Origin of the sequence: Agriterribacter sp., assembly GCF_035497235.1 — a bacterium.
Classification (GTDB): Bacteria; Bacteroidota; Bacteroidia; order Chitinophagales; family Chitinophagaceae; genus Agriterribacter.
The window spans coordinates 1-57,671 of sequence record NZ_DATJEB010000035.1 but is presented as its reverse complement, the minus strand read 5'-3'; the positions used below and the strand labels follow the sequence as shown (position 1 = coordinate 57,671).

General features: G+C 44.1%; 50 protein-coding genes and 1 tRNA gene. 31 read left to right on the top strand and 20 right to left on the bottom strand.

Annotated elements, in window-relative coordinates; genetic code table 11:
* Positions 1–244: 244 nt before the first annotated feature.
* Positions 245–3,730: a hypothetical protein gene (locus tag VL121_RS11440; protein ID WP_325405336.1), complete on the top strand. Its 3,486-nt coding sequence runs from the start codon at positions 245–247 to the stop codon at positions 3,728–3,730.
* Between the two features lie 59 nt (positions 3,731–3,789).
* Here VL121_RS11440 and VL121_RS11435 read toward each other — a convergent pair whose 3' ends face one another.
* Positions 3,790–4,767 (bottom strand): hypothetical protein, encoded by a 978-nt coding sequence (locus VL121_RS11435; protein WP_325405334.1) that lies wholly within the window; start codon positions 4,765–4,767, stop codon positions 3,790–3,792.
* A 39-nt stretch (positions 4,768–4,806) separates the two neighbouring features.
* On the opposite strand from VL121_RS11435, the gene VL121_RS11430 reads away from it, so the two are divergent.
* Positions 4,807–5,535 (top strand): ribonuclease H-like domain-containing protein, encoded by a 729-nt coding sequence (locus VL121_RS11430; protein WP_325405332.1) that lies wholly within the window; start codon positions 4,807–4,809, stop codon positions 5,533–5,535.
* Positions 5,536–5,585: 50 nt separating this feature from the next.
* On the top strand, positions 5,586–6,584 hold the full coding sequence (gene holA, locus VL121_RS11425) for a DNA polymerase III subunit delta (RefSeq protein WP_325405330.1): 999 nt from the start codon (positions 5,586–5,588) through the stop codon (positions 6,582–6,584).
* A gap of 186 nt (positions 6,585–6,770) precedes the next feature.
* On the opposite strand, the gene VL121_RS11420 is transcribed toward holA, so the two are convergent.
* Positions 6,771–7,202 carry a c-type cytochrome gene (locus tag VL121_RS11420; RefSeq protein ID WP_325405328.1) on the bottom strand — a complete coding sequence of 144 codons (432 nt, stop codon included), beginning with the start codon at positions 7,200–7,202 and terminating at the stop codon, positions 6,771–6,773.
* Positions 7,203–7,613: 411 nt separating this feature from the next.
* Here VL121_RS11420 and hisG point away from each other — a divergent pair, with 411 nt between their 5' ends.
* From hisG to hisB, 6 genes are all read left to right on the top strand, one after another.
* Positions 7,614–8,465 (top strand): ATP phosphoribosyltransferase, encoded by an 852-nt coding sequence (gene hisG, locus VL121_RS11415; RefSeq protein ID WP_325405326.1) that lies wholly within the window; start codon positions 7,614–7,616, stop codon positions 8,463–8,465.
* Positions 8,466–8,589: 124 nt separating this feature from the next.
* A complete protein-coding gene (gene hisD / locus VL121_RS11410) occupies positions 8,590–9,861 on the top strand; it encodes a histidinol dehydrogenase (protein WP_325405324.1) in 1,272 nt (423 codons plus the stop codon).
* Between the two features lie 28 nt (positions 9,862–9,889).
* The gene (gene hisC, locus VL121_RS11405; protein WP_325405322.1) at positions 9,890–10,999 is read left to right on the top strand and encodes a histidinol-phosphate transaminase; all 1,110 of its coding nucleotides are present in this window, start codon (positions 9,890–9,892) and stop codon (positions 10,997–10,999) included.
* A 27-nt stretch (positions 11,000–11,026) separates the two neighbouring features.
* Positions 11,027–12,319 (top strand): PQQ-dependent sugar dehydrogenase, encoded by a 1,293-nt coding sequence (locus VL121_RS11400; RefSeq protein WP_325405320.1) that lies wholly within the window; start codon positions 11,027–11,029, stop codon positions 12,317–12,319.
* 1 nt (position 12,320) lies between these two features.
* Positions 12,321–12,749, top strand: a complete 429-nt coding sequence (locus VL121_RS11395; RefSeq protein WP_325405318.1) for a c-type cytochrome — start codon at positions 12,321–12,323, stop codon at positions 12,747–12,749.
* Positions 12,750–12,788: 39 nt separating this feature from the next.
* A complete protein-coding gene (gene hisB / locus VL121_RS11390) occupies positions 12,789–13,931 on the top strand; it encodes a bifunctional histidinol-phosphatase/imidazoleglycerol-phosphate dehydratase HisB (protein ID WP_325405316.1) in 1,143 nt (380 codons plus the stop codon).
* A gap of 212 nt (positions 13,932–14,143) precedes the next feature.
* On the opposite strand, the gene VL121_RS11385 is transcribed toward hisB, so the two are convergent.
* From VL121_RS11385 to VL121_RS11355, 7 genes are all read right to left on the bottom strand, one after another.
* On the bottom strand, positions 14,144–14,755 hold the full coding sequence (locus VL121_RS11385) for a Fic family protein (protein ID WP_325405374.1): 612 nt from the start codon (positions 14,753–14,755) through the stop codon (positions 14,144–14,146).
* 553 nt (positions 14,756–15,308) lie between these two features.
* Complete coding sequence (locus VL121_RS11380) at positions 15,309–16,124, bottom strand: ZIP family metal transporter (RefSeq protein ID WP_325405313.1); 816 nt, start codon at positions 16,122–16,124, stop codon at positions 15,309–15,311.
* Between the two features lie 252 nt (positions 16,125–16,376).
* Entirely contained in the window at positions 16,377–17,051 is a 675-nt protein-coding gene (locus VL121_RS11375; protein ID WP_325405311.1) for an O-methyltransferase, read from the bottom strand.
* Positions 17,052–17,139: 88 nt separating this feature from the next.
* Positions 17,140–17,931, bottom strand: a complete 792-nt coding sequence (locus tag VL121_RS11370; protein WP_325405309.1) for a 3-keto-disaccharide hydrolase — start codon at positions 17,929–17,931, stop codon at positions 17,140–17,142.
* Positions 17,932–18,117: 186 nt separating this feature from the next.
* Positions 18,118–19,788 (bottom strand): alkaline phosphatase family protein, encoded by a 1,671-nt coding sequence (locus VL121_RS11365; protein ID WP_325405307.1) that lies wholly within the window; start codon positions 19,786–19,788, stop codon positions 18,118–18,120.
* A gap of 126 nt (positions 19,789–19,914) precedes the next feature.
* Positions 19,915–20,607, bottom strand: a complete 693-nt coding sequence (locus VL121_RS11360) for a peptidylprolyl isomerase (RefSeq protein WP_325405305.1) — start codon at positions 20,605–20,607, stop codon at positions 19,915–19,917.
* A gap of 377 nt (positions 20,608–20,984) precedes the next feature.
* The gene (locus VL121_RS11355) at positions 20,985–22,073 is read right to left on the bottom strand and encodes an acyltransferase family protein (protein WP_325405303.1); all 1,089 of its coding nucleotides are present in this window, start codon (positions 22,071–22,073) and stop codon (positions 20,985–20,987) included.
* 242 nt (positions 22,074–22,315) lie between these two features.
* Here VL121_RS11355 and VL121_RS11350 point away from each other — a divergent pair, with 242 nt between their 5' ends.
* The 7 genes from VL121_RS11350 to trpA all read left to right on the top strand — a co-directional run bounded on the left by VL121_RS11350 (position 22,316) and on the right by trpA (position 29,298).
* Entirely contained in the window at positions 22,316–23,743 is a 1,428-nt protein-coding gene (locus VL121_RS11350; RefSeq protein WP_325405300.1) for an anthranilate synthase component I family protein, read from the top strand.
* A gap of 126 nt (positions 23,744–23,869) precedes the next feature.
* On the top strand, positions 23,870–24,469 hold the full coding sequence (locus VL121_RS11345) for an anthranilate synthase component II (RefSeq protein ID WP_325405298.1): 600 nt from the start codon (positions 23,870–23,872) through the stop codon (positions 24,467–24,469).
* 43 nt (positions 24,470–24,512) lie between these two features.
* Positions 24,513–25,505: an anthranilate phosphoribosyltransferase gene (gene trpD / locus VL121_RS11340; RefSeq protein WP_325405296.1), complete on the top strand. Its 993-nt coding sequence runs from the start codon at positions 24,513–24,515 to the stop codon at positions 25,503–25,505.
* Positions 25,506–25,663: 158 nt separating this feature from the next.
* Positions 25,664–26,446 (top strand): indole-3-glycerol phosphate synthase TrpC, encoded by a 783-nt coding sequence (trpC, locus tag VL121_RS11335; RefSeq protein ID WP_325405294.1) that lies wholly within the window; start codon positions 25,664–25,666, stop codon positions 26,444–26,446.
* Positions 26,447–26,450: 4 nt separating this feature from the next.
* A complete protein-coding gene (locus tag VL121_RS11330; protein ID WP_325405292.1) occupies positions 26,451–27,083 on the top strand; it encodes a phosphoribosylanthranilate isomerase in 633 nt (210 codons plus the stop codon).
* A 112-nt stretch (positions 27,084–27,195) separates the two neighbouring features.
* Positions 27,196–28,422: a tryptophan synthase subunit beta gene (gene trpB / locus VL121_RS11325; protein WP_325405290.1), complete on the top strand. Its 1,227-nt coding sequence runs from the start codon at positions 27,196–27,198 to the stop codon at positions 28,420–28,422.
* A gap of 84 nt (positions 28,423–28,506) precedes the next feature.
* A complete protein-coding gene (gene trpA, locus VL121_RS11320; RefSeq protein WP_325405288.1) occupies positions 28,507–29,298 on the top strand; it encodes a tryptophan synthase subunit alpha in 792 nt (263 codons plus the stop codon).
* Between the two features lies 1 nt (position 29,299).
* Here trpA and VL121_RS11315 read toward each other — a convergent pair.
* Positions 29,300–29,372, bottom strand: a tRNA-Gly gene (locus tag VL121_RS11315).
* Between the two features lie 17 nt (positions 29,373–29,389).
* Between VL121_RS11315 and hisH the strand changes: the two genes are divergently transcribed.
* The 5 genes from hisH (at position 29,390) to VL121_RS11290 (ending at position 32,842) form a co-directional block, all read left to right on the top strand.
* The gene (hisH, locus tag VL121_RS11310; RefSeq protein ID WP_325405286.1) at positions 29,390–29,998 is read left to right on the top strand and encodes an imidazole glycerol phosphate synthase subunit HisH; all 609 of its coding nucleotides are present in this window, start codon (positions 29,390–29,392) and stop codon (positions 29,996–29,998) included.
* 24 nt (positions 29,999–30,022) lie between these two features.
* On the top strand, positions 30,023–30,739 hold the full coding sequence (hisA, locus tag VL121_RS11305; protein ID WP_325405284.1) for a 1-(5-phosphoribosyl)-5-[(5-phosphoribosylamino)methylideneamino]imidazole-4-carboxamide isomerase: 717 nt from the start codon (positions 30,023–30,025) through the stop codon (positions 30,737–30,739).
* A 76-nt stretch (positions 30,740–30,815) separates the two neighbouring features.
* On the top strand, positions 30,816–31,238 hold the full coding sequence (locus tag VL121_RS11300; RefSeq protein ID WP_325405282.1) for a four helix bundle protein: 423 nt from the start codon (positions 30,816–30,818) through the stop codon (positions 31,236–31,238).
* 22 nt (positions 31,239–31,260) lie between these two features.
* Positions 31,261–32,037: an imidazole glycerol phosphate synthase subunit HisF gene (hisF, locus tag VL121_RS11295; protein WP_325405280.1), complete on the top strand. Its 777-nt coding sequence runs from the start codon at positions 31,261–31,263 to the stop codon at positions 32,035–32,037.
* 229 nt (positions 32,038–32,266) lie between these two features.
* Entirely contained in the window at positions 32,267–32,842 is a 576-nt protein-coding gene (locus VL121_RS11290; protein ID WP_325405278.1) for a DUF4256 domain-containing protein, read from the top strand.
* A gap of 105 nt (positions 32,843–32,947) precedes the next feature.
* Here the strand turns inward: VL121_RS11290 and VL121_RS11285 are convergent, their stop codons facing one another.
* Positions 32,948–33,913, bottom strand: coding sequence for a DUF4249 family protein (locus VL121_RS11285; protein WP_325405276.1), 966 nt, complete (start codon positions 33,911–33,913; stop codon positions 32,948–32,950).
* 3 nt (positions 33,914–33,916) lie between these two features.
* Positions 33,917–36,292, bottom strand: a complete 2,376-nt coding sequence (locus VL121_RS11280) for a TonB-dependent receptor (protein ID WP_325405274.1) — start codon at positions 36,290–36,292, stop codon at positions 33,917–33,919.
* Positions 36,293–36,661: 369 nt separating this feature from the next.
* Here VL121_RS11280 and hisIE point away from each other — a divergent pair, with 369 nt between their 5' ends.
* On the top strand, positions 36,662–37,258 hold the full coding sequence (gene hisIE / locus VL121_RS11275) for a bifunctional phosphoribosyl-AMP cyclohydrolase/phosphoribosyl-ATP diphosphatase HisIE (RefSeq protein ID WP_325405272.1): 597 nt from the start codon (positions 36,662–36,664) through the stop codon (positions 37,256–37,258).
* 143 nt (positions 37,259–37,401) lie between these two features.
* On the opposite strand, the gene VL121_RS11270 is transcribed toward hisIE, so the two are convergent.
* Positions 37,402–37,923, bottom strand: coding sequence for a DUF2911 domain-containing protein (locus VL121_RS11270; protein ID WP_325405270.1), 522 nt, complete (start codon positions 37,921–37,923; stop codon positions 37,402–37,404).
* A gap of 50 nt (positions 37,924–37,973) precedes the next feature.
* Positions 37,974–38,699, bottom strand: coding sequence for a pyridoxine 5'-phosphate synthase (locus tag VL121_RS11265; protein WP_325405268.1), 726 nt, complete (start codon positions 38,697–38,699; stop codon positions 37,974–37,976).
* A gap of 98 nt (positions 38,700–38,797) precedes the next feature.
* On the opposite strand from VL121_RS11265, the gene VL121_RS11260 reads away from it, so the two are divergent.
* From VL121_RS11260 to VL121_RS11245, 4 genes are all read left to right on the top strand, one after another.
* Entirely contained in the window at positions 38,798–40,108 is a 1,311-nt protein-coding gene (locus VL121_RS11260; RefSeq protein ID WP_325405266.1) for a DUF5690 family protein, read from the top strand.
* A 34-nt stretch (positions 40,109–40,142) separates the two neighbouring features.
* On the top strand, positions 40,143–41,252 hold the full coding sequence (locus VL121_RS11255) for a 2-aminoethylphosphonate--pyruvate transaminase (protein ID WP_325405264.1): 1,110 nt from the start codon (positions 40,143–40,145) through the stop codon (positions 41,250–41,252).
* A gap of 257 nt (positions 41,253–41,509) precedes the next feature.
* Positions 41,510–43,222, top strand: coding sequence for an IlvD/Edd family dehydratase (locus tag VL121_RS11250; protein ID WP_325405262.1), 1,713 nt, complete (start codon positions 41,510–41,512; stop codon positions 43,220–43,222).
* A 39-nt stretch (positions 43,223–43,261) separates the two neighbouring features.
* On the top strand, positions 43,262–44,035 hold the full coding sequence (locus VL121_RS11245) for an SDR family NAD(P)-dependent oxidoreductase (RefSeq protein WP_325405260.1): 774 nt from the start codon (positions 43,262–43,264) through the stop codon (positions 44,033–44,035).
* Between the two features lie 116 nt (positions 44,036–44,151).
* On the opposite strand, the gene VL121_RS11240 is transcribed toward VL121_RS11245, so the two are convergent.
* Positions 44,152–44,937 carry an SDR family oxidoreductase gene (locus tag VL121_RS11240; RefSeq protein WP_325405258.1) on the bottom strand — a complete coding sequence of 262 codons (786 nt, stop codon included), beginning with the start codon at positions 44,935–44,937 and terminating at the stop codon, positions 44,152–44,154.
* Between the two features lie 158 nt (positions 44,938–45,095).
* Here VL121_RS11240 and VL121_RS11235 point away from each other — a divergent pair, with 158 nt between their 5' ends.
* The 3 genes from VL121_RS11235 (at position 45,096) to VL121_RS11225 (ending at position 48,505) form a co-directional block, all read left to right on the top strand.
* Positions 45,096–45,947, top strand: a complete 852-nt coding sequence (locus VL121_RS11235; protein WP_325405256.1) for a polysaccharide deacetylase family protein — start codon at positions 45,096–45,098, stop codon at positions 45,945–45,947.
* A 108-nt stretch (positions 45,948–46,055) separates the two neighbouring features.
* Positions 46,056–46,637 (top strand): DUF3347 domain-containing protein, encoded by a 582-nt coding sequence (locus VL121_RS11230; RefSeq protein ID WP_325405254.1) that lies wholly within the window; start codon positions 46,056–46,058, stop codon positions 46,635–46,637.
* Positions 46,638–46,957: 320 nt separating this feature from the next.
* On the top strand, positions 46,958–48,505 hold the full coding sequence (locus tag VL121_RS11225; RefSeq protein WP_325405252.1) for a M28 family metallopeptidase: 1,548 nt from the start codon (positions 46,958–46,960) through the stop codon (positions 48,503–48,505).
* A 43-nt stretch (positions 48,506–48,548) separates the two neighbouring features.
* Here the strand turns inward: VL121_RS11225 and VL121_RS11220 are convergent, their stop codons facing one another.
* The 3 genes from VL121_RS11220 to VL121_RS11210 form a co-directional block, all read right to left on the bottom strand.
* Positions 48,549–49,076: a YfiT family bacillithiol transferase gene (locus tag VL121_RS11220; RefSeq protein ID WP_325405250.1), complete on the bottom strand. Its 528-nt coding sequence runs from the start codon at positions 49,074–49,076 to the stop codon at positions 48,549–48,551.
* Positions 49,077–49,194: 118 nt separating this feature from the next.
* Positions 49,195–49,941, bottom strand: coding sequence for a BamJ family beta-barrel-assembly machinery protein (locus VL121_RS11215; protein WP_325405248.1), 747 nt, complete (start codon positions 49,939–49,941; stop codon positions 49,195–49,197).
* Positions 49,942–49,974: 33 nt separating this feature from the next.
* Positions 49,975–50,739, bottom strand: a complete 765-nt coding sequence (locus tag VL121_RS11210) for an ABC transporter ATP-binding protein (protein WP_325405246.1) — start codon at positions 50,737–50,739, stop codon at positions 49,975–49,977.
* 160 nt (positions 50,740–50,899) lie between these two features.
* On the opposite strand from VL121_RS11210, the gene VL121_RS11205 reads away from it, so the two are divergent.
* Together VL121_RS11205 and VL121_RS11200 are read left to right on the top strand one after the other, a co-directional pair.
* Positions 50,900–52,162 carry an aspartate kinase gene (locus tag VL121_RS11205; RefSeq protein ID WP_325405244.1) on the top strand — a complete coding sequence of 421 codons (1,263 nt, stop codon included), beginning with the start codon at positions 50,900–50,902 and terminating at the stop codon, positions 52,160–52,162.
* Positions 52,163–52,299: 137 nt separating this feature from the next.
* Complete coding sequence (locus VL121_RS11200) at positions 52,300–53,061, top strand: hypothetical protein (RefSeq protein ID WP_325405242.1); 762 nt, start codon at positions 52,300–52,302, stop codon at positions 53,059–53,061.
* Positions 53,062–53,199: 138 nt separating this feature from the next.
* Here the strand turns inward: VL121_RS11200 and VL121_RS11195 are convergent, their stop codons facing one another.
* Positions 53,200–54,324 carry a PorP/SprF family type IX secretion system membrane protein gene (locus VL121_RS11195; RefSeq protein WP_325405240.1) on the bottom strand — a complete coding sequence of 375 codons (1,125 nt, stop codon included), beginning with the start codon at positions 54,322–54,324 and terminating at the stop codon, positions 53,200–53,202.
* Between the two features lie 79 nt (positions 54,325–54,403).
* A partial coding sequence (locus VL121_RS11190) for a DUF7948 domain-containing protein (protein WP_325405238.1) occupies positions 54,404–57,671 on the bottom strand: 3,268 nt, incomplete at its 5' end.

Genomic DNA, 57,671 nt, shown 5'->3' with positions numbered 1-57,671 from the left:
GTGATTAATCCCGGCAATGAATGTAAGGAACAGCGTCCGGTGACGGGCGGTGCAATGAAGCGCCATGTTTTGCGGTGCATGGAGCGGCCTGCCTGACCGGACGGAGGCAGGGAAAAATGACGAGGTTTTGATTTTCATTTTCTGGTTTTACCTCGTATCCTGTCCGTATTGCCGGTATTTACTTCTTTTTATCCCTGGTATGCAATAATTTCTAACTTTAGGCATTGTTACAAAAAAGTAAGGATTGAAAAACCGGCTGCTATTGATATTGTTGTGCTTACTGGGTATACAATGGGGAATTGCCCAACAAAATCCTTCACTGTCGAACCTTCGCAGAAAAGTACTGCCGCTTATTTCAGATACGCTTTATTTAGATACATTAAGTATTGTTCCGGGAACCTTCTTTATTCAGGGAGTGGATAGCAGTAATTATACCCTGGATATTTTTAACGGGTGGCTGCTGTGGAAGAAAAAACCGGCGGCAGACAGCGTGTCTGTTTTGTACAGGGTATTCCCGGGCAGGTTCCATACCGTATACCAGCGAATGCGGTTCGATAGTATTAGCAATAATTTTCTGGCATCACCGGCAACAATACAGGATGCCGGCTCCCTTCAAAACTCCATCTTTGACTTTGGAAATGTAACCTATAACGGAAGCTTTGGCAGGGGACTTTCTTTTGGCAACCAGCAGGATGTGGTACTCAACTCTACGCTAAACCTGCAAATGAACGGATACCTTGCAGACAGTATACAGATTGCCGCTGCCATAACCGACAGCAATATTCCTATTCAACCGGATGGCAATACGCAAAACCTGAACGAGTTTGATAAGGTCTTCATCCAGTTTAAAAAAGGGGGCTGGCATTTTGATATTGGCGATATAGATATCCGCCAGCAGCAGAGTTATTTTCTTAACTATTACTCCCGTTTGCAGGGTGCAGCTTTTGAGCGGGAGAGCAGGGTCAGTGCTTCAGTAACCAACCGCCTGTTACTGAGCGGGGCCATCGCAAAAGGCAAATACACCCGTAATGTTTTTAATGGTATGGAAGGCAACCAGGGTCCCTACCGTTTGCAGGGACCTAACAATGAATTGTTCTTTATTGTATTGGCCGGCACGGAGCGGGTGTTCATAGACGGAGAGCTGATGCAGCGGGGGGAAGACCAGGATTATGTGATCAATTACAATACCGCAGAGCTAACGTTTACCCCTAAGCGAATGATCACCAAGGATAAACGTATACAGGTGGAATTTGGTTACGCCGACAGGAATTACCTCAATTCACAATTATATGTTTTTGACGAGGCGGCGATAGGGAAGAAATTAAAAATAAGGGTAGCGGCCTACTCCAACAGCGATGCTAAAAACTCCCCTGTCAATCAAACGCTTGACCCGCGGCAGAAACAATTTTTGGCCGATATCGGCGACAGTGTGCAGCAGGCCTTGTATCCTTCGCAGGTATTGGATACTTTTTCGGTGAATAAAATATTGTATAAAAAGATTGATACCCTTTTTAATAATACCATGCATGATTCCGTGTATGTGTATGCGGTTGCGCCCGGTGATACCCTGTACAACCTGGCATTTACGGAAGTAGGGCAGGGAATGGGTGATTATGTGCCGGATGAAACAAGCGCCGCCAATGGAAAATTGTTTAAATGGGTAGCACCCGATGCCAATAACAACAGGCAAGGCAGGTACGACCCTGTATTATTGCTGGTAGCACCCAAAAAGCAGCAACTGTTAAGCATTGGCGCGGATTATATGATCTCTCCTCATACGCAGGTGAGTACGGAAATGGCGGTGAGCAGCTATAACATCAACACTTATTCATCGAAAGATAAAAGCGATGACAAGGGCTTTGCCGCGAAACTGGTGGTAAACGACAGCAGGCCGTTGAAGAAGAGCGCAAAGGGATTGACACTGGCAAGCCAGTTAAGTTATGAATGGGTGCAGGACAGGTTCAAACCTGTTGAGCGGTTACGGAGCGTAGAGTTTTACAGGGGATGGGGACTGCCTTTGAATAATGTGACGGCTGCAACTGAAAATCTTTTTCATGCAGGCATTGAACTTAACAGCAAAAAAGGGAACGCGCTGCGCTATCAGTTTGAAAATTATAACAGGGGCGATGGGTACAACGGTGTGCGGAACAGCATCCTGCAGCGGGCCGATTATGGCAACTGGCATTTTAATAACCAGTTAGATGTTACCCATTTTAGCCAGGCCGAACAAAAAGGTTATTATGTAAAACCCGTTATTGATGTAGCAAGGGATTTTCCAAAAATGGGCAACTACCGGTTGGGAGGAGGATATACCGCGGAGCGGAATGATGTGCAGTACAAACAACTTGATTCACTAAACGCCAGTAGTTTTTCCTATGAAATATGGCAGGCCTATCTTAAATCACCCGTAGATAAGCCTAATAAATGGGGCGTTACTTATTATACCCGGAGCGATAAGTATCCCTACCAGGCTAAACTGGTATCATCTGACAGGAGTAGTAATATCAACGCTTATACCGAATTGATGAAAAATGAAAAACACCAGTTAAAAGTTAACCTTACCTACAGGAAATTAGATGTAACCGACAGTAAGGTTACTTCACAAAAACCGGAAGAAACGGTGTTAGGCAGGGCGGAATATTTTATCAACGAGTTGAAGGGGCTGATCAACGGAAATATATTATACGAGGTAGGAACGGGGCAGGAACAAAAAAGAGATTTTACTTATGTGGAAGTGCCGGCCGGGCAGGGTGAATATACATGGAACGATTATAATGGCAATGGCATTCCGGAACTGAATGAATTTGAGTTGTCGCAGTTTCGCGACCAGGCAAAATATATTCGCATATTTACGCCCACTAATGAGTTCATTAAAGCCAACTACCTGCAGTTTAACTATAGTGTTGTAGTTAATCCGCGTTCGGTGATTGATGCGGCAAAAGCAAACAACTTTCAAAAATTTATTGCCCGCTTATATTTCCAGAGTTCATTACAGGTATATAAAAAAGAAAATTCAGGCAAACTGCAATTTAATCCTTTGGCTGTGCCTTTGTCCGATACTTCTTTAATTGTGCTGAACCAGGTACTCGGCAATTCTTTTTCGTTTAACCGTTTCAGTAATGTGTGGGGTATGGATGTTAATAACATCCGCAACAGCAATAAGGCCTTTCTTACCTATGGCTACGAAAGCCGGGAAGGGAACGACTGGAATATAAAAGGGCGGTGGAACATCACCCGCTCTTTTTTGCTGGAGCTGCTGGGTAAAAGCGCACAAAATAAACTGGTAACGCCAAATTTCGATAACAGGAATTACCATATTGAATCGCAGGGAATAGAGCCGCGGCTGTCTTTTATAAGAGGAACTAATTTCCGGATAGCGGTGGGATACCGCTATGATGACAAGCGCAATACAGACTCAACGCAGGCGGCAACTATCAATTCTTTAACCAGCGAAGTAAAATACAATGTACTGTCTAACAGTTCCGTTACTGCAAAATTTACTTACAGCCAGATTAAATATACCGATCCCGGAAACGCCAACACACCCAATACCAGTGTTTCCTATATTATGCTGGATGCCTTATTGCCGGGTAAGAATTTTTTGTGGACAGTTGATTTTACCAAACGGCTTACTTCCTATCTTGAACTCAATTTCCAGTATGAAGGTAGAAAAGCAGGCGCTTCAAACACCGTGCATATCGGGCGTGCGGCATTAAGGGCTTTGTTTTAAATGAAAAACCGGAAGCATTGCTACTCCCGGTTTCTCTATTTCATTTATTAAGATCAGTATTATCCGAAAATGCCGCCTTTTTTAAGCGTAACAGCACCTTCTCCAATTTTAAAACCATTCTGGTATACTTCTACCTTATAAGTTCCTGGTTTGTATTTATCCGTTTGCTTCAAATCAAAGCTTACGTTTTTACGTTTGCCCTGTTCGTAATCAATAGATACTTTATTGGTAAATTCTTTATCACCGTCCTCTCTTGTTGTAACAGAGCCCGATCCCAGCCCGTCTTCTTTAACCACCTGTCCATCGGGGTTGGAAACAATGATATAAAGATCTTTAGTTCCTGTAAGCGACAAGCGATTTTCTACATCAAAAGAAACCCTGAACTTATCGGCTCTTTTAGCTTTTGAGGTTTCAGACTCTTTACCGCTTTTCTTTTCGTTAATGGCAGCCAGATGGAAATTAGAGGCATTTAATGTAGAGCCTACATCTACTTTGCTGCTCAGGTCTTTATTTTCAGTTAACTTGGTGTTGAGCGTATCGGTTAACTGTTGTTTTTCAGTAGTCAGTTGCTGTTTGTCAGCTGTTAACTGCTGGTTTTCACCCTGCAAACGCTCAATCTCTTTTACATATTCTTCAATTTTCCCGTTCAACTGGTTGATCAGCTTACGCGCCTCAGCCAGGTCGGCCGCACTTGCGTTTTGTTTGCTGATCAATGTTTTGATCCTGCTTCTCATGCTGGTTACATCCTTGTCGCGTGTTTTAACTAAGCTGTCGAGCTTTGTATTTTCTGAGGTCATTTTATCTAAGCGGATTTCAGCGGCCTGGTAATCTGTTAAAAGCTGGTTTCTTACCGAGTCTAAGGAAGCGTACTGAACATCCTTTTGCTGAATTACTTCCTTGGTTTTACTTTTATCATAAATAATATAACCCCATGTTCCTAACAAAGCGGCAATTAATATACCGTATATTATACCGCGGTTGTCTTTTTTAGGCGGTTGAGATTGACCTGAAGCTGAGGGATAGTTTGAAGCGCTCATAATGGTTATTTTTTTTTGAATTTAAACAAATTTAGAGATATGATACATCAGATAAACTTAACAAATTTACTGGTTCTTGACATAGAAACTGTTCCGGGAACCCCTGATTTTCAACTGTTACCGGAAAAATGGAAGGAGCTCTGGCAGGACAAGATTTCCAAAACCATGCCAGAAAATATTTTGCCCGATGAATCCTACCTCCAAAAAGCGGGTATCCTGGCAGAATTTGGTAAAATAATTTGCATTTCCACGGGTTTCTTTTATAACGATGCAAATGGCAGTTTATGTTTTAAACTGAAGTCCTTTAGCGGGGATGATGAAGCCGTAGTACTAAACGGGTTTATAGATTTGCTGAACACATTTCGCGATAAAAGAGGCAATTTTGCCATGGCAGGGCATAATCTTAAAGAATTTGACATTCCTTATATCTGCCGGCGTATGCTGATACTGAACATACCTTTACCCGAATGCCTCCGGTTGAGCGGTAAAAAGCCCTGGGAAACCAACATGGCAGATACAATGGAGTTATGGAAGTTTGGCGATTATAAAAACTATGTATCGCTTAAATTACTTGCTGCTGTTTTGGGTATTGATACGCCTAAGGATGACATTGACGGCAGTATGGTAAAGGATGTATATTATGAAGAAAAGAACCTGCCGCGCATTGTAACGTATTGCCAGAAAGATGTAGTAACCGTTGCCAATATTATACTGCGGTTTAAACATCTGCCTTACTTAGAGAAAGAAAATATTATAATAGTAGAATAAACATCCGTACGGGCTCCCGGTCAGTCCGGCGGTTCACTTAACTTACCACTATGAGCGTTGAAAAAATTATTACAGACTGGAAACAAAAAAAATTTGGGCCGGTATATTGGTTAGAGGGGGAAGAAAATTTTTATATTGATCAGTTGGTTGAATATGCAGAACATCATATCCTGTCTGAAGCTGAAGCAGAGTTTAATCTGTCTGTATTTTACGGCAGGGATGCCAACTGGGCCGACCTGATCAATGCCTGCCGGCGGTATCCCATGTTTTCCGAGAGGCAGGTGGTAATATTAAAAGAAGCCCAGCAGATGCGGGATATTGATAAACTGGAAGGGTATATTGAAAAACCATTGTCATCTACCGTGCTGGTGGTAGCGCATAAAGAAAAGAAGCTGGATGGGCGGAGTAAGCTGTCGAAACAGTTAAAGCAGCATGCGGTAGTACTGAGTACTAAAAAACTCTACGAAAATCAATTGCCTGAATGGGCCGGTGAGCAGGTGCAAAAAAAAGGATTTACCATTTCGCGTAAGGCGGTAATGCTGCTGGTAGAACATATTGGTAACGATATGAGCCGCATTAATAATGAAATTGATAAACTATTGCTCAACCTGGGCAGCCGTAAATCTATTGCCGAAGAAGATATTGAACAGTATGTGGGCGTAAGCAAAGAATACAATGTTTTTGAATTACAGGAAGCGCTGCAACGGAAAGACGTGGTAAAAGCCATCCGGATTATTCAGTATTTTGGATCCAATCCCAAAGCAGCGCCTATACAAATGGTGCTGCCCGCCCTGTACAATTTCTTCAGTAAGGTATACATGTTATTTGGCGTACCATCGCAGGATGAAAAAACAGCGGCTGCAGCTACCGGTATTACCCCTTATTTTATTAAAGACTATATGCTTACGGCAAAAAATTATGGGTATGCAGGCATTGAGCAGGCGTTGTTATTACTGCATGAATACAATCTCAGGAGCGTTGGTGTAAATGATGTGGGAACAGAAGACGCTTCGCTGATGAAGGAAATGGCATGGAAGATAATGCAATAATGAGGCTGTCTTAAAAGGGCGGTATAGAAAATATGCCACTAAGGCTCAGACCTGCCCACCGGCAGAGGCACAAAGTCCTGGTCTTCAGGTTTTATTTTCTTCGTGCCTTAGCAACTTCGTGGCAAAGCAGTACTTCTTAAACAACCCCATTATTGATGTGCTGTGAGAATGCCTGTAATGATTAATTTAACGTTCGGGTGGTGGCGGAGGCAGGGTTATTTTGCTTTCAGGATGTGTTTTTCCGTTATGACAGGTAATGCAGGATAATGCGGCTGCATGCCCTTCTCCTCCCCCGTAATCGAAGTATTTTTTATTGATTTTTGCTGTCATACGCATCATGTCGCGTGCAACATTTTTCTCGGGTTTGTCATCGCTGGAAAAGTCGAGTTTCTTTGCATCTGTTTTAGAAGGCGCGTGGCAATGGTTACATTTAACGCCTAATGAAACATTAAAACCCTTCATTATCTTCTCGAGTTCTTCATGGCTGATATCTTTAGGAAGTACCTTCAGGTTGGGTTTTGGCTTTTTATCCTGAACGGTTGTAGCGGCAACGCCTATCATAAGAATAAAAATTAAAGATATGCCCGCTAAAAGTTTCTTTTTGTGCAATTGATACATAGCTATAGATTTTGCTGTTAAAGTAAAATTTTCTTTCTTATATACCAACTTTATTTTTGCAGTTTGAAAGACTTTGGGTTGGTAGTTTATAGTTTGGAAGTTTATGGTTTGTGATTTATAGTTGCAGGTTGCGGTAATGCAAAGCAGCATTCAGGCTTCCTTTGCGTGCTCTGCGTGAAACCCTTAAAAAATACCACATAAATTTTGCCAGGTAAAACTTGTGCCTTACTTTTGCGCCGTTAAAACAAAACAATAATGATCCATCGCACCCATCATCACCATCATTTCTTACCCAAAGGGTAGGCCGGTGCTGTATGTGCAGATTTCAATACAACATGTCAGAGGCTTACCATCCGGTAGGTCTTTTTTATTTTAGATATATCCGGTCAGATAATTAATAATAGATAGATAATGCTTAAACTGGCAATACAAAAATCGGGACGGCTGCACGAAGATTCGATGAAGCTGCTCAAAGAATGCGGCATCGCTATTTCCAACGGTGCCAATAAACTCAAAACGGAAGCTACCAATTTTCCGCTGCAGGTATTTTTTTTAAGAGATGATGATATTCCCCAGTACGTGGAAGACGGGGTGGCCGATATGGGCATCGTGGGAGAAAATGTGGTATATGAAAAGAACAGGTCGGTGAAAGCGGTTGAACAGTTGGGCTTCGGCGGCTGCAGGCTGAGCATTGCCGTGGTAAGAGGCGAGCAGTATAATAATATACAGTCGCTCGAAGGCAGGCGCATTGCTACCAGCTACCCGCACCTGACCCGGCAGTTTCTGAAAAAGAATAAGGTGAATGCCGAAATACATGAGATCAGCGGATCGGTGGAAATCGCCCCCGGCATTGGTTTGTCCGATGCCATCTGCGACCTGGTGAGCAGCGGGTCTACCTTGCTTACCAACGGGCTGAAAGAAGTGGAAACCATACTGCAATCGCAGGCTGTGCTTATCCGGCATAACCATTTTGATGCGGTACAGCAGCAGGTGCTCGACAAATTACTGTTTCGCATACACGCCGTAAGAAAAGCGAAGAATAATAAATATATTTTGCTCAACGCACCCAACAATAAGTTAGATGAGATCATTGGTTTGCTGCCGGGCATGAAAAGTCCTACGGTATTACCCCTGGCAGATAAAGGCTGGAGTTCGGTACACAGCGTTTTAAACGAAGATGAGTTCTGGGATAAAATAGAGCGGCTAAAAGCAGCAGGCGCACAGGGTATACTGGTGGTGCCTATTGAGAAAATGGTTATGTAAGGGCAAATCCGAAAGGAAAAATCCGAAATCCGAACTGCGCCCTGAAACCTGTGACCTGTAACTTGAAACCTGAATCGAAGCAACTTCATGCTCCAATCTTAAATCTCAAACCTCAAATTTTCCAATGAACATCATCATCAATCCTCCGCGTAACGAATGGCCCGCACTGCTGCAACGGCCAACGCTGGATCATTCCACGCTGGAAGCTGCGGTGCTGGAGGTGATGGGCAATGTGAGACTAAACGGCGATAAAGCGCTGGCTGAGCTTACCCAACGGTTTGACGGCGTGTTACTGAAAAGTATTAAAGTGTCTGAAGCGGAAATAGCAGCAGCGGAGCAGGTGCTGTCTCCGGCGCTAAAAGCAGCGATAGCGCAGGCAAAAGAACATATAGAAAAATTTCATGCGGCCCAGGTTCAGGAAATGGAGAGGATAACTACTATGCCGGGCGTGCAATGCTGGCGAAAAAGCACGGGAATTGAAAAGGTGGGATTGTATATTCCGGGTGGCTCCGCGCCGCTGTTTTCCACGGTGTTAATGCTGGGCATACCGGCGGTACTGGCGGGTTGCAGGGAAATTGTTTTATGTACGCCGCCGGGTAAAAACGGTGCTGTTCATCCTGCAGTGTTATATGCGGCAGGGGTGGCAGGCATTACGCAAATATATAAAGCGGGTGGCGCCCAGGCTATTGCCGCTATGGCTTATGGAACAGAAACCATTCCTGCGGTATATAAGGTTTTTGGCCCGGGTAACCAGTATGTAACCTGCGCCAAGCAGTTAATACAACGGGATGGTATTGCCATTGATATGCCTGCAGGTCCGAGTGAAGTTTGTGTGCTGGCCGATGAAACCGCTAATGCGGCATATGTTGCAGCCGACCTGTTGTCGCAGGCGGAGCATGGCCCGGACAGCCAGGTATTGCTGGTGAGTACATCGGCGCGGGTTGCGGAGCAGGTTACTGTGGAGGTGAACGAACAGTTAAATGATTTGCCGCGTAAAAACATTGCCATAAAAGCATTGGAAAACAGTAAAGCGATTCTAATTGAAAGTATAAATGAGGCCATGGCATTGATTAATGCCTATGCGCCCGAACACCTCATCATCAGTTGTGCAAACGATGAGGCGGTAGCTGATCTGGTGGTTAATGCGGGTTCTGTTTTCCTGGGAAATTATTCGCCGGAAAGTGTGGGCGACTATGCCAGTGGAACCAATCATACCCTGCCTACTAACGGGTACGCAAAGGCGTACAGTGGTGTAAGCGTGGATAGTTTTGTGAAAAAGATTACCTACCAGAAACTCACCCAACAGGGTTTACAGCGTATTGCTTCCACTGTAATTTGCATGGCTGAAGCAGAAGGGCTGCAGGCGCACGCTAATGCGGTGAGGAAGAGGATGTGAGGATTTCAAGATTTGAAAATGTGGAGCAATGCCGGATACGCAAACCACAAACAATAAACCCCAAACTTCAACATCGGCTATGAATTTTAACGTAAACGACCTGGTAAGGAAAAATGTAAAGCAACTGGTTCCCTATTCTTCCGCGCGGGACGAATTTAGCGGGGAGGCAAAGGTATTCTTAGACGCGAATGAAAACAGCCTGGGATCGCCAACAACGAAATGGTATAACCGCTATCCCGATCCGCATCAACTGAAAATAAAAGAAAAACTTTCGGCTATAAAAGGCGTGCAGCCAAAGCACATTTTTTTGGGTAATGGCAGCGATGAATGCATTGACATTTTATTTCGTGCTTTTTGTAATCCCGGTAAAGACAATGTGATCATTTGTCCGCCTACTTACGGTATGTACGAAGTAAGTGCCCATATTAATGATGTGGAATTGCGCAAAGTGCCCCTGCTTGAAAATTTTCAGTTAGACCTGGTGCATATGGAAACCCGGGTAGATGATTTTACAAAGCTGATCTGGCTGTGCTCACCCAATAACCCCACGGCTAATTCGCTGCACAGGGAGGATATAGAAGCTGTACTGAATAATTTCCCGGGTATTGTGGTTATTGATGAGGCCTATATTAACTTTTCACGGCAGCGGTCTTTTGTGCAGGAGCTTGCCGAATATCCCAACCTGGTGGTATTACACACTTTATCCAAGGCCTGGGGGCTCGCGGGATTACGTTTGGGTATGGCTTTTGCGGGAGAAGATATTATTGACATCTGCAATAAAATAAAACCGCCCTATAATATCGGGCAGGCAACGCAGGACCTGGTACTGAAGGCACTTGACCAGGTGGACGATGTGAATGAAATGATACGGATACTGGTGAAAGAACGGGATGCGATGGCGGAGCAGTTATTGTCTGTTGCTGTAGTGGAACAGGTGTACCCGTCTGATGCCAATTTTTTACTCGTAAAAGTTGGGGATGCTAAGGCGGTATACCGCGCCTTACTAGATAAGGGTATTGTGGTACGCGACCGCAGTAATGTGCAGTTATGTGAGGGCTGCCTGCGGATAACGGTGGGCAGTCCTGCAGAAAATACGGCGCTCGTGAATAGTTTGAAAGATTTCGGAGCGGCTTTGTAATTTTATGCTTTCTAAAAATGATATGATATGAAAACGATTAAATGGCATCTGTCATGTTTGGTTTTCGCATTCATGATAGTAGCTTCTGCATGCGCGGAAGATAGTAGAAACCTAAACGATACCGTTGTGTTGCACCCATCTTCCGCCGGACAGGCAGGCTTAATATTGCCCGGAGGATTTGCCGCCACCACGGTAGCAGAGAACCTGGGGCGGGTACGCCATATTGCGGTAAACAGTAACGGAGATATATACGCGAAGTTAGAGCGGCTGAAAGATGGTAAGGGCATTGTAGTACTGAAAGAAGGAAACGCGGCGCAAATGAGCAGTTTTGGCAATTATCCCGGAACGGGCATCGCTGTTAAAGATGGGTATTTATATGCTTCTTCCAATTCGGCTGTATACCGTTATAAGTTGAGCGCCAGCCATGCGGTGGAAGATCCGGACAACCCGGAAACGATTGTAAAAGACCTCACAGACCGCGGCCAGCATAATGCCAAATCTGTAACACTGGATGACGCGGGCAATATTTATGTTAACATAGGAGCGCCTTCCAATTCCTGCCAGGTGCAGGACAGGGCGGTAGGATCAAAGGGACAGGAGCCCTGCCCGATATTAGAATATGCCGGAGGTATCTGGCAGTTTAACGCCCGTAAGCTGAACCAAACCCAGCAGGATGGCGTGCGTTATGCCACCGGCATCAGGAATGCAGTGGGAATAAGCTGGAACAGCAGTACCAATGAATTGTATGCCATGCAGCATGGCCGCGATGACCTGCACCGTATGTTCGATAACCTGTATACAGATAAGGATAATGCTGAATTGCCGGCGGAAGAATTTCTGCTGGTTAAAAAAGGTGCTAATTTTGGTTGGCCCTATTGTTATTATGACGGTGAGCAACAGAAAAAAATAGTAGCGCCTGAATATGGCGGCGATGCCAGAACGCAGGGCCGTTGCGAAGCTGTGGATAAGCCCATTATGGCATTTCCCGCGCACCTTGCCCCTAACGCGTTGCTGTTTTATACGGGCAGCCAGTTTCCTGAAAGATACAAGAACGGCGCGTTCATTGCTTTTCATGGTTCATGGAACAGGGCACCTGAACCGCAGGCGGGTTTTTTTGTGGTATTTGTGCCTATGAAAGAAGGTAAACCCGGCGGCAACTGGGAAGTGTTTGCCGATGGCTTTGCCGGCAGTGCGGAAAAGAAAGCATCGGGCAGGGTAGATTACCGCCCCTGCGGACTGGCCCAGGGACCCGATGGTGCTTTGTATATATCGGATGATAACAAGGGCAATATCTGGAAAGTTAGTTATAACGGTAAATGATATGCGAAGAAGACTGATTCCTGTAAATGTGGTGATTGCGGCGCTCGTGTTTGTTTTGCTGAGCCTTGACCCGGATCAAAGCAAACCACCTCCCGTGGTAATGGAAAGAGGGAAAGCGGTTTATGCAAAAGAATGCCTCAGTTGTCACCAGCAGGATGGACTGGGTGTACAGGGCATGAATCCGCCACTGGCGAAAACTGCATGGGTACTGGGGCCAAAGCGGGAGTTGATAAAAATTGTATTGAACGGTTTAACGGAACCTATAGAAATTGAGGGAGACACTTTTCACAATCCCATGCCGCCACACCCGCATTTAACCGACCAGCAAATTGCCGATGTACTATCGTATGTTCGCAATAGTTTTGGCAATAAAGCCAGTGCAGTTACCGCAAGGGAGGTGAAGAAAGTGAGAGCGGAGAAGAAGATATGAAAGGCTCAAATTAAAACTAAAACCCCTGAAATAAGCATTATGGCAAAACGGATTTTATTTATTGACAGAGATGGTACATTGATTTACGAAGACCCTCCAACCTACCAGTTAGATTCGTATGATAAGCTTACTTTTTACCCGCACATGTTTGAATACATGACCAAAATAGCCAGGGAACTGGATTATGAGCTGGTAATGGTAAGCAACCAGGACGGACTGGGAACCGCAACGTTTCCGGAGGAAACTTTTTGGCCTTTACACAACTTAGTGATGAAGAGCCTGGAAGGGGAAGGTATTCATTTCAGCGCTGTGCTTATAGATAAAACTTATCCGCATGAAAACGCGCCTACCCGTAAACCGGCTACCGGTATGATTACGCAATATTTGAATAACCCGGATTATGATATTCCCAATTCATTTGTAATAGGCGACCGGATAACCGATATTCAATTAGCAAAAAATATGGGCTGCCGCGGCATATGGCTGAATAATGATGCCGGTTTGGGCGCCGCTGAAATTTCGGACAAGGTAGCCGCGCTGCAGGATGCCATTGCCCTGGAAACAACGGAGTGGAGCCGGATATATGAATTTTTGAAACTGGGGCTGCGTTCGGTTACCCAGGAACGGAATACTAATGAAACAAAGATCAGTGTGGCATTGAATGCAGACGGATCGGGAAAGGCAGACATTTCAACGGGCATTGGATTTTTTGACCACATGCTGGAACAAATTGCCCGCCATGGGAAAATGGATTTAACCATTCATACCAAAGGCGACCTGCATATTGATGAGCACCATACTATTGAAGATACGGGCATTGCCCTGGGGGAAGCGTTTGCTAAAGCCCTGGCCGATAAAAGAGGGATGGAGCGCTACGGTTTTGCCCTGCCCATGGATGAAGCCGATGCCAAGGTGCTGATAGATTTTGGCGGGCGCAACTGGCTGGTATGGAATGCGGAATTTAAGCGGGAGAAGATAGGGGAGATGCCCACCGAAATGTTTTATCATTTCTTTAAATCATTTTCCGATGCCGCCAAATGTAACCTCCATATTGAATGCCGGGGCGACAACGAACATCACAAAATAGAAGCGATATTCAAAGCGTTTGCGAAAGCCATCCGCATGGCGGTTAAGCGCGACCCGCTGAGCAATTATTTGCCGAGCACGAAGGGGGTATTGTAAAGCTGTTTTATAGTCGTGCAGGGGTCTTCATAAAGAGCTGTGAGTGCGGCTATGAGTTTTCATGTAAAAAAGGCAGGTGCTGCAAAAGTTCACACCAGGAAGGCTGTGAAGGATAGAATGCGCTACGTATTTTGTTTATGGAATGCTATTGTTTTAATTGCTGATGATTTTCATGAGGCGATCGTTAATATAATATATTTCTTTACCTGCTTTTAAAGGTTGCAATACGTTTGCCTTAGCCAGTTTTCTTTTTCGGTTACTTCTCTCAGCAGCCTGTAGTATTCGCTTTTGTGTCGAATGATAAATGAACTTAAATATAATACAGGTAGTGGCAGTAAATCCATATGCACCAGGTACAGCACATTCATTATTCGCCCGGTATGTCCATTGCCATCGGCAAAAGGGTGGATAGCTTCAAACCGGTAATGCATGAGGGCCATTCTTATCAGGGGATCAATGCTTTCATCATCATGATGAATGAATTTTTCCAACGCAGTGAGCTTATTCCTGATCAATTCTTTGCCTTCGGGCGGCGTATAAATTGTTTCCTTTGTTACAGGGTTGACCAACCGGGTTCCGGTTCCCCGCCGCACCTCTGCTGTTGTATTTTTTAGCTTTTGCATAATACTTACCAGTGTGTTGGCAGTAAGCCCCTTTTTTTCGGGCAGATCCAGCCCCGAATAGAGGGCCTCTCTGTACATTAAAACTTCTTTGGTAGCAGAGCTCATATGTGGCGCATCCTCCGGCGACATTATTGCCCGGTACAGTTCATTCTGTGTGGTTACTATATTTTCTATAGCGGAACTGTCTTTACTTTCCTGCAGAATAATGGAATCGACATAAGCTTAATACGTGTCAAGAATATGTAAAAAAACGACAATATGAATTGTATTATAAAGTTTAACCATGTCGAAGAATTCGACATATATCTTAGGATGCATCGAAAAAGTGTTAATAATTCGACATGTATCATCCCGGTATCCTATTCAATAACTTTTGCTTCCGATCCTTCAGGATGGTTTTTTGTTGTTTAAGTTTGTACTGCAAAACCTGCAAGGATTGCAGGGCGGAATGGCTGTGCTGCAAACTTTATAGATTGGGCATTCACCGTGGTTTCGCTGCAGATTCAATATATGACTGTGAAGGCAACGTTGGAACGAATGCATAAAGGCACTCTTAGCAATATTGTACTACAGAGGATCCATACTATAACTCTTCCTGGCTGTTGATTTTATAATATTTTAAATTCCTGTGGTCCCTTAAAAGACAGAAATTGTGCGGTGTCATTATTGTACCGTACAATAATCATTCAACAGATATAATGCTCCCGCTTTCAAGGTTCGATAGGTGAATGAATATAGCATGCCAACTGAAACCTTAGCCTAAAGCCACATCTAATACCATCATGGTGGCGAAGCCAAGCATGGCGCCAATGGTAGACAGATCAGTTTCATCCCCGCTTTGTGATTCAGGGATCAGTTGTTCCACTACTACAAATATCATGGCGCCGGCGGCAAATGAAAGCGCGTAAGGAAGCAGGGGGGTAACCGTAAAAACGAGGTAAGCTCCAATGACCCCGGCAACAGGCTCCACAATGCCGGATAGTTGCCCGTAAAAAAATGCCCTTCGTCTCGAAAAGCCCTCCCTGCGCAGGGGTATGGAAACGGCCGCGCCTTCAGGAAAATTTTGCAAGCCAATGCCTATAGCAAGCGAAACTGCGCCGCCAAGCAAACCAATATCGGGGTTGTGGGCTAAAGCGCCAAATGCCACGCCCACCGCCAGTCCTTCGGGAATATTGTGCAGTGTAATAGAAAGAATGAGCAGCACACTTCTTTTCCAGGCGGTTTTTATTCCTTCGGCCTTATCCATAGGCCGGCCAATATGTAAGTGGGGTAGTATCTTATCTGCCACTAATAAAAAAGCGCCGCCTGCTAAAAAACCAACTACTGCAGGCACCCAGGGAATGCTACCGTTTTTTTCTGCCATTTCAATGGCGGGTTTCAGCAGCGACCAGAAGCTCGCGGCTATCATTACGCCTGCTGCAAAGCCCAGCATGGCATTCAGGATGTTTTTGTTGATTTTCTTAAAAAAGAAAACCATAGCCGCGCCTAAGGCGGTAACGAAATAAGTAAATAAAGTAGCAAAGAGCGCCAGTAATACAGGGTTGTAATCAAGTAGCCAGTCTAATTTCATAATTCAAATCGTGCGGTTATTATATTGCTTTTGTTTCGTGTTAAATAGTACTACGGTGATGGGTATTCGATTTCCAACGCATAAATATACATACTAAGCTGTTATAAAGCATGAAGCCTCCGGCAACAGGCTGCCGCGGGCTGGTTGGTTATTACCTATTCCGTGGGACTCAGTAGTCTCATGGGATAAAAAAGTTCTGAAAGTCGCCTATGTCACCGGGTACCCCGATATGGGTGGTTATTGCTGCCGCTGCTATACTACCGCATTCACTATCGCCAGCGCCATGCCATCATGGTATTTGCTGCCTACAGTTTGAATAATGGTAGCGGTAACCTGTTTGGTGGCTGCCAGTAATGTAATAAAGCGTTTCACGCCGGTTACGTTGCTATCCGTGCTATTCTCTTCTAATATTTTTCCTTCCCGCACCACATTGTCTGCAATGATCAGCGTGCCGGGGCGCGACAGTTGCAAAGCCCATTCAAAATATTCGGCATAGGGTTCTTTGTCGGCGTCAATGAATATAACGTCAAAAGGCCCTGCACCTTCTTTTTTCATTTTAGGTAATTCCTCCAGGGCATTGCCCACACGTATTTTAATGGCGTTGCCTAAACCGGCATTTGAAATATTGGCAACGGCCACATCCGCATGATGCTGATCCAGTTCAAGCGAAATCAATTGCCCGCCTTCCTGCAATGCTCTTGCCAGCCAAATGGTGCTGTAGCCGCCCAGCGTGCCTATTTCTAATATTTTTTTGGGATTATTAAGTCTGGCCAGTATATGCAGAAACTTTCCCTGGTTTTCGGAAATGCTGATTAAAGGAAGATTGCCGTCAATAATAGCCTGTTTAGTTTGTATTAATGCATCATCTTCCTTAACAAACAGGTTATTGATGAACTGGTCTACTGCGCCAAAAATTGAATTGTCCATGATGTATGGTACTGGTTTAATAACGAATCAAAAATAACGACTTCGCTAGCTACTAAATAACTATTGGAGCGTTTGTAATTGCTTTGCTTTATTTCCGCTTTTTCCTGTATTCCTTTTCCAGGTCAATGATCTCCACCTTCCTGAATTCAACCGGGTGGCTTTCACTTTGCAGTGAAATAAAGCCGCTTTTCAGCAGTTGCCCGTCTTTTTTCATCACCGGGTTATAGTTGTTCACCGCGCCTCCGCCTATTTGTGGCTTTTGATATACCAGCACGGTATCTCCGTTGGCAATATGCTTTATCACCGAATCGCCCAGCACCAGCACTTCCGCCCTTACCCATTCTTCATTGCGAAATGTTTTTGATTTGGAGTTGATGCAGTGCGGCGTGAATAATTTTCCATCCATTTCAACATTAGTGCCGGGTGTGCAAAGATTACAGGTTGTTCTTTCACCGGTAGAATCGCCGCCAAGTAACTGGTCCTCTATGGAAATAGGGAAGTCCTGGTCTTTAAGCATCGTGGAAGGCGGCTGGCAGTGCAGCATGATGCCGCTGTTTTTATACGCCCATCCCGGGCCGCCGGCAACCTGTTTGCCTACAAAGCGGTATTCTACCGCAAGTAAATAATAGGAGTAGGGTTTTTTATAAAAGATATGGCCAAACTGGTCGTTGAAGGAGGTATACTGATCGTAAGACACCACCATTTTTCCATTTTCCACGCGAAACGTATTACCGAAATTATCATTCAGTTCATGTCCGCTGATCTTAACGGTCCAGCCCTTCAGGTTCTTACCATTAAAAAGCTGTTTCCACTTTCTTTTATCCTGCGCAAAAGAAGTGATAGTGAAAAGCGTGAAAAGTAATACCAATAAATTTTTCATAAGTGCAAGATAATAAAAAGAGGGGATCGGCGGATAAGGTAAGCTTGTTGAATAAGGATCCGGCTGCCGGAGCCTGATCCGCGTGTAACTGGAAATAAATAAAAATAACTTTGTGCCTCCGTGTCGCTGTGTCCACAGTGTTTCAAAACACAGGCATACTAATTGGCTGTAATAAACAGGTTAATCTTAGGCTTTTTTCAGGAACAGTTTATTTGCCGGAACAAGTTGTTTGGCAATGCCCGGGCCTTTGTAAAACACATCCAGCCAGTAACCGCCTGCTGCGTTAAAAAATGCCACTTTTATTTTATGCCTGCCTGCGGCTAATGTAATGTCACCTGCTGCTTCTTTTACGCCATGATCGCCATCATTGTTTACTACTTCTTTATCATTGATGAACAGTTTGCTGCCGTCATCCGACTGCGTAGAAAAGCGGTATTCGCCGGGCGTATCAATTTGTATATAACCATCGTATACTAAGCCAAAGGTTCGATTATCTTTTTCAAGTAAGGGAGTAATTGTTTTTTCGTCAACAGAAAATTCATAGCTGCTCCATTTTTTTGCAGGCGTAAGTTTTCCAAAGGAAGGCAGTTGTTTCCAGCTTTTGCCCTTAAAGTAAGAAACGGTTAGTCCGTTGTCTATGCCGGTTTTCAGTATTCTGAAATAGGCTGCGGTTACTAAGCTTTCATTGCCTTTGTTGTCGAAGGCTTTTGCCTGCACCACCGCGGTGCTGTCAATAGTAAAGGGTTCCTTGTATACGGGCGAATTACTGTCTGGAACATCGCCGTTCAAAGTATAATGAATAACGCTGTTGTCTGCCATCGCGCTCATCTTAACCGTAGCGGGTTCATTAATATATAATCCCCCGGCCTGCTGGTATAAATTTCTTTTAGGAAATATGGTGGGAGCTGCGATCACTTCTTTTCCTTCCCATAAATTAGCCGGTTCTTCAAAACCTTCAAAGGCGGGCTTAATGGGGCGGCCAATCCATGCATAAGGCGGTGTAAGGTTAAAAGCGAAGGCAATAGTAGCGGCGAGGTCGTAAGTATATACCTGCTGCTGAATTGTATAGCCTTTCTTTATGTCTTTGCCGTACAATATCATGGCAATCTCAGCTTCTTCGGGTGTGGGGCCGCCATGTCCTTTCCCAATGCCACCATGGTCGGCAGTAATGATCACCAATGTGTTTTCAGCCATACCGGCTTCTTTAATACCTTTCAGCACCTGGCCAATCAATGAATCCGCTTTTGCTACTGCTGCATAATATTGTGGCGTACCATGTCCATCGTGATGTCCCGCGTGGTCAACATGATCGAAATGCACGAACCCAAAAGTGGGTTTCTTTGTTTTGATATAGCTGATGAAATCCGCTGCCGTTGAGTCTTCCGTTGAAAAATTTTTATCGTAGTTCACCGCTTTCTTTTCAAATAATCTTCCGAAGCCGCTCCAGTGGTAAACCGCTCCAATTTCCGCATCCGGTTTTTGCTCCCTGATGATCCCGAAAATAGAAGGGAATATACCTTCCGGGCCTGCTACTATAGGAGGAAGTGTATGATCATCTCTTTCCCAGTCGTTATTAATAATGCCATGTTGTTCAGGTCCCGCGCCCATGATCATGGAAGCCCAGTTCTGGCTGCTGGCGGTAGTTAATACCGTACGTACTTTCCATTTTACGGCCCCGCCGGCAATCATGCTGTCCATTACCGGCGTTGTGGCGTTGCGTATGCCGTCCGGACTCATGCCATCCACACCAATCACAATAACATGTGCTATACCTGCGGGGTAGTTTTCTGATTTTTGCGTTTGGCAGGCAGCCAAAAAATAAATAACAAATGCGTAAAGAAGGGTTTCCTTTCTCATAAAATGATTTTAAAATGATGTAGTGCGGAGTTTATGCAGGCTATGCAAAGTGATGAATGCAATATAATCAAAATGTTAACAAAGGCTAATCAAAAGGTTAAGTAATATTAAAGATAGGAAAAGAATTTAAAAATGGGCGGTATCATTATTTTTCTTTGGCAGATGGGAAATATTTCCTGGAATTTCCTGCTGCATCCGGTGTATATTGAGGATAGTAACGGGGGGCATAAACCGTTGTTTATCTTCAGGCTGCCGGTAAATTTTCATTACTGTTTCCATACCTTCCACCACTTCCCCGAAAGCTGCGTAACCCAGTCCGTCTGCATTGTTTTTACCCCCGTAATCAAAGCCCGGTTCATCTTCCACACAAATAAAAAACTCCGATGTGGCAGTTCCCGGTTCGTTTCTTGCCATTGAAATCGTTCCTTTTTTATGAAGTATGCCCGTTTGTTGGGTAGACTCGTGCGGAACAGGGTTGAATTTACTTTTCAATTCCGGATTGGATTGCCACACCCCTCCCTGTATAAGGTACGAATGCAGCGATCCGGTTACCTGGTTGTCTTTGCGCAGTACCCGGTAAAATGAACTATTATTAAAATAGCCGGAATCCATATTCCGGAGAAATGCAGATACGGTAGCCGGCGCTTTTTTCGGGTAAAGTTCCACAGTTATGTTTCCAAACTTTGTTTCAATGACCACTACCGGGTTATCGTATTTTTTTTGAGTAGTACAGCCGGTAATTCCTCCACCCACAATTATGGCAGCTATCCAATAACAAACAAAGCATATTTCTCCCAAACGGGAATACCTGTTTTTCATGCAAACAAATGTATCGCCTTTTACCTATACTATTGTTGCTGCATTTTGGCAGGATCGCTAATAATATAGAATCAATCAGGAAGGAGTATTTTGTGGAAGCCGGCTATTGAATCACAGGTGAAACTTTTGTTGCGACGCTCCTTTCATCCGCATGGCGCAGTGCGGCCGGGTGGGTATGAAGTGGGGATATACTTTTATAAATAAGTATGCAGGACTGGAAAACTGTTGGCGCAATAACAATAGAAAAGTACAATACAAATTCATTGGGAATAAAATAACACATAGGCACAGTAGACACATAGGCGCACAGTCGGAAAAAGGCAATGTACTTATGACTATGTGTTTAAAGAAAAATGTATAGGTAAAGTAATGTAAAACTACAATTTAAAAAATATCTTCTTCTTATATAAAAAATAACAGAGCCCCCATTCCAGTGCGAAAATGGTGAGGCAGGTAATCAGGTCCATCAAAAAGCCCGGAAAATGCGCCATGCCCATTAATCCATTGGTAACGGCGGCGACATAATCGTTAAACCACCTGCTGCCTACAATTTCAAAGAACAAATAAATGAAGATGGAGTTCATACCTATTACCGTAAAAAGAAGCAGATGTTTCCGGTGATTACGGATATCAATCCACCAGTAACATGCCGCTAATGCCAGCAGGCACCAGCCTAATGAAGCCAGAGTAAAAGAGGTAGTAGCAATGCGTTTAATGATAGGTGTTATATGCAGCCAGTCTAAACCAAAACCAACCACCAGGCAAATGGCGGCCCATATCAGCAACTGCTTTGCTTTGTGAGCGCCTTCGCTCAGTAATAGTTTACCCGCCAGCGCGCCGGCAATGGTATGCACGGCTGTGGGAATGCAATTGATGGCTACCCAGCCGCCACGGTTAATTTTATTCATTAGCAACAGGTCAACGTAATTGCCAAAGTTGTGCTGATCTGTAAAGGGCTGATCAAATCCCGGCACGTTGGTAAATCGGTATAATACTTCTGTGAGTAATAATATACCCACGCAAATAATCATTTGTGTTGTAACACTGAGCCTGAAGATCAGGAAAGCCACCAGCATGGTAAAAGAAAGCTGGGTTAATACATTCCAGAGTTCAAAAGCAAGCCCGTCTTTTCTTACAGCATAATCTAATACGCCCCAAAAAAACAACCAGCCACTTCTTTTCAATGCCTTACGAAAGGATTGCGACCAGGGAACGCCGTTCTGCTGCTGTTTATGCAGCGAATAGGCCATGGCCGTACCGGCAATAAACATGAAGCCCGGCTGTATCAGGTCCCAGAACCGCAGTCCGTTCCATTTATGATGATCAAACTGTATAGTTATATTATGCCACCAGCTTCCTTCGGCAGCACCATTCAATACATGGTATAATCCTGCGGCTTCCAGCGCTAATAATACCATAATTAAACCGCGGAGAAAGTCGAGCGAAAGCAATCTTTTTTGAACCATTGGAGACAAAGCGTTAGGGGATGATTGAAAATAATTCTGAAAAACTAAGTCAAAATTTTTTTTTTAACAAAAAAGCATAGACATTTGTGCCTCAATCATGAAAAATTATACAAATAAATACTGGTGGTGGCATACAAACTCTCTTTGGGGCTTGTAATGCTGTTATCGTATGTTAGTATATTACAATATTCAGGCCCCGGTAAATCACCGGGGTTTTTTTATGAAAATAGAGCAAGGCAGTTATGAAGAAAATTGAAATAAAAACGCGGTTTAAAAAAATGCTTTCCGATGTGTATACCCCGGTGGGCATTTACTTAAGGGTAAGAGACCGCTTTCGTGATACCATATTACTGGAGAGTACCGACTATCATGCCGCGGAAAATAGTTTTTCCTTTATCTGTATCAACGCCATTGCAGGTATGGAAATTACCAACCATCGTTCTATAGAATTTAAGTTGCCTGGTCAGCAGCCGGAACATATCCCCGTAAACAATCCGGCTGAAGTACCCGGTATATTATGGAATTTTATGCAGCGTTTTGATGTAGAACCATCAGCCGACAAAATCGTTACTTCCGTACAGGGGCTGTATGGCTACACTACCTTTGATGCCGTTCAGTTTTTTGATACCATTACTTTTCCCGATCGTGCAGCCGGCGGCCATCCGGCTTTTGCTTCCATACCGCTCATGCGTTACCGGTTATATCAATATGTTATTGCTATCAATCATTTTAAAAATGAAATGTATCTCTGCGAAAATTGTATTCCCGGAATAAGCAGTGATGTGGAAATGGTAGAGTCGCTGATCAGGAGTAAAGATGTGCCTGTGTTCCCATTCAGGGCAAACGGAACAGAAACGTCTAACATGACGGATGAAGACTATCGCCAAATGGTGCAAAAGGGAATACAGCGTTGCTACCGGGGTGATGTATTTCAGATAGTGCTGAGCAGGCGCTTTGCCCAGGGCTTTACCGGCGATGAATTTAATGTATACCGCGCCCTTCGGAATATTAATCCGTCTCCTTATCTTTTTTATTTCGATTATGGCGACTACCGGCTGATGGGCTCTTCTCCTGAAAGCCAGTTGATCATTAAAAACGGCAAAGCGGTAGTGCATCCTATTGCCGGCACATTTAAAAGAAGCGGTGATGATGAAACCGACCAGCAGATGGCCGATAAGTTATTACATGATCCCAAGGAAAATGCCGAACACGTTATGCTGGTTGACCTGGCAAGAAACGATTTGAGCCGGCTCTGTGATGAAGTGAAGGTGAAGCATTACCGGCAGGTGCAATATTACTCGCATGTTATTCATTTGGTAAGTGAAGTAACCGGTAATGTAAAAGAGGGAACCAATCCCTTTCATTTATTAGCCGTCACTTTTCCGGCGGGTACCTTAAGCGGCGCGCCCAAATTTAAAGCCATGCAGCTAATTAACGCGTATGAACCCACTGCACGGAGTTATTATGGAGGGGCTATTGGTTTTGTGGGCTTCAATGGCAGTTGCAATCATGCTATTATGATCCGTACTTTTTTAAGTAAGAACAATATGCTGGTTTCACAGGCCGGAGCAGGTATTGTGGCGGCATCCCATCCTGAAAGTGAATTGCAGGAAGTGAATAATAAATTAAACGCATTGAAAAAAGCCGTGGAGATGGCGGAAGGGATTTAGGGGGAGAAGAAGAAGTTACAAGTTACAGGGTACAAGTTGCAGGCTAAAGGGTACAAGGTAGGGAAGATGTGAAAGTAAACAAACAACAAACAACAAACCACAAACCACAAACTACAAATAACAGGCATGAAAATATTGGTTTTTGATAACTATGATTCCTTCACTTATAACCTGGTTCACCTGGTAGAAAAGATATTACACAGCAAAGTGGATGTGTACCGCAATGACCAGGTTAGTCTTGATAAAGTGAATGAATACGATAAGATCATTCTTTCCCCCGGACCGGGATTACCTGAAGAAGCGGGGTTGCTGCTGCCGTTGATCAGGCAGTATGCGGCTTCAAAATCCATACTGGGTGTATGTTTAGGGCACCAGGCCATTGCGGAGGTTTTTGGTGGCAGGCTGGTTAATTTAAGTACGGTATACCATGGTGTATCCGGCCCTGTGAACTTGTATAAGGATAAAGAGTCTGCTTTATTTGCCGGCTTGCCTGCTGCTATTGAGGTAGGACGCTATCATAGCTGGATAGTAGGTGATGAAGATTTTCCCGAGCAACTGGAAGTAACAGCAAGAGACGAGAATAATTATATAATGGCTTTGCAGCATAAGCAATACGATGTACAGGGTGTTCAGTTTCATCCCGAAAGTGTATTAACACCCGATGGGGAAAAGATCATGCGGAACTGGTTAGGCGCTCCGGAAAATAATAAGGGGAAAATAGGATAAACTTCATTCAACAATCAAAAATTCCCCCGTAGGGGATAAGGGTATGAAAAAAATATTACAATACCTGTTCGAATACAAAACGCTTTCACGGCAGCAGGCCAAAGAAGTGCTGGTGAATATTTCCAAAGGCGTGTATAATGAAAGCGAGGTAACCGCGTTTGTAACGGTATACCTTATGCGCACCATAACCGTTGAAGAGCTGCAGGGCTTTTCGGATGCGTTGCTGGAATTATGCGTGCAGGTTCCCCTGGATGATTATAATACAACCGATATTGTGGGTACCGGCGGTGATGGAAAAAATACATTTAATATTTCAACGCTGGCCTGCTTTATTGTTGCCGGCGCCGGGCAAAAGGTAGCCAAGCATGGTAATTACGGCGCTACATCGGTTAGCGGCGCTTCCAATGTAATGGAGCAACTGGGTTACCGGTTTAAATCAGATGCCGGCCACCTGGAAAAGGAAGTAGCGGAGGCCAATATCTGCTTTTTACATGCACCGCTTTTTCATCCCGCGTTAAAAGCTGTTGGCGCTATTCGCAAAAATTTAGCTGTCCGTACTTTCTTTAATATGCTGGGGCCAATGGTCAACCCGGCAAAGCCCGCTTTTCAATTAGTGGGTGTATACAACTTAGAAATGGCGCGGATATACAATTACCTGCTGCAGCAAACCGGTAAAGCGTTTACCATTATTCATAGTTTGGATGGCTATGATGAGATATCTCTCACCAACGATACCAAAGTCATTACTAAGGAGGGAGAATATATTATGACACCGGCACAATTGGGAAAACGCATGGTGTCTGCCTCCGATATTTATGGCGGCAGTACCGTTGAGGAAGCTGCCAAATTGTTTGTAAACATTATAAAAGGTGAGGGTACCTGGGCGCAAAATGCTGTGGTACTGGCCAATGCGGCAATGGCATTGCATTGCACAGGCGCTTATGCGAGCTATAATGATGCGTATCTTGCGGCGGTAGAAAGCCTGGAAAGCGGAAAGGCCTTTGGAGCGCTGAAGAAGCTGCAGGCGTTGCAGTGAAGAATGTGGAAAATGTGAGGAATGTGAAAATTTGAAAATGAGTGTATTTAACGAAAGGCTATATGAAAGGAACAGGATATAGATAAAGGTGAGCAGTGATATAACACCCCTGCAACTTAAAACCTGTACCCTGCAATCCGGCACCTTATTACACAACTATGAACATTTTAGAAACAATAATCGCTCAAAAGAAAATTGAAGTAGCCGAACGCAAGCAGCAAAGGCCGGTGGAGGTTCTGGAGAAGATGGAATGGTTTTTGAAACCCGCTTTTTCGTTGCGAAAGTTTTTGACAGACGAGTCTAAAACCGGCATCATAGCGGAGTTTAAAAGAAAGTCGCCGTCTAAGGGATGGATCAATGCGAATGCGGATACTTCCGTTGTTACCGCTGCATATACGCAGCATGGTGCTTCAGGACTCTCTGTTTTAACGGATGAGAAATTTTTTGGCGGGAGTTTGGATGATCTTGCCAAAGCCAGGGTAAATGATATCCCTGTTTTGCGAAAAGATTTTATGATTGATGCCTACCAGGTAGTAGAAGCGAAAGCCATTGGTGCGGATGTGATACTGCTGATTGCCGCTAATTTAACCCCGGCGCAGGTAAAAGCGTTAGCCGCAACCGCTAAAAACCTGGGACTGGAAGTATTACTTGAAATACACAATGAGGAGGAGCTGGAACATGTTTGCGATGAAGTGGATATTGTTGGTGTTAATAACCGGAATCTCAAAACATTTGAAGTGCGTATTGATACATCGTTATACCTGGGTGGTTTAATACCGGCTGATAAAATTAAGATATCCGAAAGCGGGATAAGTAATGTAGAAACGATAAGAAATCTAAAGCAACACGGTTATAAGGGATTTTTAATTGGCGAAAACTTTATGAAAGCGCCAGACCCTGCGATTGCTTTTGCCGCATTTGCCCAACAACTTAAAAGTTAAAGCTATGCGTATAAAAGTTTGCGGAAACACACAGTTAAACCAGGTACATGAGCTGGATGAAATGGGCGTTGAATTTGCGGGATTTATTTTTTACCATAAATCGCCGCGGTACGTGGTAGGGCGCATTGACGGGGGAGCATTAAAAAAGGCGAAACTAAAGATTAATAAAGTAGGTGTTTTTGTGAATGCGGGATATGATGATGTAATGAGCTATGTAGAACAATATGGATTGTATATGGCGCAGTTGCATGGCGATGAATCGCCCAGGCTATGTGAAAGGATAAGCGAACAGGTGCCAACGATAAAAGTATTCCGGATTAAAGAAGGCGATAATATAGACTGGAAGATAAGGGAATACAGGAATGTAAGCGATCTTTTTTTGTTTGATACAGATTGGTTTAATTATGGAGGCAGCGGTAAAAAATTTGACTGGCACATATTGGATAATGCGCATATTAATAAGCCTTTTTTGCTGAGCGGCGGTATTGGTATAGAAGATGCAGGCGCCTTACAATCTTTTGCTGCCGGTAAGCATGGCGAAGGTCTTTTTGCGGTGGATGTGAACAGTAAATTAGAAAGCAGTCCCGGAATAAAAGATATGGAAAAAGTAAGAAAATTTGTGGAGGCGCTGCAATAGTAGATGTACGGTAGTACCAACCGCTTTACGAAGTCTCTGACTTCGTACACCTTATGTTCTTCAAAATTTAAAACTTTGCTTTAATAAATAAAGTGCTTTAAATAAGTGTGCAATGATCAACAGAACAATAGCCCTTGCCAAATATAAAGGCACATTTGAGCAGCCGGATATCTTTGGCTACTATGGAGGGTTCGGCGGAGCTTACATTCCCGAAATGTTGTATCCCAATGTGGAGGAGTTAAAAAGCCGGTACCTGAAAATTATGTATGAGGATGATTTTCAGAAGGAGTTCAGGGCCCTGCTGAAAGATTATGTAGGACGACCTTCACCATTATACCATGCAAAAAGATTGAGTGAAAAACATGGTACAACTATTTTTTTAAAAAGAGAAGACCTGAACCATACCGGGGCGCATAAGATCAATAACACGATCGGGCAATTGCTGTTGGCAAGGCGGCTGGGCAAGCACCGCATAATAGCCGAAACCGGCGCCGGTCAGCATGGCGTAGCCACGGCAACCGTTTGTGCATTAATGGATATGCAGTGTGTGGTGTATATGGGCGAAAAAGACATTGAAAGACAGGCGCCCAATGTGGCCCGGATGAAAATGCTGGGTGCAACAGTTATACCCGCAACCAGTGGTAGTAAAACATTAAAGGACGCCACCAATGAGGCAATTCGCGACTGGATCAACAACCCGGTAGATACGCATTATATAATAGGCAGTGTGGTAGGCCCGCATCCTTATCCCGATATGGTGGCAAGATTCCAGAGCATCATCAGCGAAGAGATGCGCTGGCAGTTGAAAGAACATACAGGCAGTGAGCTGCCATCACATGTAGTTGCCTGTGTGGGCGGTGGCAGCAATGCGGCCGGCGCATTTTATCATTACCTCGAAGAGTTTGCCGTGCAACTGGTTGCTGTAGAAGCGGCAGGCTGCGGGGTGCGGAGTGGCATGAGCGCTGCTACCACGCAATTGGGTAAGCCGGGCATTTTGCATGGCAGTAAAAGCTTGGTAATGCAAACCGAAGACGGGCAGGTAGTAGAGCCACACAGTATTTCAGCCGGGTTAGACTACCCGGGCATAGGCCCTTTGCATGCGCATTTGTTTGAAACAGGCCGTGCATTATTTTTAAGTGCAACGGATAAAGAAGCCGTAGCTGCGGCTTTTGAGCTCACCAGGCTGGAAGGCATTATACCCGCATTGGAAAGCGCTCATGCCATAGCCGGGCTGGATCAGCTGAACCTAACAGCAAAGGATATCGTAGTGGTTTGTTTGAGCGGCAGAGGAGATAAGGATATGGCTACGTATATGAAAGCAATGGAGGAAGAAATGTGAGTGGTGAGTAGTCAGTGGTGAATAGCCAATAGTGAATATTCAGTTTTGACAAAAAATAACAGCATCTTTTTCAGGATAAACAATATGAGCAACATACAGGAACTATTTAAAACGAAAAGCAGCAAAGTGCTGAATATATACTGTACCGCGGGTTATCCGAACCTGGATAGTACATTAAAGGTAATGGAGGCTTTGCAGAACAATGGCGCAGATATGATTGAACTGGGTATACCCTACAGCGACCCTTTGGCAGATGGACCGGTTATACAGGGAAGTGGCGGCGTGGCGTTACAAAACGGCATGACGATAAAAATTTTGCTTGAGCAATTGAAGACCATGCGCAATGCCGGCGGCAACCATAGTGCGGGCATAACTGTTCCGGTAGTTTTAATGGGATATATGAACCCGGTTTTGCAGTATGGCTTTGAAAAATTTTGTGCGCATGCCTCGGCGGCAGGAGTGGATGGCCTAATATTGCCCGACCTGCCTATTCGTGAATTTGAAACCGAATACGGCCCGGTGATCAGGCAATACGGGTTAGACTTTATTTTTTTGGTTACACCTGAAACATCGGAGGAAAGAATAAGAAAGATTGATGCATTGAGTACGGGGTTTATTTACGCAGTTTCTTCTTCGTCTACTACCGGTAAGGATAAAAACTTTTCGGATGTAGAGTTGTATCTGCAAAGGCTGCAGCAAATGGAATTAAAGAACCCGGTTTTGGTAGGTTTTGGAATAAAAGATAAAGTCACCTTTCAATCGGCCTGCAAGTATGCTAATGGCGCTATTATCGGGAGCGCTTATATAAAAGCATTGAATGAAAACCCCGATGTGGAAGCAACAACAAAAAAATTTCTGGAAACAATATTAAAATAAGAGCGGAAAACGGGATTCGAACCCGCGGCCTTCAGTTTGGGAAACTGATGCTCTGCCAACTGAGCTATTTCCGCATAGAAATAAAGTTACAATGAATCTGGTAATTATAAAATATAATGCAGGCAATATTCAATCGGTTTTGTATGCGCTGGAACGCATCGGGCTGGAGGCGAAGGTTACCGATGACGTAGAACAGATCAGCAGCGCTGATAAAGTAATATTTCCAGGCGTGGGCGAGGCCAGCAGCGCTATGCGGTATTTAAAAGACAGGAAGCTGGATGCACTGATCAGTAGCCTTACACAACCTGTGCTGGGCATTTGCCTGGGCATGCAACTGATGTGCAGGTTTTCGGAGGAGAACAATGTGAATTGCCTGCATATATTTGATGAAGATGTAAAACTTTTCAGGAAAGATAAACAGGCGGATGCTAACAATATTAAAATACCCCAGATAGGCTGGAACAATATTTATGAGCTTAAAACGGAATTGTTTCATGCGGTTCCGGAAAATAGTTATACTTATTTTGTGCATAGCTACTATGCCGCTTCAGGCACACATACCATCGCCACTACGGATTATATTATTCCCTACAGTTCGGCGCTGCACAAAGATAATTTTTACGGCGTGCAGTTTCATCCCGAAAAAAGTGCAGATACCGGTGAACGCATCCTTAAAAACTTCATTGAGCGCTGTCATTAAAACCAAAATGCTTTAAACAATAATATGGAAATCATACCTGCCATTGATATTATAGACGGCAAATGCGTAAGGCTTACGCAGGGCGATTATGCGCAGAAGAAAATTTATAATGAGCACCCCCTGGAAGTAGCTAAGGAATTTGAAGATGCCGGTTTACAACGCCTGCATTTGGTTGATTTAGACGGGGCCAAAGCCGGGCAGGTAAAAAACTGGAAAGTACTGGAAGCTATTGCGGGCAAAACAGCGCTTACGATTGATTTTGGTGGCGGCATTAAGCAGGAGGAGGATGTGAACATTGTTTTTAATTCGGGTGCGGCGCTGGCAACCGTGGGCAGTATAGCGGTGAAAAATGAAGAAGAACTACTGCGATGGTTTACCCTTTTTAGTGCGGATAAGTTTTTACTGGGGGCCGATGTAAAAGATGAAAAGATTGCTATTGGCGGCTGGCTGGAAACCACCGGTATATGGGTATACGATTTTATTGAAAAATATATAAGGCATGGCGTAAAACAAATATTTTGTACAGATGTAAGTAAAGATGGGAAGCTGGAAGGCCCGGCAATTGATTTATATAAAAACATCCTGCAAAAATTCCCTTCACTGCATTTCATAGCCAGCGGCGGCGTAAGCTCCATTGATGATTTGCATGCACTCCGCGATGCCGGCTGCAATGGCGCCATAGTGGGCAAGGCAATATATGAGGGAAAAGTGAAGATTAAAGATTTGAGATTTGAGATTTGAGATTGAGTTCAGGCATTTTCCCGGAAACAAATCTTACTTTTAAGCGAATTTTAAATTTCAAGTCTCAAATTAACCTGTGTTCACCATTTATCGTTTTGAAGATTTACCATTGTGGCAGCAGTCGAGAAGCTCGTGTAACAGGGTGTTTAAGATGATTGAACAGAGCCAATTATTTAAAAGTGATTTTAAATTTAGGGACCAGCTAAGAGCTTCGGCTTGCTCCGTCATGGATAATATTGCTGAGGGCTTCGAACGTTCTTCCAGGTTGGAATTTGTAAACTTTCCTGGAATTGCAAAAGGATCAGCTGGTGAAGTCAGTTCTCAGTTATATCGCTCAATTGATAATAATTATATTGATAAGATTGAGGGTCTTGGTTTAATTGATGAATATGAAAAACTATCCAGGGAAATAGCAGGGTTTATTACCTGCCTCAACAAATCCACAATAAAAGGTCAGCAATTTAAAGAAAGAAACCAGACAGGTAATCTCAAATCATAAGTTTCAAATCTCAAATCATTCTATGCTCACCAAACGCATCATTCCCTGTCTTGATATTAAGGACGGGCGTACCGTAAAAGGAACCAATTTTGTAAACCTGCGCGATGCGGGCGACCCGGTAGAGCTGGGTGCATTGTATGCCCGGCAGGGAGCAGATGAACTGGTGTTCTTAGATATTACTGCAACGGTTGAAAAAAGAAAAACATTAAGCGAGCTGGCTAACCGTATTGCCCATCACATCAATATCCCGTTTACGGTAGGCGGTGGCATTAGCAGCGTAGAAGATGTGAACGTGCTGCTGGAGAATGGCGCAGATAAGATTTCTGTAAATACAGCCGCGTTTAAGAACCCTCAGTTAATTAATAAGCTGGCAAAAGAATTTGGCAGCCAGTGCGTGGTACTGGCTATTGATGCCCGGAAAGAAGAAGATGGCGAATGGTATGTATACCTTAACGGTGGAAGAACGAAAACCGGTATGAAATGCATTGAATGGGCGAAGCAGGCGGTGAATCTTGGTGCAGGAGAGATTTTGTTAACCTCAATGAACCATGACGGAACAAAACAGGGCTTTGCGCTGGACATTACAAGCGCCTTAGCCATACAATTACCTGTGCCTGTAATTGCCAGTGGCGGCGGGGGAACAATGGAACACTTTATAACAGTGTTTAATGAAGGCAAAGCCGATGCGGCCTTAGCCGCCAGCATTTTTCATTTTAAGGAAATAGCCATTCCGGAACTGAAACAGTTTTTATTTGAAAATAATGTTCCTGTACGCATGCCGCCGGAAAGTCCAAATTAATAATGAATGAAGTTGTTTCCAGGTAAACCTTTGCGGAATAGCAGGCAGAACGCTGAACGTAGAAAAAATAATTTAGTTAATTTTAATACATATAATAAACACGATTGTAGCGTATCATCAACCGCAAAGGAAATATGAAGCATTCATGAGCACGTAAATATTTTTGAAACAGAATGGGAGTAATAGTATGGTTATTCCATATGGTCTTTAAACATTCAATTACATACACATGAATAACAATAAAAAAAAGTTATCACCCCGGCAATGCAAAGAGCTGCTCAGCGTATTGAATGCCCGCTTTGAGAAAAACAGGAGCCGGCATAAAGATATTGAATGGGATAAAGTACAGGCCCGCCTGTCCGGTAATCAGGCAAGTGCTGAAAAATTGTGGTCGCTCAATGAAATGGAGAGAACCGGCGGAGAACCGGATGTGGTGGGGTATGATAAAAAAACAGGGCAATACATTTTTTATGATTGTTCCGTGGAAAGTCCTAAAGGCCGTAGAAGCGTTTGTTACGACCGTGAAGCACTGGAGTCAAGAAAAGCGCATAAGCCGGAGAATAACGCTATGGATATGGCCGCGGCAATGGGCATTGAGCTTTTAACAGAAGAACAATACCGGGAGCTGCAGCAACTTGGAAATTTTGATACCAAAACGTCGAGCTGGATAATAACGCCTTCTGACATCAGGAAACTCGGTGGCGCCCTCTTCGCCGATTTCCGATACGGCCGTGTATTTGTGTATCACAACGGTGCGGAATCTTACTATGCCGCCAGGGCATTCCGCGGCTCGCTAAGAATCTGAATTTTGCTCAAATAAAGCAATAGATAATAAAACGATGAAAAAAACAGAAAACAGGGTAATGCAGGTTGCCGGAACATTTAAGGCTTCCATTAGCATGCTGTTGCATTAATCCATTACGATAGTTGCGGCGCTGATGGCGAGCCCGCTGAAACACCCCGTTACGTTGTTACCGCTTATATTATTCAATAAAGATGCAGGCGTAGATAATGGCCCACTGCTATTCCTCGCTTTGTTATAACTGTCCCAAAAATTATACACATCTCTTGTTACATTAGCCATGTAATAGGTAATACTGTCTCCTTTCACAAATCCATAGGAGTTGGTAATCTGCATATAGGCGCCATTATTATTTTCATCAGAATTGATGATTCTTTTACTGGTACCCAGGCTTCCCCATCCAAAACTTTTTTTGTTATCGTCATGACGCCAGTAAAATAGCCGGCAGTTGCCGGTGGTATCCGGATCTTTGAAAAGCACAGTAATACGCCCCTTTTCAATTCCTCCGTTGTCGGTATAATGAAAACCGGTATTTAAGCTGATAGGTATAGGGTATAGCAAAGCGGTTGTTGCCGTGTAGACCCGGCCGTTAACTTCTATTTCCAGTAAATAATATTTTCCGGGTATACCCTGTAATGCCAGGTCAGGGTTGGTTTGCAGATGGGGGTCGGTATAAATACCATCGCTGATGCTTACAGGAGCACCGGGGATATGAGCTTCTTTTAAAACAACGGTAGCGTTTTTGTCCCATACTATGGTATTGTTCAGTAAGCTGCCGGAAGATATTTTTACCAGGGCATCCTTTACGGGAATACTGGCAATGTCTGTATTGGCAGCGGTTTGGCTTTTGCTGAGCATTACATAATTATATTCCGGTATTTCATTATTGATATACGCTTCTACTACCAGTTGCGGTTCGCTATAGTTCAGCGCTAAATCAAAATCCTTTTCACAACCGCTGAAGAACAACAGCGCGCTGGTAATAATAACGGTATGTAGCAGGTTCCGGTATAATCCAGAAATATGCCTGCCGGCTGTTTGATCGCGATGCAAAGTTTTCAGTGAATCACTCATGTGTTAAAATTTAAAATTCCAGCCAATGGCCGGGGTAACAGGAAAGAGGTACACCATTTTACCCTGCAGTGATTTTTCTTTTTGGTTAATATCCATATAAATAAAATAAGGGTTCTGCCGGTTGTAAATATTATAAACATTAAAGTTCCAGCTACTGCTGAATCGCTTTTTTTTCTTTGGGACGGGCGTGTAAGTGGCACAAATGTCAACGCGGTGGTATGCCGGCAGGCGATAGTTATTAATTTCTTCGTACTGGTTCATGCTGGTATAGGATGCCGTACGCTGAGTTGCGTTAAACCCTATATTATAATTCACTCTGCCCGTGGGCATAGTAAGCGCGTTGCCCGTTCCAAACACAAAAACAGACGACAGGTTCCACCGGTCGTTAAGGGAATAATTGGCTACAACACTAATATCATGTGTTCTGTCGTATCGGTACGGAAAGGCCTTTCCGTTGTTCAATTGTGCAAAAGTTCTTTCCGTTTTGCTTAAGGTATAGCCAATCCAACCGGTTAGTTTCCCTTTTTTCTTTTCAACAAGCAATTCTACTCCATATGCGCTTCCTTTTCCGAACATCATCTCTCCCTCCATATTCTGATTGAGCAGCAACTGCGCTCCCGGTTTAAACTCTATCTGGTTTTGCAGGTGTTTGTAATAGGTTTCCACGCTAAACTGGTAATTGTTGTCAGGCGTATTCCTGAAGTAGCCCAAAGCAACCTGCTGGGCGGCGCCAGGCTGAACCGTTTGTCCGCTGGGTATCCATATATCGCTGGGAAAAGTTGCGCCGCTTGTTGTAGCCAGGTGCAGGTATTGAATGGTTTTAGTATAAGAAAGTTTTATACTGGAAACCGCAGAGAGGGCATAATCCATATTCAGCCGGGGTTCGGGAAAACCATAATGCGCTATGCGTTGTCCTTTTTTATACGATGCGGTTTCCCCTGTTGGACTGCCACTTTCATTATATAGCATCATTTCAGTGGGCCCCACCTGGTTAAAATAACTGTATCTTAAACCGGTAGTAGCACGTAAACGGCTGCTTATTTTAAACCCTGCGCTTAAGTAAACGGCTGTTTCCCGGGCAAACTGGTTGTTTACTTTTGTTTTAAACTCCTGTACGCCTTCGGTTACATCGCCTGCGCCAGGCTTAAAGCGATGCCAGATATGTTGCAGGCCCCAGTGTAAATTGAATTTGCCGGAGGGCGTGTAGCTCCAGTCGTTCTTAAACTGGTAATCGTTAACGGCGGATGTGAAAATATAATCCGTGAGATCATAGCCATAATAACTGTCCAAGTTAAATGTGTTATAAATCAATGATACGGATTGCTTCAGTTTTCCCTGCAGTACTTGTTGCTTCCAGCTAAGTCCTGCAATCATATTGCCCCAATTGGCATTAAATAAATTGCTTTTATCGTTGGTGTAGGTAAATTCGTCTTTACCGGTATAAAAGGTGAACAGCAGCTTATTGTTATTATTTATTTCGTAATCCGCTTTGGCGTTAATATCATAGAAATAATATCCGTTGTTACCGATTGTTTTTTTCGCGAATACTTTTGCTGCCTGGTCAATATAGGTTCTTCTGCCACTTAATATAAAAGAAGCTTTGTTTTTAACCAGCGGACCTTCCACTGAAAGTTTGGAAGAAATTAAACCTATACCGCCGCTGTATTTCAGGGAATCTTTATTGCCCTCGCGGGTATCAATAGATATTACGCTGCTCAGCCTGCCGCCATAGGCTGCATTCATATCGCCCTTTTTAACCGTAACGTCTTTTATGGCTTCGCCATTGAATACGCTAAAAAAACCTAACAGGTGATTGGGGTTGTACACCGGTATATTATCTAACAGGATGAGGTTTTGATCCGGCCCGCCTCCCCTTACATAAATGCCGGAACCCGCCTCCCCTCCGTTTTTTATACCGGGCAAAAGCGTGATTGTTTTTAGCGGATCCGTTTCACCCAGAATAACAGGCAGTTTTTTTAACTGATCAATATCCAGGGCATAAAAACTCATTTCTCTTTTATTGTTCTTTCCGGCGGTAACTACAATATTGCTGAGTTCGTTATCTTTTTGGAGAAGTATAATATGAATAGTGGTATCGGAAAGCAGGCTAATAGTAACGAAACTACTGTAATGACCTACGGCGCTCACGTTTATAATGTGGTTTCCGTTTTCCAGTAATTGTAAAAATTTCCCTGAAGAGTCGGTGATGCTGCGCTGCCCGTCTATTTCAACCGTAGCATTGCTTACAGGCAACTGTGCATTACTGGTTACCCGGATGGTTAATTCAACAGTTTGTGCGTTTGCAGCGCTTATGCACTGAAACAGGCAAAGCAGTATAATAACTTTTACAAAACAATATGTTGTTTTGAGATTGCGCATGCCAGCATTCATATTTAAGTGGTACGGATGAACAACCTTCATGGTTGTCCTGAAAATTTACGACATGGCTTTTCACGAGAATAGGGGGCGGTTTCAGGAGGTTAAAAGAAAGAAGAAAGACAAGGTATCGCTTTTCCTGAATTATTGTGCAGCTTGGCATTTGTTTTTTCCGCTGCTAAACGGCGTTTGTCATATTGCTGCCATATAGAAGGCATAATAAAATGATTAGCAATGCATTCAGTTTCGTTTGCCGTAACTTACCAAATGGTAACTTCTTTTTAGGGAAGGTAGAAATACTGCAAACCAGCTTTTTAAACCCATTTTATACACGGTTGCATATTTTATATCTTTACAGCTTCAAAAATAAGTATGAAAGTTGATTTTAATAAATATCAGGATGGATTAGTGCCTGCCATTGTGCAGGATAACGATACTCAAAAAGTATTGATGCTGGGTTTTATGAATGATGAGGCTTTACAAAAAACCATGCGGGAGGGGAAAGTTACTTTTTACAGCAGGAGTAAAAACAGGTTATGGACAAAGGGAGAGGAAAGCGGAAATTTCCTGGAATTAAGATCGGTTGCCACCGACTGTGATCATGATACTTTGCTCATCAAGGCGCATCCCCTGGGTCCGGTTTGTCATACCGGGGCAGATACCTGCTGGGCTGAGAAAAATCACAACGATAATTTTCTGCTATACCTCGAAGACATTATTGAGCTGCGTAAAAAATCATCGCCTGAAGCATCGTATGTAGCTTCTCTGTTTGCCAAAGGGATCAATAAAATTGCTCAAAAAGTAGGGGAAGAAGCGGTAGAAACAGTAATAGAAGCCAAGGATAATAATGAAGCGTTATTTCTTAATGAAGCCGCGGATCTTTTGTTTCATTACCTCATTCTTTTAAACGCAAAAGGATACCGCCTGAAAGACGTTACCGGGAAATTGCAGGAAAGGCATTCAAAATAAGAGAAAAATGAAAAGAAAAACGTGAAAGATATAAGGAAGTTTCAGGTTACAGGGAACAAGTTGCAGGTTGCTGCTTCCGGCGCTAACAACCTGCGAAATCTCTCCTCATCTTTCACTTTTTCCGTCTCACCTCTCACCCCTTTCTACATCACGGTAAAATCCGTTTCTGTATCTCCCCACAATAAGCTCACTTTGCCGCTTTCATCTACATTGATCGTAAATTTTTCGGCAAAAGCAGGCGCTTTGGCAGGTTTAACTTTTACTCTCAGGGCATCCTGCCCTTCTTCATATTTAAATGCGCCCCACTGATCCCATGTTTTATTGAATATGATCGTCCACTCGTTATCACCTGCAATGGTAAACAAACCATATTTACCTGCAGGTAAATCCTTTCCTTCCACTTTTATGTTCTTGTCTGTTGCAAAAACAGTGGCTTTGTTTGCGCCGGTACGCCATACCTTACCGGGCAGGGGTTCAAGATCCTTACCAATGGTTCTGCCTTTTACGGATGGCTGGCTATAGTCAATGGTAATGGTAGCACCACTGGCAATTTTTGCCGATGTAATGGCAGGAGGGCTGGCCGGTGCTTTACTATCCTGTGCCAGGGCCACGCCCGATGAAAGCAGTAAAACTGCTATTGACGGAAAGAGGAATGATCTTTTCATGTTGTTGTAGTTTTTAATGCCAGAATAGTTCAATATTCGTGCCATCAACATTATCCCAGTTGCCGCTTGTATAATTGAATCACATTTTCTAATCCTAAGTAAAGTGCATCGCATATCAGGGCATGCCCTATAGAAACTTCATCTACCCAGGGAACCTGTTCTTTAAAATAGCTGAGATTGTGCATGTCAAGATCATGCCCGGCATTAATGCCCAGCCCCAGTGCTTTGGCTTTTTGCGCGGCAGCCACATAGGGGGCAACGGCCTTTTCTTTATGTGTAAGATAGTTTTTGGCGTACGCCTCCGTGTATAATTCTACCCGGTTGGTTCCCGTTGCAGCAGCGCCTTCAACCATTTCAATAACAGGGTCAACAAAGATAGATACGCGGATGCCTGCCTGCTGAAATATGCGGATGACCCCGGTTAAATAATCTTTATGTTTTATGGTATCCCAGCCATGATCGCTCGTAATTTGCCCCAGGTCATCGGGTACTAATGTTACCTGCTGTGGTCTTGTTTCTAATACCAGGTCAATAAATCGCTGTTCCCTGCAATTACCTTCAATATTGAACTCAGTATTGATTATCTTTTTTATCTCTCTTACATCAGTATAGCGGATATGCCGTTCATCGGGGCGGGGGTGTACCGTTATTCCGTCAGCGCCAAACCGTTCAATATCCCTGGCGGCTTTTAATACATCGGGGTTATTGCCACCGCGGCTGTTACGGAGTGTGGCAATTTTATTGATGTTTACCGATAGTTTAGTGTTATAATGCATACCCAAAATTAAAGCCTTATTTATAGTTATTTTCACGCCCGATTCTATTTTTTAATATATTTACTTATACTAAACAAAAGTTTAATAAAAATTTACAAATGGGAGTAATCAAAAAACTGCTTATAAGCTCCAAAGGCTTTTTTATTGTTTGGTGTATGGTGGCGGCATTTGGAACCTACTTTTGCATGTATGCTTTCCGCAAACCGTTTAATGCAGGCACTTATGAAGGGTTATCGTTATGGGGCATAAACTATAAGGTAGTGCTTATTATAGCGCAGGTATTTGGCTATATGATTTCCAAGTTCATAGGCATTAAAGTCATATCCGAACTAAAAGCCGCAAGCCGTACGCAACTCATCATTGGGTTAATACTTTTTGCAGAAATAGCGCTGTTGCTTTTTGGCTGGGTGCCTCATCCCTATAATTTTGTTTTTTTATTCATGAACGGACTTCCGCTGGGAATGATCTGGGGCATTGTATTCAGTTATCTTGAAGGGCGGAGATTTACGGAAATCCTTGCTATAGGCTTAAGCGTAAGCCTCATCGTTTCTTCGGGTATGTTAAAAACCATTTATTTCGATGTGCATGAATGGTTGCCTGCCGTAACAGAGTTCTGGATGCCTTTTGTAATGGGTTTATTGTTCCTGCCTTTATTTCTTTTATTTGTGTGGATGCTGTCTGTTATCCCCGCTCCTTCGCAGGATGACATGCTGGCCAGGGCGCCGCGCTTGCCAATGACCAATACCGACAAACGAAATGTGTTCCGGCAATATGGCTGGGGCCTGGTGGCTTTTATTATACTCTATACTTTCCTGGCAACGTTGCGCGATTTCAGGGACAATTTTACGGTTGAAATATGGAATGAGGTAGACCCGGGATGGGACAAAAACGTGTTTACCCAAACCGAAGCCATAACAAGTATTATTGTATTAGCAGTTATTGGTAGCCTCTCTGCTATTAAAAATAACTTTAAAGGTTTTTGGGTGGTGAACGGTATCATAGGCGCGGGCTTTCTGATAACGGCGCTGGCTACCTTTCTTTTTCAAAAACATATGATTACTCCTTTCTGGTGGATGTTATTACTGGGTACCGGTCTTTTTTTGGCATATATGCCCATGCAGATCGCCTTATTTGAACGGCTCATCGCGCACTTCCGCATTAAAGCCAACGCTGGCTTTTTTGTGTACATGTGCGATTCCATCGGTTACCTGGGCAGCGTAGTACTGATGCTGTATAAAGAGTTTTTTATGAAAGAAATGAACTGGTCGCTGGTACTTATGAAGTTCACCTACCTGCAGGCTGCCATATCTCTTGTATTACTGGCGGCTGCCTGTGTGTTTTTTTATAAGTCTGCCGTTCGTGCAAAAAACGATACGGCGCCTGTTATTACTGAAATGCAAAGTGCGTAAATCTATCATCAATTATTAATCAATAGTATACGTTATGGTCCATCAATCGTTATTATTTACTCCGGGTCCTTTATCTACTTCCTTAACCGTAAAGCAGGCGATGCTGAAGGATATGGGATCGCGGGATCATGTATTTATGAATGCAGTAAAAGACATTCGTAATGGTTTATTGCAACTGGCTCATGTGCGTAAGGAAGAAGGTTATGAATGTGTGATTGTTCAGGGCTCCGGTACATTTGCGGTAGAAAGTGTGATCAGCAGTGTTGTGAGAGATAAAGATAAACTGCTGATACTTGCCAATGGCGCTTATGGAGAAAGGATTGTTAAAATGGCAGGCATTCACCGGCTGAACCATCAGGTTCTTCGTTTTGATGAAGATACCATTGTAACTCCGGAAGCAACGGAAGCGTTTTTAGAAAGTCATCCGGACATCACACATGTAGCCTGCATTCACAGCGAAACCACTACCGGGTTGTTTAATCCGGTAACGGCAATTGGCGCTGTTTGTAAAAAACACGGTAAAGTGTTTATTGTAGATGCTATGAGCAGCTTTGGCGGCGTTGCAATGGATATGAAAGCCATGCAAATTGATTTCCTCGTTTCTTCTTCCAATAAATGCATTGAAGGCGTTCCGGGCTTTGCTTTTGCATTATGCAAACGCAGTGAGCTCGAAAAAGCGAAAGGACAGGCACGCAGCCTGAGCCTTGATATATATGATCAATGGGCAGGGTTGGAAGCCAGCGGGCAGTTCCGGTTTACACCGCCAACCTTAAGCCTTATGGCTTTCCGGCAGGCCATGCAGGAACTGGAGGAAGAAGGCGGTATCCCTGCCCGTGAGCAACGGTATAAAACCAATAAACAAACGCTCGATGAAGGAATGGCTGCACTCGGCTTTAAACAATACCTCAAACCGGAGATCCAGGGACATATCATTTCTTCTTTCTTATATCCTTCAGACCCTGCTTTTAATTTTGAATTATTTTATGAAAAGCTGAACAAAAGAGGCTTTGTTATTTATCCCGGGAAGCTCAGCAAGGCCAATGCTTTTCGTATTGGCAATATCGGTCAAATTTTTCCGGATGATGTAAAAGCATTGCTTGTTGCTATAGCGGAAGTGCTGAAGGAAGATGCGGTGACGGTTTAAAATGTGGAGATGGGCAACCTGTTAGGACTACCGCGCTGCTTTGGTGCTAAGCAGCCCTAACAGATTAAACAAAGATGCCGGCCGTATTTGCAGTAGTAGAAATGAAAAATGAGAGGTGAGGGGTGAAAGGTGAGAACTTTCAGTTCATCGTTAGTATGCTTTAGCTGAATCTGATTGCTGAAACCTAAACTATAAACTGCAAATTCACCCAATATTAAACCAAAAACAATACCTTTAAAAAAAAGCATTGTTTTATCATGAGTAATGAACTTCGTAGCCGCGGCTGGTTTGGGAAAACCGGTAAAGATGGCTTTATATACCGTGCCTGGATGAAGAACCAGGGCATCCCTTCGTATGAATTTGAAGGCAAGCCTGTTATTGGTATTTGTAACACCTGGTCTGAGCTTACGCCCTGCAATGCGCATTTCAGGGAACTGGCCGAATCCGTAAAACGGGGGATATCGGAAGCCGGTGGCTTCCCGGTAGAGTTTCCGGTAATGTCGCTGGGAGAAACACTGATGAAACCTACGGCTATGCTTTACCGTAACCTGGCCAGTATGGACGTGGAAGAATCCATTCGCGCCAATCCTATGGATGGTGTGGTATTGCTTTGCGGTTGCGATAAAACCACCCCTTCCTTAGTAATGGGCGCTTGCAGCGTTAACCTGCCAACACTGGTGGTTTCGGGTGGTCCCATGCTCACGGGAAAGTATAAGGGCAAAGATATCAGTACCAGTGATATATGGCGTTTCAGTGAGGCGGTACGCTCCGGCTCCATGTCGCAGGAAGAACTGACGGTTGCGGAAGCCTGCATGTGCAGGAGCAGGGGGCATTGCGCCGTAATGGGTACGGCCTCCACCATGGCCTGCATGGTAGAGTCGCTGGGCTTGTCGCTGCCGGGTAATGCAGCTATTCCTGCGGCCGATTCGAGAAGAAAGGTACTGGCACAGCTATCGGGCATACGCATTGTGGAAATGGTGAAAGAAAACCTGCGGCTATCTGATATACTCACCCGGAAAGCGTTTGAAAATTCCATTAAGGTCAATGCAGGCATCGGGGGGTCTACCAACTTTGTATTGCATTTACTGGCTATAGCCGGAAGAATAGGAGTAGCGCTCTCTATTGAAGATTTTGATGTGCATTCCAAGAACATACCGCTCCTCGCTAACCTGCAGCCTTCGGGAAAATATTTTATGGAAGACCTGTATTATGCGGGGGGATTACCTGCGGTGATGAAAGAAATGGAGCAATGGCTGCATAAAGATTGCATAACGGTAAACGGCAAAACAATAGCAGAGAATTGTTCGGATGCAGAGTGCTACGACAGGGAAGTGATTGCTGCAAGCACTGAACCGTTCAACAACATATCGGGTATAGTAGTACTTAAAGGAAATGTTTGTGAAGAGGGTGCTGTGCTGAAACCTTCGGCCGCCAGCGTTCATTTGCTAAAGCATACCGGCAGGGCCGTGGTATTTGAAGATATTGAAGATTATAAGAACAGGATTGACGACCCTGAACTGGATATTGATGAAACCTGCGTGATGGTGCTGAAAAACGTAGGCCCGGCTGGCTATCCGGGTATGCCCGAAGTAGGTAATATGGGTATGCCGGGGAAGCTATTAGCCAAAGGCGTTACGGATATGGTTCGTATTTCCGATGGAAGAATGAGTGGAACGGGTTTTGGAACAGTGGTACTGCATGTATCGCCCGAAGCCGCTGTGGGTGGCAACCTTTCGGTTATACAGAACGGTGATATGATTACGCTTGATGTGGAGAAAAGGATATTGCATGCAGCTATAACAGATGAAGTGTTGAAAAAAAGGAAGGCAGAAAAGATACAACCCCCTTCACCTTACAGCCGCGGATATGCAAACCTCTACATTCAGCATGTGGAACAGGCCCATTTGGGCGCCGATTTTGATTTTCTGAGAGGTTCTTCAGGCAGCAAAGTAACAAGGGATTCGCATTAAATTTGAGATTTAAAGTTTAAGATTTGAAATTAGTATCGTATGCATGCTTCTTCAGGAATATTTAACGAACAGGTAGCCATTGTAACAGGTGCAGGACAGGGTATTGGTTTTGAAATTGCAAGGCAGCTATGTGTGCAGGGCGCATCGGTTGTGCTGAATGATGTAGATGAAAAATTAGCAAGTCAGGCCGCTGCCACTATTGTTAAAGAAGGACATACCTGCATGGCATTGCCCGGCGATGTATCATCGCCGGGGTTTATTACCGCCATGGTAAAGGAAACGGTTACCCGGTTTGGTAAACTCACTGTTGCTATAGCCAATGCAGGCATCACTTTGTTTGGCGACTTCCTGGATTACCCTCCCGATTCATTATATAAAGTAATGCAGCTAAACCTGGGCGGCAGCTTTTTGCTGGCGCAGGCCACGGCTAAACAAATTATACAGCAGGGTTCCGGCGGAAGCATATTATTCATGTCATCCGTTACAGGGCACCAGGCGCATAAAAAACTGGCTGCCTATGGCATGACCAAAGCCGCATTGGAAATGCTGGCTAAAACCCTGGTAGTAGAACTTTCTGAACATAAAATTTCAGTGAATGCCATAGCGCCCGGCGCCACTGTAACAGAACGTACGGGTGATGATCCGGAATATGTGTCAACCTGGAGCCGCATAACGCCAATGGGAAGGCCCGCGCAGGTGCAGGATATTGCCAATGCCGCTTTATTTCTCGTATCCCCGGCATCAAGGCATATAACAGGACAAAGCCTGGTAGTAGACGGTGGCTGGACCTCCGTAAGTCCTTCGCCTTATTAGTCCGTTAGGTATGAGGTATGAGGTGTCAGCTTCAATCGTTAGATTCTGTGAGCTAATACAACTTCTCTCTTTGTCTTTTCACCTCTTACTTTTCTTACCTCTTACTTCTCACCACCCTATATGCTTCCTGTTCTTCCTCCATCTACCGGGATGCTTGTTCCGTTTACGTAAGAAGCTGCGGGGGAAGCAAGGAAAGCGGCTACATTGGCTATTTCTTCGGGTAGCCCAAACCGTTTCATTGGAATAGTATGCATCATTTCTGTTTCTACTGTTTCCCTGCTGAGCTGTTGCTTCTTTGCTATTTCTTCTATTAAGCTGCCGAGCCGGGCGGTTTGGGTAGATCCGGGCAAAACATTGTTTACCGTAATATTATATTGCCCCACTTCGTTAGACAGGGTTTTAGCCCATGCGGCCACTGCCGCGCGAATGGTATTGGATACACCGAGATTATCAATGGGAATTTTAACCGAGGTGGAAATGATGTTGATGATCCTGCCGTATCCTTCCATTTTCATACCGGGCAAAACCGCTTGTGTTAACAGTTGATTGTTTACAAGATGCTGCCGGAATGCGTTTTCCAAATCGGTTGTGGTTGCGGTTGTAATGGGTCCGGCTGCAGGTCCCCCTGTGTTATTTACCAGTATATGAATGTGGTGTTCCCCAACAATGGATTCAATTGCCGAAAGCGCCTGCCCGTTGCCGGAAAAGTTGGCTACACGATACCCGTGTTTTTGCTGTGCATGAACGGATAGTTGAGAGAGGGCTTCCTGCAGCATGTTTTCGTTACGCGCAAGCAAAAAGCACCTGGCGCCCAGTACAGACAGCTCTTTTGCAACGGCTAATCCTATGCCCTGTGTGCTGCCGCATACCACGGCATTCATTCCGGCAAGCGATATATTCATTTTTTTGGGTGTAAATTTTTAAAACTTTCATTAATAAAAGCATAAATGTTAAAGTGTAGCCACGATCCGGTTGTTTGGATGCACAAATATACATTCGCACATCTTTATCTTTGCATCTGGTTTTATACTTTCTTAATGCGAACACCGTTATTATGAACATGAAAAAATTAATCCTGCTCCTTACTGCAGCCACGCTGGTGCTGGCGTCTTCCTGTGGATCAACTGCCGATCAAACACCACGTCAGGATATGTTGGAAACGCCTGCCCTGTCTAAAGTAAAAGAAGATACGCTTTTAAAGATAGCCGATGCGGCAACAATAATGGCACGCCCCGAAGTGCCGGTATTATGTTATCACCAGATCAGGGATTGGAAAGGAAATGAATCGCGGGGTGTAAAGGATGTGGTGGTACCTCCTGCTACTTTCAAAAGCCAGTTGCAACTGTTGGCTGATAGCGGATACCAGACTGTGCTGCCCGATGACTTGTATGCTTACCTCACTACCGGGAAACCGCTACCGGCCAAACCCATTATGCTTACTTACGATGACAGCGACCATGACCAGTATGCCATTGCCGCCCCGGAAATGAAGAAGCATGGATTTAAAGGGGTATTTTTCATTATGACGGTTTCCCTGGGTCGTTCCATTTATATGAGCAAAGACCAGGTAAAGGAATTGTCGGATGAAGGACATGTAATTGCTTCTCATACCTGGGATCATCACGATGTAAGAAAATATAAAGATGGCGAATGGGAAACACAAATTGCTAAACCCGCCAGGCAGTTGGAAGAAATAACCGGGAAACCGGTACAATATTTCGCCTACCCTTTTGGTGCATGGAATAAAGAAGCGATACCTGAATTGAAAAAAAATAATGTAAAAGCGGCTTTTCAGTTATCAACGCGGCGCGACTCAACGGAACCATTGTATACTATTCGCCGTATGATCGTTCCCGGCGACTGGAGCGCTCCAACCATGTACAGGGCAATGAAGAAAACATTTAAGGGATAGAAGGTATCAGGTGGGGTTTCAGCCGTTAATGATGCGGTAACTTGCAAGCTGTGCAGGCCAATCTTTTTAACGATCTTTTTCAGTAGGTTTGTGAAAAATTATTATCCGATGAATAAGTTAATTTACGTTATAGCGGTATTGTTTTTATTTGCGTGTAAAAGCAATGAAAAAAAAGCGGCAACAAACACGGATGAACCACCCGTTGCTACAGTTACTGCGCATTCAGCAGCCTTTGACGCATCGTTTGAAAATGTGCTTAACCGGTATTATGCGCTTCGCGATGCGCTTGTTGCCAGTGATACTGTTGCGGCCAATCAGGCTACTGCTTTACTTATTCAGTCGGCAGATAACCTGAAGCTGGATGAATTGAAAAGTATTGATACCAATAATATTATTATACCTACCGCGCAAACCTATACCGGTGGCATAAGCAGTGAAAGTAAAGGCCTGCTGGGCGAAACCGGTATAGATGGTAAACGCAAAGCCTTCCAGATGATTTCAGGCAACCTGTTTGATCTTACCAGAACGGTAAGGTATGGTAAAGAAAAAGTATATCTCCTGCATTGCCCGATGGCGTTTAACGATGCCGGAGCTGACTGGCTGAGCAGTTCAACAGAAATTAAAAACCCTTACTTTGGCAGTAAAATGCTTACCTGCGGAACAGTGAAAGATTCTGTTGTGCTGAAGTAGTAGGTGTCAGGTGTGGTCAGCTATCAGTGGAAGGATGGGCTGGTCCCCGGATTCATTGCACCCCGCTTCCCGCATGCTTCCGTTCTGCATTTATACCTCTTTTTAAAGTTTGATATTGTAATAGTGAGTACAATAAAGCGGTTAATAAAGTACTATAGAATTGCTATTGTTCCCCCAAGCCGATAGTCATTCAAACATTGTTATATTGCTGTCTTGCCCTAACACATATTCAATTGTCGCCAGTTGGTGGGACCCCAACCGGGGTGCCCGCCGTGGGCAGTGTCCTCACTGCCCACATGAAGCAAAAAAAATTAATTAGTATGAAAAAAATCATCTTTTTTTTCTTTTTCGTGACCTGTACTGTTCACCTGGCAAATGCGCAGGAAAAGATTGACCAGTCCATGATGCTTAAGATAAGAGATGAAGGACTCAATCATTCCAAAATAATGGACATTGCCTTTCATTTAACTGATGTGAGCGGCCCGCGCCTAACCATTTCACCGGGCTTTACGAGGGCAGCTAACTGGGCAAAAGAGCAGTTAACAGGCTGGGGCCTGGAAAATGCCGTGCTTGAACCCTGGGGTGAGTTTGGAAAAGGATGGGAATTGCAGAAAATGTATATAGCGCAAACCGTGCCATACTACCGGCCCCTGATCGGGTTCCCAAAAGCATGGACTAGCGGCACCGGTGGATTACAAAAAGCGCAGGTTATACTGGTTGACGCGGAAGATTCCGCCGGTTTTGTGCGGAAATACAGCGGACAACTTAAGGGTAAGATCATCATCATGAACCAGCAGGATACTTTACTGCCCGGGTTTAAATCGGATGCACGCCGGTATACAGACGAAGAACTGCAGGAAATGACCGGTAGAAAACCATCTGTGCCTGCTTATCCGCGCCCCGCAGCTCCGTTACGCAGTAGCGTAAGCCCTGTGGCATTGCTGAATGATATAAAAGAAATGGCTAAAAAGGAAGGCGCCATTGCTGTATTAACTTACAGTATGCGTGGCCGTGATGGAACTTTATTTGTACAGGGCGGCGGCTCGTATAAAAAAGATGATCCGGAGAATTTTACCGATATTATGGTGGCGGCAGAAGACTATAAAAGCATAGTGCGGTTATTGCAGGCTAATATTCCGGTTGAAATAGAAACGGAAATACAAACCCGTTTTATAGTACAGGATACTAAGGGATATAATGTGCTGGCAGAAATGAAAGGCACGGATAAAAAATTGAAAGATGAGGTGGTGATGCTTGGGGCGCATCTCGACTCGTGGCAGGGCGCAACAGGTGCAACCGATAATGCAGCAGGCTCAGCAGTAATGCTGGAGGCGGTACGCATATTAAAAACGCTGGGTGTTCAGCCCCGGCGCACTATCCGCATCGCTTTGTGGAGTGGCGAAGAGCAGGGGCTGCACGGATCGCGGAACTATGTAAAAAATCATCTTGCCGATCCGGCTACCATGGTGCTGCAGCCCGGTCACGCTAAAGTTTCGGCATACTTTAATCTTGATAATGGTACCGGTAAAATAAGGGGTATTTACCTGCAGGGCAATGAAGCATGCAGATCCATCTTTTCACAATGGTTTGCTCCTTTTAAGGATATGGAGGCTTCGGCAATAACCATCAGTAATACCGGCGGCACCGATCACCTGGCTTTTGACGCTGTGGGTATACCCGGCTTCCAGTTTATCCAGGATCCTATTGAATACAGCACCCGCACGCACCACACCAACATGGATTCGTATGATCACTTACTGGCGGATGATTTGAAACAGGCGGCTACTATTATTGCCGCATTTGTTTATAATGCCGCAATGCGGGATAACAAATTGCCCAGGAAGCCGTTGCCAAAGGCGGGGCAGTGAGCTGATGGAGGACATGAGGGGTAAGGGGTAAGAAGTAAGGGAATCACCAATGCTTCTCCTCCCTTAACATGGTTATATGTGCTGTGTGATGTTTGCCATGCCAGGCATAGCTGCCCAGCAATTCCCAAAGCGTTATTTTTCTTTTTTGTTCGGGATGGAATACGGTTCTTTCCCAATCCTGTATAGTAAGCTTTTCTAACAGGTAATGCCACCTGGCATGAAGCGCGTGCAGCAGGGTAATAGAAATATTGACAGGCAGGTGCTGCACATCAGGTAATTCGGCCCATAGTTTTTCATCATAAGGTTTTATCTGCGGGTCGCTTTCCGTAACCCCCAGCTTAAAACGGCAATAAGCGTTGATGTGGCTGTCGGCTACATGATGCACCAATTGCTGTATGGTCCATCCTCCTTCCCTGTAGGGCGTTTGCAATTGTTGCTCATCTAAATTCAGCAGGGTGTTTTCAAGCAATTGCGGCAGGCACCTGATATCGGTGATCCAGGCTTCTTTCTTTTGTTCCGAAAAAGGCTCAGGCATATACTGCCCTATTGGATAACGCGGGTCTGTTGCCATAGTATGGAGTTATAACGGTTTGCTGTACACGGCAGAAATATATACAACTTTTGTCTTAGCCTATCAGGAAGATAAGTGTAATAATAGCTGCCTCTCACCATTCACCACTGACAACTCACTAATGCACAATATCAATCAGCTTCACATCAAAAATAAGAGCTGCACCACCGGGTATAGCGCCCCCGGCGCCCTGTTCGCCGTAACCCAGGGTATAGGGAATGTAAAACTTAAACCTGGAGCCTACGGGCATCAACTGTACGCCTTCTGTCCAGCCTTTAATCACCTGGTTCAGTGCAAAGGAAATGGGTTCGCCCCTGTCGCGGGAGCTGTCGAACTTTTTGCCATTGATCAAAAATCCTTCGTAATGTACTTTTACCGTGCTGGTATCCGATGGCTTGGGCCCTGTTCCCATATGCAGTACTTCATATTGGAGACCGCTGGGGGTAACTTTTACGCCTTCTCTTTTTTTATTTTCGGCCAGGAATTTTTCGCCTTCATCAATAGTGCCCTGCGATTTTTTACGCATAAATGCCTGTAGTTGTTCTCTTACTGTCATATCTGCCTGTTGACTGGTTAATAATGTATTTTTTTCTTTTAATACTTCATCAAATCCTTTATTCATTAAAGCGTAATTAATGGTATCTACGCCCTGCGATTTAAAGAAAGTAGCATCAATCATGCCCAATGCATAACTTAAACTGTCTAATGCGCTCAATAAAACCGGGGCCGGAGGTTTAGCCTCAGCAAATATAATATGTGAAGTACCGGCAGCCATTTTTTTAACGGACGAGCATGCCGCAAAAAAGCTGATCAATGCAATGGTAACTGCGCTGTAGGTAATCCTTTTTAAAATCCTGCCGTTCATGTAATAATTTGTTTTATTGTATTTTTTTAAGGTTTATTCATTTCGTAAAGCATGTCCTGTAAGATGAATGAATACATCTTCAAGGTTCGCTTTTTTTACTTCTTTGGGTCGTTCAAAGCCCGATGCCACAAGATCATCAATCAACTGGTCGGGAGAATGCATTGCTATAATCTTTCCCTGGTCCATAATGGCAACCCTGTCGCAAAGTATTTCCGCCTCATCCATATAATGGGTGGTTATAATAATGGTAGCGCCTTTTGACCGGATATCCCTTATCAGGTCCCACAGGTTTCTGCGCGCATGCGGATCAAGCCCTGTTGTAGGCTCATCTAAAAAAATAACCCTGGGCTTATTAATTAAGGTAGTGGCAATGGAAAACCGTTGCTTTTGTCCGCCGCTGAGTTCTTTGTATTTGTTCTTCGCCTTATCTTCAAGATTAACCAGTTGCAGCAATTGGGTGGCGTTAACGGGTTCATTATATAAGCCGCCGAATAAGGCAATCAGTTCTGTAAGATTAAGACCGGGATAAAACCCCGATGATTGTAACTGCACCCCGATGATCCGTTTTATTTTGTCCGCGTGTTTATCCAGATTATAGCCATCTATTATTACTTCACCGCTTGTTTTTTTGCGGAGCGTTTCCATAATTTCAAGCGTGGAAGATTTACCGGCGCCATTCGGTCCCAGTAAACCGAATATCTCTCCTTCATGCACACTGAAGCTAATCCCTTTTACCGCTTCAAAATGGCCATAGTTTTTTACCAGGTTCTTTACGGTAATTACTTCTTTTCTGTCCATGAGCGGCAAGATAATACAGTTAAGGATTATGGCAAACTATTTAACACAAAGGCGGGGCGGCATGCAGACCCGCGCGGTTTTTATTCCGGGTATTAACAGCCGGAGAAGGCATACAACTATCTTTGCATATTCTATTACCTACAGCAAATAACATTACGGAATGAAAGTATTTAAATTTGGCGGCGCCAGTGTAAATAGCGCAGACAGGATCAAACAACTTGCCACTATTTTGCACTTATACCCTCACGATAAAAAAGTAGTGGTTATTTCGGCTATGGGAAAAACAACCAATGCGCTGGAGAAGGTTGCGGAAGCTTTTTATAATAACCGGAAGGAAGAAGCGCTTGAATTATTTGAACATATCAAAAAACAGCATTTAAATACTGCCAAATATTTACTGGTTACCAGCGCTAATGAAACAGATGCGCGGCTTTCGCATCTTTTTACAGAAGTGGAATGGACACTGCATGATGAGCCTGCCAGGGATTTTGATTATTACTACGACCAGATTGTATGTATTGGCGAACTGCTTTCCACCACTATTATCAGTGCATACCTTAACGAAAAGGGGATACATAATAAATGGTTAGATGTAAGGGATGTTTTCAGAACGGATGATCATTTCAGGAATGCAGGTATTGACTGGGCTGTTACGGGAAAGAATATAAGAGAAAAAGTAGTTCCTGTTTTTGATGAATATGAAATGGTTATCACGCAGGGCTTCATTGGCGCTACAGATGAAAATGAAAGCACTACGCTGGGAAGGGAAGGGAGCGATTACAGTGCCGCTGTTTTTGGCAACCTGCTTAATGCGGAACAGGTTATTATATGGAAGGATGTGGCAGGTATTATGAATGCCGATCCCAAAATATTTCCTTCGGCTGTTGTAATGCATGAGCTGAACTATGATGAAATTATTGAAATGGCGTACTATGGCGCACAGGTGGTTCATCCCAAAACCATTAAACCATTAGAAAATAAAGCTATCCCGCTATTTGTAAAATGCTTTCTTGATCCTTTGTTGCCCGGAACCGTTATTCAGCATAATGCAATAAAAACCCCACCCCCGGTAATCATCATTAAAAATAACCAGGCCCTGCTTCATTTACATTCTAAGGATTTTTCATTTATAGAAGGAAGCGCTATCTCGCATCTCTATCATTTGCTGGCGGAAAAGCATATTACGGCCAATCTCATACAAACCGGCGCCGTAATATTAATGGTTTGCACAGATGATAAAGAAGACAAAGTAAACCGGTTGGCGGAGGCGGCATCAGCCATTTTTGATGTGCAGGTAGAAAAACAACTCAGCTTATTAACGATCCGGCATTATACCCCGGAAATAGTAGCGGAAATGACGGAAGGAAAAAGTATAGTATTACAACAACAATCGTCCCAAACGGTACAATTTTTACTACGATAGAGAGTTTGCCGTAGTAATATTCCTGTTTTCTTAACATACCGGGAAGAAAAAATAAGCCAACTTATTTCTTAATTACGAAGTTTATCGTATTTTTATACGAAACTAATCGTATTTCATCATCTTTAAACATTGCAATTATGTTACCCCGAACTTCCATTCACGGTAAATATGGTTTTGGTATTCTGATCATTTGCCTGTTAGTCGTATCTTTTTCCTTTGCTTATGGCGGAAAGGAGGGCGGCCCTTTTCGCAGCTTTCAGCAGGTTCAGGCAACATCCTCCTTCTTCAGAGACAGTATCCCCCCAAAAACAAGACCGGCGGGAAGCACCCTGGATAATAGATCCGTTTTGGATAAGGAACTGAATGAGCAGGCTATTGAACAGGCTTTGAAAAACGTGGAATACAGTTTAAAAAAACTGGAAGCGGAGCTCAGGAATAAAGACTGGAGCCAGGTAGAAAAAAATACCAGGTATGCTTTAGCGGATGTAAATAAACGGTTATTGTCTGAAAATGATATTCACCTGGATCAGTTGAAAATACAGTTAAACAATGCGCGGGTAATAGCCAATCAGCAACTCAAACAAATGCAGTTCAATATTGATCATCACCTTAAAATAAACCTGCAAAATGCTACGCATGGTTTGCAGAAGACGGGGGTTTCATTACAGCAATTGAAGGCATTTATGAACGACCTTGAAAATGATGGTTTAATAGAAAAGGGGAAACCCTGTTCTGTTGAAATTAAGAATGGCAACTTGTATATTAATGATGTAAAACAACCCAGGCGGGTCAATAAAAAATACAGGAAAAAGTATAAAACCTATGTTGAAAAGGAAGGAGGGTTTAAATTACAGCTTAACGGGGCAGGGCGATATAAAGATGAGGGAGAGTTGATATAGGGGGAGAGGTAAGAGAGTAAGAGGTGAGGTTACAAGTTATAAGGTACAGGGTGGAATCTCTGACCTCTCACCTGCGCAAGGGTTTTCTGTGGGCGGTTGGTTGCCAGTAAGGGAAAGTGCGGATACATGAACATATTACTAAAACCGTGGCACGGGGCATTGCATTTGGCGCAGGCTTTGGTTATACTGGTTGTAGTAGCCATTATATAGTAAAGCAAACTCGGATGCTCCCTGCATATTGTTATAGTTTTTAAGGGAAGAGGTAGTAGCATCATAAGAAAACATGAGCCTTACCGATTTCCATTGAAAACCAATCATTGGAATAACGGCATCGCTTCCCCTGTAATAAAGACCTCCGATCACCTGCTTTTCCCCATCACCCGAGAGATTATAGTTGGCGTGAAGGCCAAGCGTTAATTCCTTTGCCTTTGCCTGCGTGGTAAAATAGGCGCCCGGACTAACAATTACCCTGTCGTTCACTTTAAGTACCGCATCGGCAAAGGCAATGTACCTGCGGGCTATAGCGTTATTATAGCCTGAAGCGCTGTTAAAAAAGGATTCTTTAGGTGCGTTTACATGGTGCACAGATACGCCTGCATGGAGGTAAATATTATCGGTTGGAAAATAAGCATAATTCAAGCCAACCTGTACATCTAAATAGTTGATATTGGTTGCCGCAAAGTTTTCTCCGCTGGGGGCGCCGGCATCAAAAAATTTTCCGTTCCACTGGTTATCGAATGTAAACTTTGTTACATCTACTCTTTTATTTGCCCAGCCCAGGTTAAAGCCCAGGGAAAGCAATCCGGTGCTGCCCAGCATTTGGTGATAGGCGGCGGAACCATATACTTTAGTGGAAGTGAGATTGCCACTGCCGGCAACATCGCGTAGTATTACACCGCCAACACCTACCCAGCCCGATTCAAACCTGTCGCGGAAAACCTGTGCATCTCCAAAAATACTCATGGTTTTAAATTGCGCAGGCATGCTTGCCCATTGCTGGCGGTAATTAGCACCGAGGCGGTAATCGTTTTCAGGTAAAAAACCGGTATTGGCCGGATTAGTGGTTAAGGGAGAATTAAAGAATTGCGAAAAATGTAAATCCTGCGCACCAACAAAAGCAGGCACTCCATTTAATATGCCGATACCCAATAGCAACAGGAACGCGAAACATCTTCCGCTTTTGCGGTTTCGTCTGACAGGGGGCTGTACTCCTCCAATGTCTGCCGCGTTTGAAACGCTTGTATGTAAAGCTGATGATATCATGTCAGTGATCTCCTTTGTATGCGTCAATTTCCAGGCAATTAGTACAGCATTGTAAAATCTTAAATTTCAAATTCCTCCCTTATCTCAGCAACGTAATATCTCCCTTTTTGGTTGCTTTGCTTCCATCTGTAAATTCTACTTCTAATGTATATGCGTATGCATCCATAGGTTGCAGCACGCCTTTATATTTTCCATCCCATCCCTGGTTCCGGTCTGTTGTTTGATATACCAATTGTCCCCACCTGTTGTATATCCTGAAAATCATTTTTCCAATCGCGTATCCTCTTACATATACTTTGTCGTTTACCCCGTCACCATTGGGTGAAAAGGCATTGGCTACGGCAATTAAGGGAGATACGATTGCGGATACGGTTTGGCAAACCGTATCGGGACAGCCATACTGATTGTACGCAATAAGGCAGGTATTGAAGTCGCCGTTTGAATTAAACTGGTGTACCGGGTTAACCTGAACGGAAGTATCGCCATCTCCAAAAAACCATTTATAACTTATGGCATTCATGGAAGTATTGGTATACGTGGTTGGCGTATTTTCTAATGGTGGCACCGGGCCAAAAGTAAAACCGGCTGTTGGTATAGGCCGTATATTGATCGTGAAAAATGTGGAATCAGATTTATTACAGGTCATGGAATCCACTACTATTAATTTTACCCTGTAGGTGCCTACAGAAGTGTATTCGTGTTCCGGCGAAAACTCGTTTGAAGTGCTGCCATCCCCAAAGTCCCAGTAAAATAATTGACCGGCCTCCGAAGTATTATCAAATACCGCATGGTGTGGCACGCATCCTTCGGGAGGCGTGTCGAAGCGCGCCTTAACGTTAGGGGCTACACGCATGGTAAGCGTAAAGGTATCGGGTGCGTTACAATAATTGGTGTCGGCAAGTGAAAGCTTTACGTGATACGTACCTGGCGCCGGAAATTCATGCTTTATATTACCGGTTCCGGTCGTTACAGGAACCGATCCATCGCCAAAATCCCAGGTAAAAATGGCGCCCTGGAAAGGCTTGCCCGGTGGCGCCACCGATGTATTCGTAAACTCGAAATTAAGACTTTCGCAGGGAAGCAACTTGGCAGCGGTAGCGCCTATTACCGCTCTGTCTGTTCGTACCCTGATGGTAGTGTACGCTGTATCGCTTATAATACATTTGCTGGAATCTATAGAGATCAGTCTTACGTTATAAGAGCCAACAACGTTATATGTATGACTGGTGCCCGGTGTAGTTGTGATGTCTTTATTGCCATCACCAAAATCCCACAGGTATGTTTTTCCTTTTTGCAAAGTATCTAAAAAATCTACCGTAACCGGCACACAGCCATAATCCCTGTAGGCTTTGCCCTCGATAGTTGTTCTGAGACCGGTGGTTACCCCCGAAAAATCCATTTCAATTTTAACGGCAGCGAGGTTGCATTCTCTCGGATTTCCCGACCTGGGCCGCCATACGCCCGGCGTTACAGGAAAGGTAGTTCCGGGAAAATTACTGATAAAGCAGGCAGCGCAAATGGCCTGGTAAATTACGCCATTGGCATCGAAGCGGCTGGTACCACCGTCTACATGGTCCCCAAATCCTCCCCGCTGTCCGTAAAAGGCGCCAAACAGTATATCCTTCGCGTTTTTTTCCAGTACAAAGAAATAAAAGTCGCTGCCATCAGTACTGCATCCGTTGGGCAGTACATTACAATCCTTCGTAGGCATTCCAAATGTTCCCGAAGTATGAAACTGGTCATCTGCTGAAGGCGATAACCTGCCTCCCCATCCGGCCACATATACATTCTCGCATTTATCTACAGCAAAGGCCACGGGTGAAATATTATATGTTGCCGTTCCGCTGCCAAATACGGTTGAATAAACACTTCCCGAAAGACTGGGCTGCATTTTTACAATAAACTGTTTGGTTCCCGGGTTATTATACACACCGGGGCTAACCGGCCAGGCGCCTAATGTAACGCCTGTTACATAAGGAAATCCACTGGGATCGAACTTTAAACCATATATGGCATCCATACTGTTAGTACCCAGGTAGGTGGCTTTTTGCAAGGCGCCTGTATTGCTAAAAATAGCTATAAAAGCGTCTGCCGTTCCCCCCTGGTAGGAAGACGCTATTACTCCTGAAGCGGGTACGCCCGGAAGGTTGTTGCTTCTTGTTGATCCGCCTACATAAATAGCACTGGTTTGGGGGTGAAGCGCAAGAACAAAAGTGCCATCATCTTCCTTGCCACCAAATAAGGTACTGAACATCACCGTTCCCACATCGGGAGCTATTTTCAGTAATACGCCATCCTGCATTCCGCCCAGACCGGTTTGCGATGCGCCGGCAGTTGTGGGGAAGTTATTAGACTGTGTGCAACTGGCTATGTAAATATTATCATTGTTATCCAGTATAACCTCGCTTCTTGAATCATCACCGTAAAACACAGATAAGCTGTTGGGCGATCTGGAAGTAGATATATTTACACCATCGGTACCTGAACCGCCAATTCTTTTTGATCCGATGAGCGCTGTTCCTGAAGCATTGAGTTTGGTAACCACAATATCGTATCCGCCGCCGCTTCCTAATGTATTGCCTTGCGGTTGCAAGGGATAATCGCCGGAGTTCGTTCTGCCCAGTATAACAAGGTTGCCTTTACTGTCTTCTATCAGGCTATGCGGCTGATCAGCGGCGCCACCACCTATATAAGTAGCGTACACCCTGTTGGTGCCGCTGCTGTTGAATTTCATGATGCCTATATCAAAGGCTTCGTTGCCCGAAGTTCCGTTATAATTGGTTTGAAAAGCGCCCGTTGATACAGGAAAGCCGGCTCCAAAAACAATGCCGCCGGAGTACAGGCTTCCATCCGCCCCGTATGTTGCCGTAAATCCCCACTGGCTTGAAGTGCTTCCGGTAAAAGTGGCGAATATAAGCGTGGGGTCTATAACTAATATTTGAGAAGGATCGTATTGCTTTACTTTAAATTTAACCTTGTCCTTTCCTTCTATTACATATCTGCAATCTATTTCATTTTTTCCCGCATCATTAATCTGATAAGAATAAGGTGATAGTTCTTTAACATCGCCCACAGAGGTTTTAATGTATAATTCCCGGTTCCTGATCTGTAATTTATCGGCTCCCTCATATTGCATAACAATATCATTGACATTTGCACCCGGGTAAACAATGATATCATATTTTAATTGTTCGCCCTGCGCGTAATACCGCACATCAATATTGGGATAGATGTTTTTGTAAGTAACCGCCTGGAATATTTTGCAATTGGCCGCCCATTGAGCAGGATCATTGCCGGTAAGATAATTTTCATAGGAGCTAACCGGCTTTTCACCCATCACTGCTGCA

Bases quoted from the DNA above. Each gene is read 5' to 3' on its own strand.
- VL121_RS11350 (WP_325405300.1), top strand. From the start codon at position 22,316: ATGAAGAAAATTGAAATAAAAACGCGGTTTAAAAAAATGCTTTCCGAT.
- trpD (WP_325405296.1), top strand. From the start codon at position 24,513: ATGAAAAAAATATTACAATACCTGTTCGAATACAAAACGCTTTCACGG.
- VL121_RS11345 (WP_325405298.1), top strand. From the start codon at position 23,870: ATGAAAATATTGGTTTTTGATAACTATGATTCCTTCACTTATAACCTG.
- hisIE (WP_325405272.1), top strand. From the start codon at position 36,662: ATGAAAGTTGATTTTAATAAATATCAGGATGGATTAGTGCCTGCCATT.
- VL121_RS11380 (WP_325405313.1), bottom strand. From the start codon at position 16,124: ATGAAATTAGACTGGCTACTTGATTACAACCCTGTATTACTGGCGCTC.
- VL121_RS11435 (WP_325405334.1), bottom strand. From the start codon at position 4,767: ATGAGCGCTTCAAACTATCCCTCAGCTTCAGGTCAATCTCAACCGCCT.
- VL121_RS11195 (WP_325405240.1), bottom strand. From the start codon at position 54,324: ATGATATCATCAGCTTTACATACAAGCGTTTCAAACGCGGCAGACATT.
- hisB (WP_325405316.1), top strand. From the start codon at position 12,789: ATGGCAAAACGGATTTTATTTATTGACAGAGATGGTACATTGATTTAC.
- hisH (WP_325405286.1), top strand. From the start codon at position 29,390: ATGAATCTGGTAATTATAAAATATAATGCAGGCAATATTCAATCGGTT.
- VL121_RS11215 (WP_325405248.1), bottom strand. From the start codon at position 49,941: ATGAACGGCAGGATTTTAAAAAGGATTACCTACAGCGCAGTTACCATT.
- VL121_RS11225 (WP_325405252.1), top strand. From the start codon at position 46,958: ATGAAAAAAATCATCTTTTTTTTCTTTTTCGTGACCTGTACTGTTCAC.
- VL121_RS11255 (WP_325405264.1), top strand. From the start codon at position 40,143: ATGGTCCATCAATCGTTATTATTTACTCCGGGTCCTTTATCTACTTCC.
- VL121_RS11210 (WP_325405246.1), bottom strand. From the start codon at position 50,739: ATGGACAGAAAAGAAGTAATTACCGTAAAGAACCTGGTAAAAAACTAT.
- trpA (WP_325405288.1), top strand. From the start codon at position 28,507: ATGAGCAACATACAGGAACTATTTAAAACGAAAAGCAGCAAAGTGCTG.
- VL121_RS11205 (WP_325405244.1), top strand. From the start codon at position 50,900: ATGAAAGTATTTAAATTTGGCGGCGCCAGTGTAAATAGCGCAGACAGG.
- VL121_RS11330 (WP_325405292.1), top strand. From the start codon at position 26,451: ATGCGTATAAAAGTTTGCGGAAACACACAGTTAAACCAGGTACATGAG.
- VL121_RS11245 (WP_325405260.1), top strand. From the start codon at position 43,262: ATGCATGCTTCTTCAGGAATATTTAACGAACAGGTAGCCATTGTAACA.
- hisA (WP_325405284.1), top strand. From the start codon at position 30,023: ATGGAAATCATACCTGCCATTGATATTATAGACGGCAAATGCGTAAGG.
- hisG (WP_325405326.1), top strand. From the start codon at position 7,614: ATGCTTAAACTGGCAATACAAAAATCGGGACGGCTGCACGAAGATTCG.
- VL121_RS11200 (WP_325405242.1), top strand. From the start codon at position 52,300: ATGTTACCCCGAACTTCCATTCACGGTAAATATGGTTTTGGTATTCTG.
- VL121_RS11280 (WP_325405274.1), bottom strand. From the start codon at position 36,292: ATGCGCAATCTCAAAACAACATATTGTTTTGTAAAAGTTATTATACTG.
- VL121_RS11355 (WP_325405303.1), bottom strand. From the start codon at position 22,073: ATGGTTCAAAAAAGATTGCTTTCGCTCGACTTTCTCCGCGGTTTAATT.
- VL121_RS11290 (WP_325405278.1), top strand. From the start codon at position 32,267: ATGAATAACAATAAAAAAAAGTTATCACCCCGGCAATGCAAAGAGCTG.
- VL121_RS11360 (WP_325405305.1), bottom strand. From the start codon at position 20,607: ATGAAAAACAGGTATTCCCGTTTGGGAGAAATATGCTTTGTTTGTTAT.
- hisD (WP_325405324.1), top strand. From the start codon at position 8,590: ATGAACATCATCATCAATCCTCCGCGTAACGAATGGCCCGCACTGCTG.
- VL121_RS11230 (WP_325405254.1), top strand. From the start codon at position 46,056: ATGAATAAGTTAATTTACGTTATAGCGGTATTGTTTTTATTTGCGTGT.
- trpC (WP_325405294.1), top strand. From the start codon at position 25,664: ATGAACATTTTAGAAACAATAATCGCTCAAAAGAAAATTGAAGTAGCC.
- VL121_RS11370 (WP_325405309.1), bottom strand. From the start codon at position 17,931: ATGAAAAATTTATTGGTATTACTTTTCACGCTTTTCACTATCACTTCT.
- VL121_RS11375 (WP_325405311.1), bottom strand. From the start codon at position 17,051: ATGGACAATTCAATTTTTGGCGCAGTAGACCAGTTCATCAATAACCTG.
- VL121_RS11265 (WP_325405268.1), bottom strand. From the start codon at position 38,699: ATGCATTATAACACTAAACTATCGGTAAACATCAATAAAATTGCCACA.
- VL121_RS11430 (WP_325405332.1), top strand. From the start codon at position 4,807: ATGATACATCAGATAAACTTAACAAATTTACTGGTTCTTGACATAGAA.
- holA (WP_325405330.1), top strand. From the start codon at position 5,586: ATGAGCGTTGAAAAAATTATTACAGACTGGAAACAAAAAAAATTTGGG.
- VL121_RS11395 (WP_325405318.1), top strand. From the start codon at position 12,321: ATGCGAAGAAGACTGATTCCTGTAAATGTGGTGATTGCGGCGCTCGTG.
- VL121_RS11250 (WP_325405262.1), top strand. From the start codon at position 41,510: ATGAGTAATGAACTTCGTAGCCGCGGCTGGTTTGGGAAAACCGGTAAA.
- VL121_RS11220 (WP_325405250.1), bottom strand. From the start codon at position 49,076: ATGGCAACAGACCCGCGTTATCCAATAGGGCAGTATATGCCTGAGCCT.
- trpB (WP_325405290.1), top strand. From the start codon at position 27,196: ATGATCAACAGAACAATAGCCCTTGCCAAATATAAAGGCACATTTGAG.
- VL121_RS11400 (WP_325405320.1), top strand. From the start codon at position 11,027: ATGAAAACGATTAAATGGCATCTGTCATGTTTGGTTTTCGCATTCATG.
- hisF (WP_325405280.1), top strand. From the start codon at position 31,261: ATGCTCACCAAACGCATCATTCCCTGTCTTGATATTAAGGACGGGCGT.
- VL121_RS11285 (WP_325405276.1), bottom strand. From the start codon at position 33,913: ATGAGTGATTCACTGAAAACTTTGCATCGCGATCAAACAGCCGGCAGG.
- VL121_RS11240 (WP_325405258.1), bottom strand. From the start codon at position 44,937: ATGAATATATCGCTTGCCGGAATGAATGCCGTGGTATGCGGCAGCACA.
- VL121_RS11270 (WP_325405270.1), bottom strand. From the start codon at position 37,923: ATGAAAAGATCATTCCTCTTTCCGTCAATAGCAGTTTTACTGCTTTCA.
- VL121_RS11260 (WP_325405266.1), top strand. From the start codon at position 38,798: ATGGGAGTAATCAAAAAACTGCTTATAAGCTCCAAAGGCTTTTTTATT.
- VL121_RS11365 (WP_325405307.1), bottom strand. From the start codon at position 19,788: ATGAGAAAGGAAACCCTTCTTTACGCATTTGTTATTTATTTTTTGGCT.
- hisC (WP_325405322.1), top strand. From the start codon at position 9,890: ATGCCGGATACGCAAACCACAAACAATAAACCCCAAACTTCAACATCG.
- VL121_RS11235 (WP_325405256.1), top strand. From the start codon at position 45,096: ATGAAAAAATTAATCCTGCTCCTTACTGCAGCCACGCTGGTGCTGGCG.
- VL121_RS11420 (WP_325405328.1), bottom strand. From the start codon at position 7,202: ATGTATCAATTGCACAAAAAGAAACTTTTAGCGGGCATATCTTTAATT.